At 68.0% G+C, this 56,715-nt stretch carries 50 protein-coding genes (2 of these 50 running past the window's edge); 31 read left to right on the forward strand and 19 right to left on the reverse strand.

What is annotated here, in order from left to right; all coding sequences use genetic code 11:
* Positions 1–321: the final stretch of a NupC/NupG family nucleoside CNT transporter gene (locus AC07U0_RS15870; protein WP_494720939.1), read on the forward strand. Its footprint begins 969 nt before the window's first position; the window shows 321 of its 1,290 coding nt (coding positions 970–1,290); its start codon lies off the left edge, out of view; its stop codon occupies positions 319–321.
* Positions 322–355: 34 nt separating this feature from the next.
* A complete protein-coding gene (locus AC07U0_RS15875; RefSeq protein ID WP_494720940.1) occupies positions 356–976 on the forward strand; it encodes a glutathione S-transferase family protein in 621 nt (206 codons plus the stop codon).
* 3 nt (positions 977–979) lie between these two features.
* Here the strand turns inward: AC07U0_RS15875 and AC07U0_RS15880 are convergent, their stop codons facing one another.
* Positions 980–1,414, reverse strand: coding sequence for a PaaI family thioesterase (locus AC07U0_RS15880; RefSeq protein ID WP_494720941.1), 435 nt, complete (start codon positions 1,412–1,414; stop codon positions 980–982).
* 48 nt (positions 1,415–1,462) lie between these two features.
* Between AC07U0_RS15880 and AC07U0_RS15885 the strand changes: the two genes are divergently transcribed.
* The 10 genes from AC07U0_RS15885 to flhA all read left to right on the forward strand — a co-directional run bounded on the left by AC07U0_RS15885 (position 1,463) and on the right by flhA (position 11,658).
* Positions 1,463–1,786: a DUF3253 domain-containing protein gene (locus tag AC07U0_RS15885; protein WP_494720942.1), complete on the forward strand. Its 324-nt coding sequence runs from the start codon at positions 1,463–1,465 to the stop codon at positions 1,784–1,786.
* Positions 1,770–2,384, forward strand: a complete 615-nt coding sequence (locus AC07U0_RS15890) for a uracil-DNA glycosylase family protein (RefSeq protein WP_494720943.1) — start codon at positions 1,770–1,772, stop codon at positions 2,382–2,384. The genes AC07U0_RS15885 and AC07U0_RS15890 overlap by 17 nt, the downstream gene beginning before the upstream one ends.
* Complete coding sequence (locus tag AC07U0_RS15895) at positions 2,381–3,418, forward strand: alpha/beta fold hydrolase (RefSeq protein ID WP_494720944.1); 1,038 nt, start codon at positions 2,381–2,383, stop codon at positions 3,416–3,418. Before AC07U0_RS15890 ends, AC07U0_RS15895 begins: the two co-directional genes overlap by 4 nt.
* Positions 3,419–3,524: 106 nt before the next feature.
* Entirely contained in the window at positions 3,525–5,153 is a 1,629-nt protein-coding gene (gene fliF, locus AC07U0_RS15900; protein ID WP_494720945.1) for a flagellar basal-body MS-ring/collar protein FliF, read from the forward strand.
* Positions 5,154–5,164: 11 nt separating this feature from the next.
* Positions 5,165–6,196 (forward strand): flagellar motor switch protein FliG, encoded by a 1,032-nt coding sequence (gene fliG / locus AC07U0_RS15905; protein ID WP_494720946.1) that lies wholly within the window; start codon positions 5,165–5,167, stop codon positions 6,194–6,196.
* A gap of 1 nt (position 6,197) precedes the next feature.
* Positions 6,198–6,854 carry a FliH/SctL family protein gene (locus tag AC07U0_RS15910; protein WP_494720947.1) on the forward strand — a complete coding sequence of 219 codons (657 nt, stop codon included), beginning with the start codon at positions 6,198–6,200 and terminating at the stop codon, positions 6,852–6,854.
* A complete protein-coding gene (fliN, locus tag AC07U0_RS15915) occupies positions 6,854–7,183 on the forward strand; it encodes a flagellar motor switch protein FliN (protein ID WP_494720948.1) in 330 nt (109 codons plus the stop codon). The genes AC07U0_RS15910 and fliN overlap by 1 nt, the downstream gene beginning before the upstream one ends.
* 38 nt (positions 7,184–7,221) lie before the next feature.
* Positions 7,222–8,613, forward strand: a complete 1,392-nt coding sequence (gene flbD / locus AC07U0_RS15920) for a sigma-54-dependent transcriptional regulator FlbD (RefSeq protein ID WP_494720949.1) — start codon at positions 7,222–7,224, stop codon at positions 8,611–8,613.
* 4 nt (positions 8,614–8,617) lie between these two features.
* Positions 8,618–9,541: a class A beta-lactamase gene (gene bla / locus AC07U0_RS15925; protein ID WP_494720950.1), complete on the forward strand. Its 924-nt coding sequence runs from the start codon at positions 8,618–8,620 to the stop codon at positions 9,539–9,541.
* A 14-nt stretch (positions 9,542–9,555) separates the two neighbouring features.
* Positions 9,556–11,658, forward strand: coding sequence for a flagellar biosynthesis protein FlhA (gene flhA / locus AC07U0_RS15930; protein WP_494720997.1), 2,103 nt, complete (start codon positions 9,556–9,558; stop codon positions 11,656–11,658).
* A 13-nt stretch (positions 11,659–11,671) separates the two neighbouring features.
* Here flhA and AC07U0_RS15935 read toward each other — a convergent pair whose 3' ends face one another.
* Positions 11,672–12,436: a hypothetical protein gene (locus AC07U0_RS15935; protein ID WP_494720951.1), complete on the reverse strand. Its 765-nt coding sequence runs from the start codon at positions 12,434–12,436 to the stop codon at positions 11,672–11,674.
* A gap of 65 nt (positions 12,437–12,501) precedes the next feature.
* Between AC07U0_RS15935 and AC07U0_RS15940 the strand changes: the two genes are divergently transcribed.
* From AC07U0_RS15940 to AC07U0_RS15960, 5 genes are all read left to right on the forward strand, one after another.
* Positions 12,502–14,046: a sensor histidine kinase gene (locus AC07U0_RS15940; protein ID WP_494720952.1), complete on the forward strand. Its 1,545-nt coding sequence runs from the start codon at positions 12,502–12,504 to the stop codon at positions 14,044–14,046.
* A 20-nt stretch (positions 14,047–14,066) separates the two neighbouring features.
* The gene (locus tag AC07U0_RS15945) at positions 14,067–14,468 is read left to right on the forward strand and encodes a response regulator (protein WP_494720998.1); all 402 of its coding nucleotides are present in this window, start codon (positions 14,067–14,069) and stop codon (positions 14,466–14,468) included.
* Positions 14,465–15,505: a sensor histidine kinase gene (locus AC07U0_RS15950; RefSeq protein ID WP_494720953.1), complete on the forward strand. Its 1,041-nt coding sequence runs from the start codon at positions 14,465–14,467 to the stop codon at positions 15,503–15,505. Before AC07U0_RS15945 ends, AC07U0_RS15950 begins: the two co-directional genes overlap by 4 nt.
* A gap of 2 nt (positions 15,506–15,507) precedes the next feature.
* The gene (locus tag AC07U0_RS15955) at positions 15,508–15,951 is read left to right on the forward strand and encodes an NUDIX domain-containing protein (RefSeq protein ID WP_494720954.1); all 444 of its coding nucleotides are present in this window, start codon (positions 15,508–15,510) and stop codon (positions 15,949–15,951) included.
* Between the two features lie 108 nt (positions 15,952–16,059).
* A complete protein-coding gene (locus AC07U0_RS15960) occupies positions 16,060–16,248 on the forward strand; it encodes a CsbD family protein (protein WP_494720955.1) in 189 nt (62 codons plus the stop codon).
* Positions 16,249–16,301: 53 nt separating this feature from the next.
* Here AC07U0_RS15960 and AC07U0_RS15965 read toward each other — a convergent pair whose 3' ends face one another.
* From AC07U0_RS15965 to AC07U0_RS15975, 3 genes are all read right to left on the reverse strand, one after another.
* Entirely contained in the window at positions 16,302–16,838 is a 537-nt protein-coding gene (locus AC07U0_RS15965; protein ID WP_494720956.1) for a hypothetical protein, read from the reverse strand.
* A gap of 64 nt (positions 16,839–16,902) precedes the next feature.
* A complete protein-coding gene (locus AC07U0_RS15970; RefSeq protein WP_494720957.1) occupies positions 16,903–18,081 on the reverse strand; it encodes a vWA domain-containing protein in 1,179 nt (392 codons plus the stop codon).
* Between the two features lie 20 nt (positions 18,082–18,101).
* Positions 18,102–18,629 carry a GNAT family N-acetyltransferase gene (locus AC07U0_RS15975; protein ID WP_494720958.1) on the reverse strand — a complete coding sequence of 176 codons (528 nt, stop codon included), beginning with the start codon at positions 18,627–18,629 and terminating at the stop codon, positions 18,102–18,104.
* Positions 18,630–18,704: 75 nt separating this feature from the next.
* On the opposite strand from AC07U0_RS15975, the gene AC07U0_RS15980 reads away from it, so the two are divergent.
* The 8 genes from AC07U0_RS15980 to AC07U0_RS16015 all read left to right on the forward strand — a co-directional run bounded on the left by AC07U0_RS15980 (position 18,705) and on the right by AC07U0_RS16015 (position 26,175).
* Positions 18,705–19,622: a histone deacetylase family protein gene (locus tag AC07U0_RS15980; protein WP_494720959.1), complete on the forward strand. Its 918-nt coding sequence runs from the start codon at positions 18,705–18,707 to the stop codon at positions 19,620–19,622.
* A gap of 42 nt (positions 19,623–19,664) precedes the next feature.
* A complete protein-coding gene (locus AC07U0_RS15985; RefSeq protein ID WP_494720960.1) occupies positions 19,665–20,312 on the forward strand; it encodes a histidine phosphatase family protein in 648 nt (215 codons plus the stop codon).
* Positions 20,313–20,352: 40 nt separating this feature from the next.
* Positions 20,353–20,601: an exodeoxyribonuclease VII small subunit gene (locus tag AC07U0_RS15990; RefSeq protein ID WP_494720961.1), complete on the forward strand. Its 249-nt coding sequence runs from the start codon at positions 20,353–20,355 to the stop codon at positions 20,599–20,601.
* On the forward strand, positions 20,601–20,966 hold the full coding sequence (locus tag AC07U0_RS15995) for a tRNA-binding protein (RefSeq protein WP_494720962.1): 366 nt from the start codon (positions 20,601–20,603) through the stop codon (positions 20,964–20,966). The genes AC07U0_RS15990 and AC07U0_RS15995 overlap by 1 nt, the downstream gene beginning before the upstream one ends.
* 41 nt (positions 20,967–21,007) lie before the next feature.
* A complete protein-coding gene (locus AC07U0_RS16000; protein WP_494720999.1) occupies positions 21,008–21,883 on the forward strand; it encodes a polyprenyl synthetase family protein in 876 nt (291 codons plus the stop codon).
* Positions 21,884–22,001: 118 nt separating this feature from the next.
* Complete coding sequence (gene dxs / locus AC07U0_RS16005; RefSeq protein ID WP_494720963.1) at positions 22,002–23,912, forward strand: 1-deoxy-D-xylulose-5-phosphate synthase; 1,911 nt, start codon at positions 22,002–22,004, stop codon at positions 23,910–23,912.
* 35 nt (positions 23,913–23,947) lie between these two features.
* Positions 23,948–24,493, forward strand: a complete 546-nt coding sequence (locus AC07U0_RS16010; protein ID WP_494720964.1) for a DUF2239 family protein — start codon at positions 23,948–23,950, stop codon at positions 24,491–24,493.
* Positions 24,490–26,175 (forward strand): methyltransferase domain-containing protein, encoded by a 1,686-nt coding sequence (locus AC07U0_RS16015; RefSeq protein WP_494720965.1) that lies wholly within the window; start codon positions 24,490–24,492, stop codon positions 26,173–26,175. Before AC07U0_RS16010 ends, AC07U0_RS16015 begins: the two co-directional genes overlap by 4 nt.
* On the opposite strand, the gene AC07U0_RS16020 is transcribed toward AC07U0_RS16015, so the two are convergent.
* Genes AC07U0_RS16020 through kduI form a run of 3 tightly spaced genes read right to left on the reverse strand, consistent with a single transcriptional unit; the run spans position 26,172 to position 28,811 of the window.
* Positions 26,172–27,191 carry a PfkB family carbohydrate kinase gene (locus tag AC07U0_RS16020; protein WP_494720966.1) on the reverse strand — a complete coding sequence of 340 codons (1,020 nt, stop codon included), beginning with the start codon at positions 27,189–27,191 and terminating at the stop codon, positions 26,172–26,174. The genes AC07U0_RS16015 and AC07U0_RS16020 overlap by 4 nt on opposite strands.
* Positions 27,192–27,211: 20 nt before the next feature.
* A complete protein-coding gene (gene kduD / locus AC07U0_RS16025; protein WP_494720967.1) occupies positions 27,212–27,970 on the reverse strand; it encodes a 2-dehydro-3-deoxy-D-gluconate 5-dehydrogenase KduD in 759 nt (252 codons plus the stop codon).
* Positions 27,971–27,977: 7 nt separating this feature from the next.
* Positions 27,978–28,811 (reverse strand): 5-dehydro-4-deoxy-D-glucuronate isomerase, encoded by an 834-nt coding sequence (gene kduI, locus AC07U0_RS16030; protein ID WP_494720968.1) that lies wholly within the window; start codon positions 28,809–28,811, stop codon positions 27,978–27,980.
* A gap of 168 nt (positions 28,812–28,979) precedes the next feature.
* Here kduI and AC07U0_RS16035 point away from each other — a divergent pair, with 168 nt between their 5' ends.
* On the forward strand, positions 28,980–29,642 hold the full coding sequence (locus AC07U0_RS16035) for an RpiB/LacA/LacB family sugar-phosphate isomerase (RefSeq protein ID WP_494720969.1): 663 nt from the start codon (positions 28,980–28,982) through the stop codon (positions 29,640–29,642).
* A 177-nt stretch (positions 29,643–29,819) separates the two neighbouring features.
* Positions 29,820–30,275 (forward strand): hypothetical protein, encoded by a 456-nt coding sequence (locus AC07U0_RS16040; protein ID WP_494720970.1) that lies wholly within the window; start codon positions 29,820–29,822, stop codon positions 30,273–30,275.
* 696 nt (positions 30,276–30,971) lie between these two features.
* On the opposite strand, the gene AC07U0_RS16045 is transcribed toward AC07U0_RS16040, so the two are convergent.
* Positions 30,972–32,024, reverse strand: a complete 1,053-nt coding sequence (locus tag AC07U0_RS16045) for a LacI family DNA-binding transcriptional regulator (RefSeq protein ID WP_494720971.1) — start codon at positions 32,022–32,024, stop codon at positions 30,972–30,974.
* 167 nt (positions 32,025–32,191) lie between these two features.
* Here AC07U0_RS16045 and AC07U0_RS16050 point away from each other — a divergent pair, with 167 nt between their 5' ends.
* The 3 genes from AC07U0_RS16050 to AC07U0_RS16060 all read left to right on the forward strand — a co-directional run bounded on the left by AC07U0_RS16050 (position 32,192) and on the right by AC07U0_RS16060 (position 36,032).
* Positions 32,192–33,010 (forward strand): 2-keto-4-pentenoate hydratase, encoded by an 819-nt coding sequence (locus AC07U0_RS16050; protein WP_494720972.1) that lies wholly within the window; start codon positions 32,192–32,194, stop codon positions 33,008–33,010.
* Positions 33,011–33,102: 92 nt separating this feature from the next.
* On the forward strand, positions 33,103–34,392 hold the full coding sequence (locus AC07U0_RS16055; protein WP_494720973.1) for an MFS transporter: 1,290 nt from the start codon (positions 33,103–33,105) through the stop codon (positions 34,390–34,392).
* An 83-nt stretch (positions 34,393–34,475) separates the two neighbouring features.
* Complete coding sequence (locus tag AC07U0_RS16060; RefSeq protein ID WP_494720974.1) at positions 34,476–36,032, forward strand: carboxylesterase/lipase family protein; 1,557 nt, start codon at positions 34,476–34,478, stop codon at positions 36,030–36,032.
* Here the strand turns inward: AC07U0_RS16060 and AC07U0_RS16065 are convergent.
* From AC07U0_RS16065 to AC07U0_RS16105, 9 genes are all read right to left on the reverse strand, one after another.
* Positions 36,017–37,288 (reverse strand): MFS transporter, encoded by a 1,272-nt coding sequence (locus AC07U0_RS16065; protein ID WP_494720975.1) that lies wholly within the window; start codon positions 37,286–37,288, stop codon positions 36,017–36,019. The two genes, AC07U0_RS16060 and AC07U0_RS16065, sit on opposite strands and share 16 nt — an antisense overlap.
* 102 nt (positions 37,289–37,390) lie before the next feature.
* Positions 37,391–38,587 carry a carboxynorspermidine decarboxylase gene (locus AC07U0_RS16070; RefSeq protein ID WP_494720976.1) on the reverse strand — a complete coding sequence of 399 codons (1,197 nt, stop codon included), beginning with the start codon at positions 38,585–38,587 and terminating at the stop codon, positions 37,391–37,393.
* Positions 38,588–38,597: 10 nt separating this feature from the next.
* On the reverse strand, positions 38,598–39,803 hold the full coding sequence (locus AC07U0_RS16075) for a saccharopine dehydrogenase family protein (RefSeq protein WP_494720977.1): 1,206 nt from the start codon (positions 39,801–39,803) through the stop codon (positions 38,598–38,600).
* Between the two features lie 439 nt (positions 39,804–40,242).
* Positions 40,243–41,286 carry an alpha/beta hydrolase gene (locus tag AC07U0_RS16080; protein WP_494720978.1) on the reverse strand — a complete coding sequence of 348 codons (1,044 nt, stop codon included), beginning with the start codon at positions 41,284–41,286 and terminating at the stop codon, positions 40,243–40,245.
* A gap of 10 nt (positions 41,287–41,296) precedes the next feature.
* Positions 41,297–45,199 carry a LamG-like jellyroll fold domain-containing protein gene (locus AC07U0_RS16085; RefSeq protein WP_494720979.1) on the reverse strand — a complete coding sequence of 1,301 codons (3,903 nt, stop codon included), beginning with the start codon at positions 45,197–45,199 and terminating at the stop codon, positions 41,297–41,299.
* Between the two features lie 47 nt (positions 45,200–45,246).
* Positions 45,247–47,322: an alpha/beta hydrolase family protein gene (locus AC07U0_RS16090; protein WP_494720980.1), complete on the reverse strand. Its 2,076-nt coding sequence runs from the start codon at positions 47,320–47,322 to the stop codon at positions 45,247–45,249.
* Positions 47,323–47,333: 11 nt separating this feature from the next.
* Positions 47,334–48,812 (reverse strand): glycoside hydrolase family 28 protein, encoded by a 1,479-nt coding sequence (locus AC07U0_RS16095; RefSeq protein ID WP_494720981.1) that lies wholly within the window; start codon positions 48,810–48,812, stop codon positions 47,334–47,336.
* A gap of 81 nt (positions 48,813–48,893) precedes the next feature.
* Complete coding sequence (locus AC07U0_RS16100) at positions 48,894–51,713, reverse strand: TonB-dependent receptor (RefSeq protein WP_494720982.1); 2,820 nt, start codon at positions 51,711–51,713, stop codon at positions 48,894–48,896.
* Between the two features lie 405 nt (positions 51,714–52,118).
* Positions 52,119–52,640, reverse strand: a complete 522-nt coding sequence (locus AC07U0_RS16105) for a PAS domain-containing protein (protein ID WP_492949669.1) — start codon at positions 52,638–52,640, stop codon at positions 52,119–52,121.
* A 154-nt stretch (positions 52,641–52,794) separates the two neighbouring features.
* On the opposite strand from AC07U0_RS16105, the gene AC07U0_RS16110 reads away from it, so the two are divergent.
* Complete coding sequence (locus AC07U0_RS16110; protein ID WP_494720983.1) at positions 52,795–53,745, forward strand: hypothetical protein; 951 nt, start codon at positions 52,795–52,797, stop codon at positions 53,743–53,745.
* A gap of 135 nt (positions 53,746–53,880) precedes the next feature.
* Here the strand turns inward: AC07U0_RS16110 and AC07U0_RS16115 are convergent, their stop codons facing one another.
* On the reverse strand, positions 53,881–56,715 hold the 3' portion of the coding sequence (locus AC07U0_RS16115; protein WP_494720984.1) for a M16 family metallopeptidase. Its footprint extends 66 nt past the window's final position; only the last 2,835 of its 2,901 coding nucleotides appear in the window; its start codon lies beyond the right edge, outside the window; it ends in the stop codon at positions 53,881–53,883.

A 56,715-nucleotide genomic window follows, 5' to 3' on the forward strand; every position in this document is an offset into this window, starting at 1 on the left:
ATCGAATGGTCCGAGACCGGCCGCGCGGGCTGGCTGCTGGGCGTAAAACTGACCCTGACCGAGTTCGTGGCCTTCATCGATCTGGGCAAGGTGCCCGCCGCCGAGATGAGCGAGCGCACCCGGATGATCATGACCTACGCGCTGTGCGGCTTCGCCAACATCGGCTCGGTCGGCATCACCGTTTCTGGCCTGTCCGTCCTGATGCCCGAGCGCCGCGAAGAGGTTCTGGGCCTGATCTGGAAGGCCCTGTTCGCCGGCTTCCTGTCGACCCTGATGACGGCGGCCATTGTCGGAGCCATGCCGGCCTCTATCTTCGGCTGACACAACACCGGGCAATCCGGGTCAGGAAACGTCGATGAAGCTCTACACCTCCCACCGCGCGCCCAACCCGCGCCGGGTCCGCTGGGTCATGGCCGAGAAGGGCATCGCCGACGTCGATCTGGTCGAGGTCGATATCATGGCCGGCGACCACAAGACGGCGGAGTATCGCGGTCGCGTCGGCGTGCCCCACGTCCCGGCGCTGGAGCTGGACGACGGCACGACCATCTCGGAATCGGTGGCCATCTGCCGCTATCTGGAAGCGCTCTGGCCCGAGCCCAACCTGTTCGGCGTCGACGCTCGCGAACAGGCGATCGTCGAGATGTGGACCCGCCGCAACGAGTTCTATCTCGCCAACCCGATCATGCTGAACGTGCGCCACACCCATCCGCTGATGGCGGCGCTGGAGGGCGCGCAGGTCGCAGAGGTCGCCGCCTACAACCGCCTGTGGGCCGAGCGATTCATGCTGACCCTGGACGAGCGTCTGGCCGACCATGAGTTCATCGCGCTCGACCGCTTCACCATCGCCGACATCGTCGCCGTGATCGGGCTGGATTTCGCCCGGTTGGTCAAATACCGCCCGCCGGCCGAGCTGACCCATCTGGCCCGCTGGCTGGAGACCTGCCGTGCGCGTCCGGCCGCGGGAGCGGGGATCTAGGGATCACCCCCGCGGCGTGAACTTCTTGATCACGCCCGAGAAGGTCATCAGCACCCGGCCGCCGGTGGTGATCTGGCCGCGCACGAAGATCAGCGAGCCGCCGGCGCGGACCACCTCGCCGGTCGCCTCGATCAGTTCGCCGACCCGGGCGCCGTCGACGAAGGTCGAGTCCAGCTGCACAGTCACGCCGTTCTTACCCTCCATCTCCTGATAGGCGGTCTGGAACAGGGCGATGTCGGCGAAGGTCATCAGGCAGCCGCCGTGCATCCGGTGGCCGGAGTTCATGTGCTTCTGCTCGGCCCGGAAGGCGCAGCGCATCCGGCCGTCGGGGTCGGGCTTGAAGTAGAAGGGGCCCACGGTCTGGTCGAAGGTCCCGTGCAGGTCGTAGGTCTGCCAGCCGGCGAACTCGCCTTCCTCTACGGTAATTTTCGCGACCATTTTGAACTCCGCCTTCTTTCTGGTCCCGCAATGCATCATAGAAGCGCGATGAGCGACCCCATCGAAACCGCAATCTTCGAAAAACTTTCCCGCATCGACCCCAAGGGCGACAACAGCAAGAGCATCGAACCCTCCGACGTGGCCAAGGATCTGCAGCCCGAACAGTGGCAGCGGATGCTGCCCAAGGTGCGCGCCGTGGCTTTGGGCCTGATGCGCCAGGGCAAGCTGACCATCACCAAGAAGGGCAAGGCGATCGATCCGAACGCCATGAAGGGTGTCGTCCGCCTCCGCCTGCCGACCGCGGACGAAACCGCCGCTGCGGTCGCCGCCCTGCCGCCCGTCGTCAACGAGGACGATGACGACTTCGCCTGATCGCGATCCGACGTCTGATCTGGACGACGTCCTCTCCGACATCCGCGCCTGCCGCGCCTGTCTGGGCGAACTGCCGCATACGCCGCGCCCCGTCGTGCGGGTCTTTCCCGAGACCCGGTTGCTGATCTGCGGCCAGGCGCCGGGCCGGCGGGTGCATGAGAGCGGTCTGCCGTTTACCGATCCGTCCGGCGATCGCCTGCGCCAGTGGCTGGGCGTCGACTATGAGACCTTCTACGCCGATCACCGCATCGGGGTCGCGGCCCAGGCCTTCTGCTATCCGGGCACCGCGCCCAAGGGCGGCGACTATCCGCCCCCACGCCGCTGCGCCGAGCTGTGGCGGCCCCGGTTGCTCGACGCCCTGCCGCAAATGGAGCTGACCTTGCTGGTTGGGGGCTATGCGCAAAAATGGGCCTTGGGCGATCGCTTCAGCCGCGACATGACCGAAACCGTGCGCAACTGGCGGAGCTTCGCGCCCGACATCCTGCCCCTGCCGCACCCCTCGTGGCGAAACACAGCATGGCTCAGAAAAAATCCGTGGTTCGAGGATGAGATCGTGCCTTATTTGCGCCGACGCGTGGCGGACATCCTGAACTCATGACCTTTCGCATTCCCGGCCTGATCGCGGCCGCCTTCGCTGCGTTCGCCCTGGCCTCCTGCGCCACGCCTCTGGTCCAGTCGCCGCTGACGCCGCCGCCGGGCTTCACCGGTCCGCGCATTGAGGACGCCCCGGCCCCCGGCATGACCGGCGCCTTCATCGTTCAGGACGGGGCGCGGCTGCCTTTCCTGCACTGGGCGCCCGCCGACGGCAAACCCTGGGCGACCATCGTGGCCCTGCACGGGATGAACGACCACGACGCTTCCTTCCGCCTCGCCGGCCCCTGGTGGGCGACGCACGGGATCGAGGTCTGGAGCTTTGACCAGCGCGGCTTCGGCCAGGCGCCGCAGAAGGGCGTCTGGGGCGGCGAGGCCCTGATGACCGAGGACCTGCGCACCATTACGGCGCTCGTCCGCGCCCGGCGTCCCGAGGCGACGCTCGCGGTGGTGGGCGAGAGCATGGGCGGGTCGGTGACCGCCGCCGCCTTCGGCTCGGACCGTCCGCCGGATGCCGACCGTGTCGTGCTGCTGTCCCCCGGCGTCTGGGGCTGGTCCAGCCAGAACATCCTCAACCGCACCAGCCTGTGGATCACCTCGCGGGTCGTCGGCGACCTGTCGGTCGAGCCGCCGGACTTCATCGCCCGCCACATCCTGGCCTCGGACAATGTGCTGGAGCTGATCCGCAACGGTCGCGATCCCGACAGCCTCCTGTCGACCCGCTTCGACGCCATCTCGGGCCTGGTCGATCTGATGGAGAGCGCGTCGAACCGGATCGGCCTGATCAAGGCGCCGGTGATCCTGATGTATGGCGCCCATGACCAGGTGGTGGAGCAGGGACCCATGCGCCGGGCGCTGGAGATCGCCGGAACGCCGCCCAATCTGCGCACCGCCTTCTATGACGACGGCTGGCACCTGCTGAACCGCAACCTCGGCGCCGAGCGTGTCTATCGCGACGTCGAGGCCTATATCCGCGACGCCTCCGCGCCCCTGCCGTCGGGTGTGCCGCCGGTGCTTCCGGAGCTGAAAAAGGGCCACTAACCAAAGGAAGGTAACCTCTCTTAACGCGCCGTTTACCACGCAGGCGGCAGTTTCTGCCTAGCGGGCGTGGTTGGGCTTCCCGCCGATTTTCAGTAGGCGGGAACGCGTGGGCGGCTTCACGGCGGCGTTGCAGAGATTTGGTGTCGGCCGACTGGCTGCAGTGTTGGGCGTCGCCGCCGGCGTCGCGGCCGTGCTTGTCGCCGTCATGCTGCGCATGGGGCAGGCGCCGGACGCGCTGCTCTATTCCAACCTCGACCTGAAAGAGGCGGGCGACATCACCGCCTCGCTGGAACAGGCCGGCATCAAGTACAAGACCCAGGGCGACGGCTCGACCATCATGGTCAACCGCGACGACGTCGGCACCGCCCGGATGATGGTGGCGTCCAAGGGGCTCGTGACCACGGGCTCGGTCGGCTACGAAATCTTCGACAACCAGTCGGTGCTCGGCCAGACCGAGTTCCAGCAGAACCTCAATGAAAAGCGCGCCCTGGAAGGCGAGCTGGGCCGCACCATCCTGTCCTACCGGGGCATTTCCTCGGCCAAGGTGCTGATCGCCCTGCCGCGTCGCGAGATGTTCGCCTCCGCCACCGGCGATCCCACCGCCGCGGTCGTGGTCGGGGTTGGTGGCCGCGCCCTGACCGGCGACCAGATCCAGGCGATCCGCAATGTGGTCGCCTCCGCCGTGCCGGGCCTGAAGCCCGAGAAGGTCACCGTCACCGACACCGCCAACCGGACGCTGGCGGCCGGCTCGGGCGAGGAAGGCTTCTCCGCCGCCTCGGCCCAGGACTCCAAGAACGCCACCGAGGCCCAGCTCCAGGCTCGCATCCTCGACATTGTCGAGGGCGTCGTCGGCCCCGGCGCCGCCAAGGTTCAGGTCACCGCCGACATCGACCACAGCCGTTCGACCACCCAGGAGCAGAAATTCGATCCCGACGGCCAGGTCGTCCGCTCGACCTCGACCAACGGTTCGGAAAAAACCGACACCACCGGCGACCCCTCGGGCGGTACGACGGCGACCAACAACATCCCCGGCGGCGCGGCCCCGACCACGACCCCGGCGGGTTCGAGCGACAAGGCCAATACCGAGACCACCAACTACGAGATCTCCAACACCACCACGACCACCATCAAGGAGGCCGGTCAGGTCCAGAAGCTGGCCGTCGCGGTCGCCATCGACGGCGTCTGGACCCCGGCCAAGGACGGCAAGGGCGAGCCGACCTACGCCCCGCGCTCGGCCGAGGACATCGCCAAGATCGACGCCCTGGTGAAGGCCGCCATCGGCTACGACCAGCAGCGCGGCGACCAGGTGAAGGTCGAGAACGCCAAGTTCAGCCATGACACCTCGGCCGCCGGCGGCACCGAGACCGGTTCGGCCCTTCTGGACTTCGACAAGAACGACATCATGCGCGGCGTCGAGCTGCTGGTCCTGCTGGTGACCGGCCTGCTGCTGATCTTCTTCGTGCTGCGTCCGCTGCTCAAGACCGCCAACACCACCGGCGTCCCGGCCCTGGCCGGCGCCGCCGCGGGCGGGCCCGGCGTGACCCAGCTGCAGACCGTGATGGTCGACGGCGTGCCGCAACTGGTCGCGCCGCAGTCCGACATGGACCAGCGGCTCGACATCGCCCGCATCGAGGGTCAGGTGAAGGCCTCCTCGGTCAAGAAGGTCGCCGAGTTCGTCGAGAACCATCCGGATGAGTCGACCGCGATCCTGCGCGGCTGGCTGCACGACACCTGATGGCTCCGCGCATGGCCACCACGAAGAAGCCTTCCGTCGACGACGCCAAAAAGCTCACCGGCCCCGAAAAGGCGGCCGTCATCCTGCTGTCGCTCGGCGAGGAGCACACCCAGCTCTGGAAGAACCTCGACGACGAGGAGATCAAGGAGATTTCCCAGGCCATGGCCGGCCTCGGCACCGTCAGCGCGACGGTGGTCGAGGAGCTGCTGCTGGAGTTCGTGTCCGGCATGACCGGTTCGGGCGCGGTCATGGGCTCGTTCGAACAGACCCAGCGCCTGCTGGCCGCCTTCATGCCCGCCGACCGCGTCGACGGCCTGATGGAGGAAATCCGCGGTCCGGCCGGCCGGACCATGTGGGACAAGCTGGGTAATGTGAACGAGGCCGTCCTCGCCAACTATCTGAAGAACGAATACCCCCAGACCGTCGCCGTGGTCCTGTCCAAGGTGAAGCCCGACCACGCCGCCCGCGTCCTGACCTCCCTGCCCGAGGACTTCGCCCTCGAGTGTGTGCAGCGGATGCTGCGCATGGAGCCGGTGCAGCGCGAGATCCTGGACAAGATCGAACAGACCCTGCGCGTCGAGTTCATGTCCAACCTGGCCCGCACCTCCAAGCGCGACAGCCACGAGATGATGGCCGACATCTTCAACTCGTTCGACCGTCAGACCGAGGCCCGCTTCATCGGCGCCCTGGAAGAGCGCAACCGCGAGTCGGCCGAGCGCATCCGCGCCCTGATGTTCGTCTTCGAGGACCTGAACAAGCTCGACCCGGGCGGCGTCCAGACCCTGCTGCGCGCCGTCGAGAAGGACCAGCTGGGCCTGGCGCTCAAGGGCGCCTCCGAAGGCCTGCGCGAGATGTTCTTCACCAACATGTCCGAACGCGCGTCCAAGATCATGCGCGAGGACATGGAATCCATGGGTCCGGTCCGTCTGAAGGACGTCGACAGCGCCCAGATGGCCATGGTCCAGGCCGCCAAGGATCTGGCCGCCAAGGGCGAGATCATGCTGGCCGGGGCCGGCGGCGCCGACGACGAGTTGATTTACTGACATGATCACGTCCGCCGCCAACACCCGCCCCTTCAGCTTCGACACCGAGTTCGACGACGCCGGAGGCGTGACCCCCGGTCAGGCCTTCACGCCGACCAAGCGCGCCTATCTGCCGGCCGAGGTCGAGGCCCTGGTCGCCCAGGCCCGGCTGGAAGGCCGCGAGACCGCCCTGGCCGAGGTCGAGAGCCTGCACGCCATGGCCCTGGTCACCCTGGGGCAGGCCGTCGCCGCCGCCGCCCCCTCGCTGGGCGCTGTGGCCCAGGCCCACCGCGAACAATCGGCCGAACTGGCCCTGGCTGCTGCCCGCGTTCTGGCCGCCGGCGCCCTGGAACGCTTCCCTGAGGGTCCGATCCAGGCCGCGCTCGAGGCCCTGGGCGCCGAGATCGACGCCACCCCGCGTCTGGTCATCCGCGCGCGGGGCCTGGACGAAAGCGTGCAGGCGAAGCTTCAGGCCATCTGCGTCGACGCCGGCTTCTCGGGTCTGGTGTCGTTCCGCGACGAGCCCGGCATGGCGGCCGCCGCCTTCCAGCTGGAATGGGCCGACGGCCGCGCCGACTTCAATCCGGCCGAGGCCGCCGCTCGCATGAGCGAGGCCCTGACCGCCGCCCTGGCCGCCGAGGCCGGGCACGCTGAATCACTTAACGGGAGCAACTTCTGATGGCCGAGGATTTCGCCCTGGAGGAGTTCGGGACCTCCACTGCACTGGCGACGACGGAAGAGGCCGGCGACAAGAGCGCCGTCGATCTGGCCCCCGTCTTCGACGTGCCGGTCAACATCTCGGCCGTGCTCGGCAAGGCCCATATGACCGTGGCCCAGTTGCTCAAGCTGAATCGCGGCAGCGTGCTTGAGCTGGACCGCAAGGTCGGCGAGGCCATCGATATTTTCGTGAACAACCGTCTGGTCGCCCGCGGGGAGGTCGTCGTCGTCGAGGATCGCCTGGGCGTGACCATGACGGAAATCATCAAGACCGAGGACTCGGCGGCCTAGGCCGTCGGTTCTGCGTAAGAGTTTAGAGGAGAAGACCGATGCGGCTTCTGGTGGTTGGCAGGCTGAGCGGACAGCTCGCGGCGGCGGTGAAGATGGCCATGGCGCACGGCGCCAAGGTCCAGCACGTCGAGCGCACCGATCAGGCGACGGAACAGCTCCGGCGCGGGCAGGGGGCCGACCTGCTGATGGTCGACTACAACCTCGACATCTCGGGTCTGATCGCCGCCAATGACGCCGAGCGGATCTTCGTCCCGGTCGTGGCCTGCGGCGTCGACAACGACGCGGACAAGGCCGCCGCCGCCATCCGCGCCGGGGCCAAGGAGTTCATTCCGCTTCCGCCCGAGGCCGATCTGATCGCCGCGGTCCTGTCGGCTGTCGCCGACGACGAGCGCCCGATGATCTCGGCCGATCCGTCGATGCAGGCGGTGGTCAAACTGGCCGACCAGGTCGCCCGCTCGGAAGCCTCGATCCTGATCACCGGGGAAAGCGGCGTCGGTAAGGAAGTCATGGCGCGCTATCTGCACGTCAACTCCAAGCGCTCGGACCGTCCCTTCATCAGCGTCAACTGCGCCGCCATCCCGGACAATCTGCTGGAGAGCGAGCTGTTCGGCCACGAGAAGGGGGCCTTCACCGGCGCCGTGGCCCGCCGCATCGGCAAGTTCGAGGAGGCCGACGGCGGCACCCTGCTGCTGGACGAAATCAGCGAAATGGATGCTCGCCTGCAGGCCAAGCTGCTGCGCGCCATCCAGGAGCGGGTCATCGACCGCGTCGGGGGCACCAGGCCCGTGCCGGTCAACATCCGCATCATCGCCACCTCCAACCGCGATCTGGCCAAGGCTGTGGCGGAAGGCGTGTTCCGCGAAGACCTTCTGTACCGCCTGAACGTGGTCAACCTGCGCCTGCCGTCCCTGCGCGAACGTCCGGGCGACGTCGCCGTCCTGGCTGACCACTTCGTCAAGAAATACGCCGCCGCCAACGGCGTGCCGACCCGTCCGCTGTCGGCCGACGCACGCCGCGCGCTGGCCGCTCACCGCTGGCCCGGCAACGTCCGCGAGCTGGAAAACGCCATGCACCGCGCGGTTCTGCTGGCCGTCGGCCCGGAGATCGACGCCGAAGCCATCCGTCTTCCTGACGGTCAGCCACTGTCGGGCGTTGTGGCGCAGGCCGACTCGGGCCCTGCTGCGCGCGCCGCCCAGACCGCCGACGCCGTGTCGCGCGCCTATGTCGGCCAGACCGTGGCGCAGATGGAAAAGACCCTGATCCTGGACACCCTGACCCACTGCCTGGGCAATCGCACCCACGCGGCCAACATCCTGGGCATCTCGATCCGGACCCTGCGCAACAAGCTGAACGAATACGCCGACGAAGGCACTGCCATCATGGCGCCCCAGAACGGCGTCGCGGCCAACTACGGCGCAAGCGCGGCCTGATTTCATGGCTTTGGTCACGGATCGTCGAAGCGTCCTCGCGGGCCTGACCCTCATCGGTCTGGGCGGGTGCGAGCGCACGCGCGACGAGCCGGGGACCCAGGTCCCGCTGCCGCCGCGCGACGTCGCCTTCGACCTGTCCGATCTGGAACGCGAAAACGGCGGCCGCATCGGTCTCAGCGTCCTCGACGGCCATCGCGCCTCCTGGCGGGCCAATGAGCGGTTCAACTACTGCTCGACCTTCAAGCTGTTCCTCGCCGCCGCCATGCTGGAGCGTATCCAGCAGGGTAAGGAGAAGGCCGATCGCGCCGTCCCCGTGACCGCCGCCGACATGCTGGACCACGCCCCGGTCACCGAAACCGCCGTCGGCCAGACCATGACCCTGATCGACCTGATGAAGGCGACGGTCGAGGTCAGCGACAATCCCGCCGCCAACATCCTGATCCGCGAACTGGGCGGTCTGGACGAACTGCGCGCTTGGTATCGCCGCGCCGGCGACGACGTGACCCGCGTCGACCGTCTGGAGCCGCAGCTCAACGTCAAGGACGGCGACAAGGACACCACCCTGCCGTTCCAGGCCGCGACCAATCTGAACTGGATCCTTGAGGCCTATCAGCCCCTGGTCTTCCAGTCGCGCTATCGCCCGCTGTGGGACTGGCTGATCGACAGCCCGACCGGCGAGAAGCGCATCAAGGCCGGAGTGCCCGCCGGCTGGACCGTGGCCCACAAGACCGGCACCGGCGGCATGGGCCAGACCAACGACATCGGCGTGGTCTATCCGGCCATGGGCGACCCGATCCCGGTCGCCGTCTTCTATGAGGCGCCCGAGAGCCTGGCGCCTGAAAAGCGCGACGCCGTCATCGCCGAGGCCACGCGCCGCGGTCTGGCCGCCCTCGGCCACGGAACCCCCGCTGAAGGGGCCGCCGCATGACCGATGCGACCCTGATGAAGGACGGCTACGCCCGTCCGACTGGCAATGACGTCCGCGGCTGGCTGATGCGTGGCGAGGTCGCCATGGCGGTCGGCGTCATCGGCGTGATCATGCTGCTGATCCTGCCCGTCCCGAAGTTTCTTCTGGATGTGCTGCTGGCCCTGTCGCTGACCTCGTCAGTGCTGATCCTGATGACGGCGCTGATGATGAAGCGCCCGCTCGACTTCGCCATCTTCCCGACGGTGCTGCTGGTCTCGACCCTGTTCCGCCTGGGTCTGAACCTGGCCTCGACCCGTCTGATCCTGACCCACGGGCACGAAGGTCACGACGCCGGCGGTCAGGTGATCCAGGCGTTCGGCGCCTTGATGATGGGCGGCAGCTTCATCATCGGGATCATCATCTTCGCCATCATCCTGGTGGTGAACTTCGTGGTCATCACCAAGGGCTCGACCCGGATCGCCGAGGTCTCGGCCCGCTTCACCCTGGACTCCATGCCGGGCAAGCAGATGGCCATCGACGCCGACCTGTCGTCGGGCCTGATCAACGAGGACCAGGCCAAGCTGCGCCGCAAGGAGCTGGAGCAGGAATCGACCTTCTTCGGGGCCATGGACGGTGCGTCGAAATTTGTTCGCGGTGACGCCGTCGCCGGCCTGATCATTACCTTCATCAACGCCATCGGCGGCATGCTGATCGGCGTCATCCAGCACCAGCTGCCTTTCCAGGAAGCGGCCTCCACCTATGTCCAGCTGACCATCGGCGACGGTCTGGTCACCCAGGTCCCGGCCATCATCATCTCGATCGCCGCCGGCTTCCTGGTGTCCAAGGCGGGCGTCGAGGGCACGGCCGACAAGGCCCTGGTCCAGCAACTGGCCACCAACCCGGTCAGCCTGGGCATGGTCTCGGGCGCCGCCGGCCTGATCGGCCTGATCCCGGGGATGCCGATCATCCCCTTCGCCGCCCTGGCTCTGGGCACCGGCTTCATGGCCTGGCGTCTGGGCCGGGCCCGGCTCAAGCCCGAGCCGACCGAAGCCGAGAAGGCCGCCGCCGCCGCTGTCGCCGGCGGCAAGCCCAAGGAAGACGCCGAGGAGCCCATCGGCACCGCCCTGACCATCGACGAGGTCAAGATCGAGCTGGGCTATTCGCTGCTGTCGCTGATCAACGACCTCGAAGGCCGCCGCCTGACCGACCAGATCCGCGCCCTGCGCCGCGCCCTGGCCCAGGAATACGGCTTCGTCATTCCCTCGGTCCGCATCCTCGACAACATGCGCCTGCCGACCCAGGGCTACGCCATCCGCATCAAGGAGATGGAGGCCGGCGCCGGCGAGGTCCGTCTGGGCTCCCTGATGGCCATGGACCCGACGGGCCGTCAGGTCGAACTGCCCGGCGAGCACACCAAGGAGCCCGCCTTCGGCCTGCCCGCCACCTGGATCGATGAAAGCCTGCGCGAGGAAGCCACCTTCCGGGGCTACACCATCGTCGATCCCTCGACGGTGCTGACCACCCACCTGACCGAGATCCTCAAGGAGAACATGGCCGACCTGCTGTCCTATGCAGAGGTCCAGAAGCTCATGAAGGAGCTCGGCGAGGAGGAGAAGAAGCTGGTCGACGAACTGGTGCCCTCGGTCGTCACCGTCACCACGCTTCAGCGGGTCCTTCAGGCCCTGCTCAAGGAAAAGGTCTCGATCCGCGACCTGGGCGCCATCCTGGAAGGTCTGGCCGAAGCCGCGCCGCATTCCTCGTCGGTCACGACCCTGGTCGAGCACGTTCGCAGCCGTCTGGCGCGTCAGCTGTGCTGGCAGCACAAGGGCGACGACGGCGCCTTGCCGATCGTGACCCTGTCACCGGAATGGGAAGCCGCCTTCGCCGAAGCCCTGGTCGGAACGGGCGAGGACAAGCAGCTGGCCATGGCCCCGTCGCGCCTGCAGGACTTCATCCGCAATGTCCGCGACGTGTTCGAGCGCGCCGCCATGGCGGGCGAGACCGCGGTCCTGCTGACCGGTCCGCAGATCCGCCCCTACGTCCGCTCCATCATCGAACGCTTCCGCGGCCAGACCGTGGTGATGAGCCAGAACGAGGTCCATCCCAAGGCCCGCCTGAAGACCATCGGTCAGGTCTAGCGGGCGGCGGTCCTCAGTTCACGCTGGTCCACCCGCCCGCCGAGGCGTTGCGGGCCGCGTCATTGACGGGGCGGGCGATCAGGCCGGACTGGGTGATCCAGACCTCATAGCGGGCCCCGTCGGCCATCGGCATATAGGCCGCGCCGCCGTACAGGGTGTCGACCGCATCGACATAGCGGCGATAGCGGCGCGCGGCGTCCCAGGCGCTGATCTTCCACGGCACGGTCGTACCCAGAACCTTCACCCGCTCGTCGCCGCCCGACAGGGCGTGGACGCTTCGGGCGCCGGTGCGCTCCTGCTCGATATTCTCATAGCGGCCAGACAGCCGGTCCAGCCGGTACTGGGTATCCAGCCCCAGGACATTGGCCCATGGCTTCCACTTCAGCACCTGGGCCTCGATGCGCCAATCGTCGCCATTGACGGGATAGACCGCGACCCGTTCCGGCTCGTCCTTCGAAACCGGCGGCTGGATGACGGTGACCTCGAAATACTGGGGCGCCAACTTCCTGAGCTGGATGGTCGCCACCGGCCGCTCATAGGTCAGCCGGGCATAGGTCTGGACGTTCAGCGCCAGCAGGGTCAGGGCCAGCGCGGCCCAGAGAACCGCACCACCGCCGACCATCTTCAGGATGCCGCTGAACGGTCGGCCCCGGAACAGCGAAACCAGCCCGTTCAACACGAACAGGGCGCTCACAAAGGCCACCAGGGCCGGAACTACCCACCACCACGAAACCATATCGACGGCGCTCCCCAACAGCTCGGCCGTTCTGACAACCATCTCGCGACCCCTCCGGTTGCGTGACGGCGCTGGACAGTGGCCAAACCCCGGCTAAAGCTTGTCTCATGTCAGTGGATACCGCCAGCCGCTTCCCCTCAGTGGGGCGTTTCTCGAAGTGGCGTGAGTTCCTGCGAACCTCGTCTCTCGCCCGTTCCGTCGTGCTTCTGCTGACCGCGGCCCTGGTTCTGCTGCTGCTGGTCAATGTCTCGACCTTCATCATGATCAGCAGCACGGCCGCCTTCAACGCCCAGGTCGACCAGACCTGGCAGTCGCGCCGCGTCGCCCGCAGCATCGTCCTGAACATCCAGGGGGCGGAGACCGCCCAGCGGGGCTTCCTCCTGACCGGACAGCCCGGCTTCCTCGTCACTTTCGAGAAGAACAAGGGAGCGCTCGCGGCCATCTTCGCCGACTTCGAGACGCGCGCCGCCGGCGACGAGGTCTCCCTGGCTTCGGCCGAGGCCCTGACCCGGATCAGCCGCGACAAATATATCGAGATGTCCGGCACCCTGGACCTCGCGCGTCAGGGGCGCATCGGCCAGGCGGTCAGCCGGGTGCGGACGGGGCAGGGGCAGGCCCTGACCGAACAGCTTAATGCCGAGATGACCCGGCTGGACGCCCACATCGGCCAGACGCTGGAGGATCGCCGCGCCCGGTCCGAGCGCGGAGCCTTCCTGACCGTGACGATCAACGCCATCGCCGGCCTGCTGATCCTCGTCCTCGCGGTGATCATCCTGATGCTGGTCCGGCGCTATCTGGCCGAGATCAACGCCGCCCGGTCCGAGCTGGACCGCGTCAACGCCGGTCTGGAAGAGACGATCAAGGCCCGCACCGGCGCGCTGGTCCGCGCCAACGAGGAAGTCCAGCGTTTCGCCTATATCGTCAGCCACGACCTGCGCTCGCCCCTGGTCAACGTCATGGGCTACACCTCCGAGCTGGAGCAGGCGGGGAAGACGATCGACCGCGCCATCATCAAGGCCGAGGCCGAACGCGAGGTCGATCCCGAGGTCGTCACGGCCGTGCGCGAAGACATGCCCGAGGCCATCAACTTCATCCGCGCCTCCACCGAGAAGATGGACCGGCTGATCAACGCCATCCTCAAGCTGTCACGCGAGGGCCGCCGCAACCTGGTCCCCGAGAGCCTGGACATGACCGCCATGGTCGGCCGCATCGCCGACAGCATGCGTCACCAGACCGAGGAGAAGGGGGCCGAGATCGTCGTCGAAACCCTGCCCGCGTTCGAGAACGACCGGCTGTCGATCGAACAGGTGTTCGGCAATCTGATCGACAACGCCGTCAAATATCTCAGCGCGGATCGGCCCGGCCACATCGTCGTCTCGGGACGCGACGTCCCCGGAGGCTGGGTCGAATATTCCGTTGCCGACAACGGCCGCGGCATCGCTCCGCGAGACCACGAACGGGTTTTCGAGCTGTTCCGCCGCGCCGGTCGTCAGGACACGCAAGGGGAGGGGCTGGGCCTCGCCTTCGTGCGCAACAGTGTTCGCCGACTGGGTGGCGAGATCACGCTTGAGTCCGTCCTCGGCGAGGGCTCGACATTCCGCCTGAAATTCCCCAAACGCCTGATCCTCGACGAGGCTGGAGACGCACTGTGAGCACCCCTGTAAAGATCGTCATGGTCGAAGACGATCATGGCCACGCCAAGCTGATCGAGAAGAACATCCGCCGGGCCAACATCTCCAACGAGATCGTGCATTTCGATTCCGGCCAGCCGGCGCTGGACTATCTGTTCTCTGACGAAATCCGCTCCAACGGCCCGATGCTGATCCTGCTGGATCTCAACCTGCCGGATATGCAGGGCACGGACATTCTGGCCGAGGTCAAGAAGGACGAGCGCCTGCGCCGCGCGCCCGTCGTCGTCCTGACCACCACCGACGACAAGACCGAGATCCAGCGCTGCTATGACCTGGGCTGCAACGTCTACATCACCAAGCCCGTCGACTATGAAAGCTTCGCGGGCGCCATCCGCCAGCTCGGCCTGTTCCTGTCCGTGATGCAGGCGCCCGAGATCGAATGACCGATTCCAGGCCGGCGATCCGGCTCCTCTACATCGATGATGACGCCGGTCTGGCCCGGCTGGTCCAGAAGGAACTGGGCCGGCACGGCTATGAGGTGACCTGCGCCGGCGACGGTGATGCTGGGCTGGAGGCTCTGGCCGCAGCGACTTTCGATGTCTGCGCCCTGGATCACTACATGCCGGGCCGCGAAGGCCTGGACGTCCTGCCCGACATCATGGCCATGCCCGCCCCCCCGCCGGTCGTCTATGTGACGGGCGCGCAGGAGGGCCGCATCGCCGTCGCCGCCCTGCGCGCGGGCGCCGCCGACTATGTGATCAAGGACGTGTCGGAGGACTTCACCTCCCTGTTGCGCTCGGCGCTGGAAGACGCCCTGCTGCGCCGCCGCCTGCAGCGCGAGAACGAGGAGGCCGTCGAGCAGGTCCGTCTGGCCCGCGACCGCGCCGAGGCCATGCTGCGCGAGGTCAATCACCGGGTCGGCAACTCCCTGCAACTGGTCTCGACCTTCATGTCGCTGCAGTTGCGCCATCTGGCCGATGACGGCGCCCGTGCAGCCCTGCGCGAGGCCCAGGCGCGGATCGAGGCCGTGGCCCACGTGCACCGCCGCCTCTATACCTCGGGCGACATGTCCTCGGTGGCCATGGATGAGTATCTGGCCGGTCTGATCGACGAGCTGGGCAAGTCGCTGGGCCCCGACGAAGGCTCTCCGACCCTGATCCTCGAAGCCACCCCCATGCGGGTCTCGACCGATCAGGCGGTGTCGCTGGGCGTGGTGGTCACCGAACTGGTCACCAATGCCGTCAAATACGCCTATGCGCCGGGGCAGGGGGGCGAGATCCGCGTCATCCTCAAGCCCGACGCCGAGGGCCGCGCTTTGCTGACCGTCGAGGACGACGGCCCCGGCATGGGCGACGGCGCGCCCAAGGGCACGGGTCTGGGCGGCAAGATCATCTCCGCCATGGCCTCGGGCCTGCGGTCGGCGATCGAGTTCGACCACGGTCACAAGGGCGTCCGCGCCCGTCTGGCCTTCGACCTCTGACCATGGCGGTCGCGCTCCAGTTCGGTCGTCGTGATCCGGGCGTTGACTATCCCGAACGGCCTACGGCCTTCGGCCTGGTGTTCCACGACCAGAAGCTGGCCTGCGTCCGCGTCGAGCGCGCCCGGTCCTACTACGACCTGCCCGGCGGGGCGGTGGAGGCCGGTGAGACCGAGGAGGAGGCGCTGATCCGCGAATTCCTCGAGGAGACCGGCATGACCGTGCGCCCGGTCGAGCGGATCGCCGAGGCCGGCCAGTATTTCCGCAAGTCCGACACGCGGCCAATGAACAATATCGGCGGCCTGTGGATCGCCGAGATGATCGCCCTGAACCCGGCGGTCAAGGTCGAGGCCGACCACGAACTGGTCTGGCTGCACCCGCGCACGGCCCTGGCCGAACTGCGCCACGACGCCCATGCCTGGGCGGTCGCGAAATGGCTCAGGACTTGAGCGTACGGCACCGTACACCCTTGGCCGTAGCGGGAACTCCCGGCGGTCCGAAGGGTTGATTATCCGAAGCGTCGCTTCCCTCGCGACGCAGTGCAAACGGAGATTCCGATGCCCGATCAAGATCGTATCGACGGCGCCGCCAAGAACATCGGCGGCAAGATCAAGGAAGCCGCCGGCAACGTCACCGGTGACGAAAAACTGAAAGCCGAAGGCAAGGCCGACCAGCTTTCCGGCAAGGTGCAGAACGCCGTCGGCGGCGTGAAGGACTCGCTCCGCGACGCCGATCGCCGCAACTAGTCTCTGCCCATTTCATCGAAAACGCCGTCCGTTCGCGGGCGGCGTTTTTGCGTTCAGTCGCCGCCGAGCTTGAAGGTCAGGCCGTCGCGGGCGGGTGCGGGACCCGACGCCGGCGTGCAGCGACGTTCGAAATTGACGCCGCCGCTCCCGGTGGCGGTGGGGCGCTCCTCGCAGACCTCGGCGGCCGGGGCGCCCGCGCTGGACGCCATCACGCGCTGCGGCGGGGCGCAGGTCAGCTCGTAGCCGCCTTGGCCATTCGAGACCTGACGGCACCCCTCGACACCGCTGGGCTGAAGACCGGGCGGCAGTCGGTCCCCGAGCACCGCGGCCAGCTGGGTCCGCACCCGGGCCTGACACAGCTCCATCGACGCCTCCTTGCGGATCATCGGGCTGCACTGCGACCGCTCCCAGGCATAGGGGTCCGCCAGCGCCCAGCCGGGAATCTCGGGGGCGGGCGGGACGGCGGGCGGCGCTTCGGCGGGCGGCTGCGCCTCGGCCGGCATCTCGGCGTCCGCGGCGGGCGGCGGGTTCCAGGAGATCATCCCGGCGGCCTGTTGCAGCATCAGGGCGGCGACGACGGCGGTCAGCATCACGGATACTCCTGAAAGACAGACCCAGATTGCACCCGCCAGAAGCGAAAAGCTACCGCGCCGCTTAGCGGGTCAGGGCCCGCATCGCCCGGTCCAGCCCGTCCAGCGTCAGGGGGAACATGCGCTGGTCCATGACCTCGTCGATCAGCTTCACCGAGGCGGTGTAGCCCCAGTATTTCTCGGCGACCGGGTTCAGCCAGACCGACTTGTCCCACTGTTGGCGGGCGCGTTTCAGCCAGACCGCGCCGGCCTCCTCGTTCCAGTGCTCGACCGAGCCGCCGGGCATGGTCACCTCATAGGGGCTCATGGTCGCGTCGCCGACGAAGATGGCCCGCCAGTCGCCCGGATATTTGTTGAGCACCTCCCAGGTCGGGGTCTGCTCGGAATGGCGGCGGCGGTTGTCCTTCCACACCCCCTCGTAGAGGCAGTTGTGGAAGTAGAAGAACTCCAGGTTCTTGAACTCGGTCTTGGCGGCCGAGAACAGTTCCTCGACCATCTTGATATGGCCGTCCATCGAGCCGCCGATGTCGAGGAACAGCAGGACCTTGATCGTATTGCGCCGCTCGGGCCGCATCTGGATGTCCAGCCAGCCCTGACGCGCCGTGCCGTCGATGGTGCCGTCGATGTCCAGCTCGTCCGCCGCCCCCTGCCGCGCGAACCGGCGCAGGCGGCGCAGGGCGACCTTGATGTTGCGCGTGCCCAGCTCGACCGTGTCGTCCAGGTTCCGGTACTCGCGCTTCTCCCAGACCTTGACCGCCCGACCCTGTTTGCCGGGCCCGCCGATGCGCACGCCCTCGGGGTTGTAGCCGCCGTGGCCGAAGGGGCTGGTGCCGCCCGTGCCGATCCATTTGGACCCGCCCTCGTGCCGTTCCTTCTGCTCCTCCAGACGCTGCTTCAGCGTCTCCATCAGCTTGTCGAACCCGCCGAGCGCCTCGATCTCGGCCTTCTCCTCGTCGGTCAGGTATTTGTCTGTCAGCAGCTTCAGCCAGTCCTCGGGGATATCCGTGGTCAGGTCGTCGCCGATCCCGACGCTCTCCACGCCCTTGAACACCTTGCCGAACACCTGGTCGAAGCGGTCGTAGTGCTTCTCGTCCTTGACCAGAACCGCCCGTGACAGGTGGTAGAAGTCCTCGACCCGGCCGCCCGCCACGTCCTTGTCCATGGCCTCCATCAAGTGGAGCCATTCCTTGGTCGAGACCGGAACCTTGGCCTCGCGCAGGGCGGTGAAGAAGGGCAGCAGCATCGGGCGAAACTGAACCCTGATCAGTCTCGCCGCAAGATGAACTCGTGGTCGCGCCAGTCGCCGACCGGATAGAGGTATTCTCCGGCCTTGGCGAAGCCGTAGGCCTCGTACAGCCTCTGGGCCTTCACATTGCCGCTCCAGACCCCGATCCACAGCGGGCCGTCGGTATTGGCCTCCATCCACGCCAGTGACAGCTTCAACAGCGTCGTGCCCAGACCCAGCCCCTGGGCCCCCGTGCCGACGTAGAGGCGGCGCAGCTCCATATTGGCGGGCGTCGCGTCGGGGTGGGGCAGGCCGTTCGGCCCGGCGTTGGCGAAGGCCAGCAGCTCGCCGTCCCGCTCGGCTACCCACCACGCGGCGTTTGGCTCGGCCAGCTTCTTCGCGGTCGCCGCCACGCCGAAGCTCGATTCCAGATAGTCCTCCAGATCGACGGGCGGGTAGGGGATGCCGAAGCCGTCGACGAAGGTCGCCACGAAGGTCTGGCGGCCCAGCGCCGACAGGGCTTCGGCGTCTTCGGCGCGGGCAGGGCGGATCGTGATGTCGTTCATGGCGGGGGATTACCGCGCCCGAAGGCCCTCGTCATCCGCGACAATCCTGATCGGAGGTCCTAACGTATTTATCGCATGGTTCCCCTGTTCACCCATTCGCACATGGTCGCCCACAACGCCGGCGAGGGTCACCCCGAGCGGCCGGCGCGGCTGACGGCCGTGCTCGACGCGCTGTCGGACGCGGGTCTCGCCCGCGATAGACGCGAAGCCACCGAGGCTGCCGTCTCCGATCTGGAGCGGGTTCACCCGTCCGCCCACGTCGCCCGGCTGCTGGCCGCCGAGCCTGCGACGGGCTTCAACCAGCTCGACGCCGACACCGTCCTCGCCCCGGGCAGTCTGCGCGCCGCCCGTCTGGCCGCCGGCGCGCCGGTCGACGCGGTGCGGGCCATCGCCGCCGGCGAGCTGACACGCGCCTTCGCCGCCGTCCGTCCGCCGGGCCACCATGCCGAACCGGACAGGGCCATGGGCTTCTGTCTGTTCTCCAATGTCGCCGTCGCCGCTCGCGTGGCTCAATCGATCGGCATGGCCCGCGTCGCCGTGGTCGATTTCGACGTCCACCACGGCAACGGCACCCAGGCAGCCTTCGAGGACGACGACAGCCTGTTCCTGGCCTCCATCCATCAGTCGCCCCTCTATCCGGGCAGCGGAGCCGCGTCCGAGACCGGGGTCGGCAATATCGTCAACGCCCCCATCGCGCCCCATGCGGCCCGCGAGCACTGGCGCGCGGCCTTCGCCGGGACCCTGATGCCGGCGCTCGACGCCTTTGCTCCCGACCTGATCCTGATCTCCGCCGGTTTCGACGCCCACCGCCGCGATCCGCTCGCCCACCAGTCGCTGGAGGCCGAGGATTTCGCCTGGGCGACCCGCGCCGTGGTCGAGGTCGCGCGTCGTCGATGCGGAGGCAAGGTTGTGTCCTCGCTCGAGGGCGGTTACGACCTAGAAGGGCTCGGCCGTTCGGCGGTGGCTCATGTTCAGGCACTGGGGGAGGACTAAGGGACGCAGAACGCAGGGTAATTCCGCTCGCATCCTTTCATCATGACCCTCCCGGCCCGTACCCTCGACACCCCCGAATCCCTGCCTGCTGCTGGTGAGGCGCGCCTTCCGGCGACCAAACCCGGCGCCATCGTCCTGACCCGGCACGGCGAACCGGCCCTGTCGCGCAAATGTATGCTGACCTCGGATCAGTACCGCGACTGGTGGGCTCGCTATGAAGTCGGCGGCCTGCGCCCCGGCCAGACCCCGCCGCCCGAGCTGCTGGCTACGGCCGCCGGCGCCGGGGTGATCTTCGCCTCGACCCGTCAGCGCGCCCAGGAAACCGCCGCCGCCATCTCGGCCGGACGTGAGGTGACCTCGGACGTCCTGTTCATCGAGGCCCCCCTGCCGCCGCCGCACTTCCCGGCCTGGTTCAAGCTGCCGCCCAAATACTGGGGCGCCGTGGCCCGCTTCTGGTGGCACGCCTTTGATCATCACGAGGGCCAGGAAACCCGGGCTGAGGCGGAAAGTCGCGCCGCCCGCGTCGCCGCCCTGCTGATCGAGCGCGCCGGGACCGGCGAGGACGTGCTGGTCCTGGCTCACGGCTATTTCAACCACATGGTCGGCGCCTGTCTGAAGGCGCGCGGCTGGGCCCTCGTCCACAACCAGGGCTTCAAATACTGGTCACAGCGTCGCTACGAGCGGCGTTGAGGCTTGGCGAGGCCGCCGCGCCCCGCCATAACGGTCCGTAATGACCGACGCCGCTTCCCCCACTTCCGATCTCTCCTTCGAGGATGCCCTCGCGCGCCTGGAAAACATCGTCTCCCGCCTCGAGTCGGGTCAGGCGCCGCTGGAGGAATCGATCACCCTCTATGAGGAGGGCGCGCGTCTGAAGGCCCATTGCGAGGCCCGGCTCAAGGCCGCCCAGCTCCGCGTCGAGAAGATCGTCGTCGGCGCCGACGGCCAGGCGAAGGGCGTCGAGCCCGCCGAGTTCAACTGATGGCCGGGGTCGCGACGGCCTCTGTTGCGGACCGCATCGTCTTCGACGACTTCATGAAGGTCGATATCCGTATCGGCCGGGTGCTCAAGGCCGAGGCCTTCCCGGAAGCCCGCAAGCCGGCCTTCAAACTGACCATCGACTTCGGACCGGACATCGGCGTCAAACGCTCTTCGGCCCAGATCACCAAACTCTACACGATCGACCAGCTGAAAGACCGCAAGGTCGCCGCCGTCGTCAACTTCCCGCCGCGCCAGATCGGACCCTTCATGTCCGAGGTCCTGACCCTGGGCTTCCCGGACGCCGACGGCGAAGTCGTCCTCGTCGGGGTCGACCGCGACGCCGTGATCGGGGGGCGGCTGTTTTGAAATCGCCCAAGCCCCACGCCGCCAACTCCCCGGAACAGTCGGTGATCGACCGCGTCGCCGAGGTCGCCGACCTCGTCACCGTCGCCCTGGATCAGCTGCTGCCCCGCGCCGATGGCCCCGAATCCCGCCTGACCGAGGCCATGCGCTATGCGGCGCTCGGCCCCGGCAAGCGTCTGCGGCCCTATTTCGCCATGGAGGCGGCGCGGCTGTTCGACATCGAGGAGCGGCCGGTGCTGCGCGCCGCCTGCGCCCTGGAATGCGTCCACGCCTATTCGCTGGTCCATGACGACCTGCCGGCCATGGACAATGACGACATGCGTCGCGGCCGTCCGACCCTGCACATCGCCTATGATGAGGCGACCGCCATCCTCGCCGGCGACGCGCTGCAGACCGCCGCCTTCGACATCATCCTGCACGAGGACACGCACGAGGACGCCAATGTCCGCTGCGAACTGGCCCGGCGCCTGTCCTATGCCTCCGGCGCCCGCGGCATGGCCGGCGGCCAGATGATCGATCTGCTGGGCGTGCGCGACGACCTCGGCGGCGTCGCCCGGATGCAGCGGCTCAAGACCGGCGCCCTGTTCACCTACGCCTTCGAGATCCCGCTGATCATCGCCGATGCCCGCGAAATCCATCAGCAGGCCCTGATCAATTTTGCCCACGACATCGGCCTGGCCTATCAGATCGTCGACGACCTGCTCGACGTCGACGGCGACGAGGACATCCTCGGCAAGGCCGCCGGCGGCAAGGACGCGGCCATGGGCAAGACCAATTTCGTCACCCTTCTGGGCGTCGAACAGGCCCGCCACCGCGTCGCCCATCTGGCCGATCAGGCCCGCAGCCATCTGGACGTCTTCGGCCACGACGCCCTGAACCTTCAGGCCAGCGTCGACTACGTCCTGAACCGGCGCTCCTGAACCGTTTCTGGACCGATTGTCCACGGGGGGAACATCTTGTGCGCCTGAGGCTTGCCTAAAGTCCCCGGCGACGACATGGACACTCGCGCCTTTTCCGATCTCGGACTACATAGTTGAAATGCCTGAGACCCCTCTGCTCGACACCGTCAACGTCCCCGCCGACTTTCGCGGGTTCGACATCGCCCAGCTCAAGCAGCTGGCGGACGAGGTTCGGGCCGAAACGATCGACGCTGTCTCGGTCACCGGCGGCCATCTGGGCGCGGGTCTGGGCGTGGTCGAGCTGACCACGGCGCTGCACGCCGTCTTCGATACGCCGAAGGACATCCTGATCTGGGACGTCGGCCATCAGTGCTATCCGCACAAGATCCTGACCGGCCGTCGCGACCGCATCCGCACCCTTCGCCAGCCGGGTGGCCTGTCCGGCTTCACCAAGCGCAGCGAGAGCGAATACGACCCGTTCGGCGCCGCCCACGCCTCAACCTCCATCAGCGCCGCCCTCGGCTTCTGCGCCGCCCGCGACCAGAAGGGCGAGACCAACAAGGTCGTGGCGGTCATCGGCGACGGCTCGATGTCGGCCGGCATGGCCTATGAGGCGATGAACAACGCCGCCGAGACGACCGGCCAGCTGACGGTCATCCTCAACGACAACGACATGTCGATCGCCCCCCCGGTCGGCGGCATGAGCGCCTACCTGGCCAAACAGGTCTCGGGCGGCGCCTACCAGAATTTCCGCAAATTCGGCCGCGACGTCGTCCAGCACATGCCTCGCCCGTTCCGCGAGGCGGCGCGCAAGGCCGAGGAATACGCCCGCGGCATGATCGTCGGCGGCACCTTCTTCGAGGAGCTCGGCTTCTACTACATCGGCCCGGTGGACGGGCACGACATGGACAATCTGGTCCCCATCCTGAAGAACGCCGCCGCCATCACCGACCGTCCGGTGGTGGTCCACGTCGTGACCCAGAAGGGCAAGGGTTACGCCCCCGCCGAATCCAGCGCCGACAAGCTGCATGCGGTGGTCAAGTTCGACGTCGTCTCGGGCAAGCAGTCCAAGTCCGTCTCCAACGCCCCCAGCTACACCAAGGTCTTCGGAACCGAGCTGATCAAGCGGGCCGAGCGCGATCCGTCGATCGTCGCCATCACCGCCGCCATGCCCTCGGGCACGGGCCTCGACCTGTTCGGACAGGTCTTCCCCAAGCGGACCTATGACGTCGGCATCGCCGAGCAGCATGCGGTGACCTTCGCCGCCGGCCTGGCCGCCGACGGGATGAAGCCCTTCTGCGCCATCTATTCGACCTTCCTGCAGCGCGGCTATGACCAGGTCGTCCACGACGTGGCGATCCAGAAGCTGCCGGTGCGGTTCGCCATGGACCGGGCCGGGCTGGTCGGGGCCGACGGCTCGACCCACGCCGGGTCGTTCGACATCGGCTTCATGGGCGCGCTTCCGGGCATGGTCCTGATGGCTGCCGCCGACGAGGCCGATCTGGCCGCCATGATCGCCACCGCCTGCGAGATTGACGACCGCCCCTCGGCCTTCCGCTATCCGCGCGGTGACGGCGTCGGCGTCGAAATCCCCGAACTGGCCGCCCCGCTCGAGATCGGTAAGGGCCGGATCGTGCGCGAGGGCACGGCCGTCGCCATCCTGTCGCTGGGCACCCGCCTGCAGGAATCGCTCAAGGCCGCCGACCTGCTGGCCGCGCGCGGCGTCTCGGCCACCGTCGCCGACGCCCGTTTCGCCAAGCCGCTGGACGCCGACCTGATCCTGCGTCTGGCGCGCGAGCATGAGTGCCTGATCACGGTGGAGGAGGGCGCTATGGGCGGCTTCGGCGCCTTCGTGCTCCAGCTCCTGGCCGAGAAGGGCGCCCTCGACGGCGGCCTCAAGGTCCGCACCCTGCATCTGCCCGACGTCTTCCAGGACCAGGACAACCCGGCCGCCATGTACGCCACAGCCGGCCTCAACGCCGAGCAGATCGCCGCCTCCGCCCTCGTGGCTCTGGGGGTCGCGGACGGGCGCGGAGCGGTTCGGGCCTGATTGCTCCTTTGGTAATATCCGGGTAAATCCTCTGGATGACCCTCAACTGCACCGCCTTCGCCGGAGACCGTCGTATCGCCTCGGGCGCGCCGCGCGAGGTCGTCCCGGCTGTGAAAGCCGCGACCGAGGCCGGTGAGGGCGTCCTGATCTTCGACGACGCCGACGCCAAGCCCGTCGAGTTTGACCTGCGCGGCGATCTCGACGCCGTCCTCGCCCGCCTGCCGGTTCCGGTTGAGGAGAAACGCGGTCCGGGCCGCCCCAAACTCGGCGTCACCGCCCGCGAGGTCACCCTGCTGCCGCGCCACTGGGACTGGCTGGCGGCCCAGCCCGGCGGCGCCTCCGTCGCGTTGCGCAAACTCGTCGAAGGCGCGCTGCGCGAGGCCGAGGGGCCCGACCGTGCCCGTAAGGCGAAGGAGGCCGCCTATCGCTTCATGACCGCCATGGCCGGCGACCGCCCCGCCTATGAGGCCGCCGTCCGCGCCCTGTTCGCCGACGACTGGCCCGGCTTCGACGCCGCGACCGAGGGCTGGCCCGCCGATGTGCGCGAGATGGCGGCGCGCCTGACCGGGCCGGCCCGTTGAGCGACTCTGACGCCCTTCTGAAGACGGCGAGGGCTCTCGAAGCCTCGGGCGACGACGCGGGGGCCTTCCAGACTTTCAAATCCTGCGCCCAGCAGCATCCGAAGACAGCCGCCGCCTGGCTCGGCGCCGCCCGCATCCTGATTCGTCAGGGCGACCGGGGTCTGGCGACACAGGTGTTGAGCACCGGCCTGCGCGCCGTCGCAGACGCCGACCGGGGCCGCCTCGCCGCCGCCTTCGCCGCCCAGCTCGGCGCCTTCTCGGGCCGGACGTATCATCCGAAACTGGAGCAGGACCTGCTGGCCTGTTTCGCCGAACCCGCCGTCGAGCATCAGGCCTTGGCCCGCGTCACCGCCGAGTTGCTTCTGGCGCGTGAGGCCGCCGGCGCCGCATCCGCCGACCTCGACGCCGTCGCCCGCGACCCGCTCTGGCTGGCCTTCCTGTCCCTGTGCCTGAACGTCGAGGCGGCCATGGAGGCGAACATCGCCGCCCTCCGCACCGCCCTGATCGCTCAAGTGGGGGAGGAGAGTGTCCCGGCCCCGCTGGAGCCCCTGACCTGCGCCCTCGCCCTGCAAGCCTTCGCCGGCGAATATCTGGCCCCGGCTTCGGAGGCCAGTGATCCGCTGCTTCAGGCTCTCTCGGCGCCCCTCACCGCCTTGGCCGCCGGGCCCGACCTGCTGGAACGGCTTTCGGCGGTCCGGGGCGGGCTCGGCGGTTTGCTCCTCAAGCGCACCCTCGACGACCTCGTGGTCGAGCGACGGCTCGCGAAGAGCCTGCCCGCCCTGACCTCCGCGCCGGTCCCCGACCATGCGGAGGACGCCGTCTCCCTCGCCGTGCGTCATCAGTACGAACTCAACCCCTATCCCCGCTGGTCCGAGCCGCCGACGCCGGAGCACCGACCTCTGGCCGCGGTTATCGCCGCGCTCCCCGGCGTCACCGACCCCGGCCCGGTCCGCCGCCTGCTGATCGCCGGCTGCGGCACGGGTTATGAGGCCATCGACCTCGCCCGCACCGATCCGAACCTGCGGATCACGGCGCTCGACCTCAGCCGCCCCAGCCTCGCCTATGGCGCGCGGATGGCGACCGAGCTGGGCGTCCGCAGCATCGACTTCCGTCAGGGCGACATCCTGAACCTTCAGCCGCTGGACGGCGCTTTCGACGTCGCCGTCTCGACCGGCGTCCTGCACCATATGGACGATCCGGCGGCGGGGCTGGCCTCGGTCGTCCGGACCCTGCGGCCCGGCGGCGTCCTCCGTCTCGGCCTCTATTCGGAGCGCGCCCGCGCCGCCGTCCGCGCCGCCCAGTCTGAAATCCGTGCATGCGGTCTGACCGCGACCCCCGACGACATCCGCGCCTTCCGCCAGACCGTACTCGACGCCCCCGCGGCCTCGCCGCTCGCCCCCTTACGGACCAGCGACGACTTCTACAGCCTCAGCGGCTGCCGGGACCTCGTCTTCCATGTGCAGGAACGGGCCTATGACCCTTCGGGCCTCGCGACGCTGCTGGCCGACGCCGGCCTGACCCTCGTCGGCTTCGATGCGCCGGAGGAGGCCATGGCCCGCTTCCGCGACCGCCACGGCGCGAACGCCGACGCCCTCGACCTGACCCTCTGGGATGCGGTCGAGGCCGAACATCCCGGCCTGTTCGCCGGGATGTATCACCTGTGGGCCCGGAAGCCGGATTAGCGTTTGATGTCGAACCCGTCGGCGTCCATCGCGGCGCGGACCTCGGCGGCGGTGAACAGGTTGAAGTCCCCGTGCACCGAATGCTTCAGCCCGGCGGCGGCCAGGCCGAAGGCCAGGGCCTCTTCGTCCGACCAGCCGCTCCAGACGCCGAACAGCACGCCCGAGGCAAAGGCGTCGCCGCCTCCGACCCGGTCGATGACCCCGGTCAGGTGGATCGGATCGGCGTGGACCTCACCATCCCGCGTCAGCATCACCGCCGACAGGGCCTGATCCGCCACGCTCTCCTGAATCCGCAGGGTGCAGCAGATGCGCTCCAGCTTGGGGAAGGCCTCGAAGGCCGCCAGCGCCGCCATCCGGCGCCGCTCATGCGGATCGTCGGAAACGAAGGTCTTGCCCAGCACCAGGGCGAAGTCGCGTTCGTCGGCGAAGGCGATCGAGGCGGTCGACAGCATGTGCCCGAGCGTCTTCGGCGGATCGCCCGCCCATTCGCCCCACAGCTTGCCGCGGAAATTACCGTCGAAGGAGACCTTCACCCCCGCCGCCTTCGCCGCATCCACGGCCTGAATGGCCGCGCGGGTGCCGGTGGGACCCACGGCAGGCGTCACGCCCGAGACATGCAGCCACTCCACCCCGTCCAGCAGCGCCGGCCAGTCGAAGGCCGTGTCCACATGCTGGACGAAGGCCGAGCCGGCGCGGTCGTAGAGCACGTCGGCCGGACGGCGCACCGCCCCCGGCGTCATGAAATACAGGCCCATGCGGCCGGGCCGGAACTCGACGCCCGAGGTGTCGACGCCGTGCTTGCGCAGCTCGTCGCGCACGCCATAGCCCAGCGCATTGTCCGGCAGGACGGTGGCGGCGGCCACCGGCGCGCCGAAGCGGGCCAGGGACACGGCCACATTGGCCTCGGCGCCGCCGGGGCGGACCGTCAGGGTGTTGCCCTGCATCAGGAGCTCGCCCTCGGGCGGGTTCAGACGCAGCAGCATTTCGCCGAAGCAGAGGATCTTTTTCGCGGTCATGTCAGGACGCTAGCGCGGTATCAGCGCGCCAGCCAGCCGCCGTCGACCGGCAGGGTGATGCCCTGCACATAGTCCGACGCGCTCGACGACAGGAAGACCGCCGCGCCGCCGATGTCCGACGGATCGCCCCAGCGCCCGGCCGGGATGCGGCCCAGGATCTCTTTGGAGCGCACCGGGTCGTCCTGCAGGGCCTGGGTGTTGTCGGTGGCGAAATAGCCGGGGGCGATCGCGTTGGCGTTGATGCCGTGCTTGGCCCACTCATTGGCCATCAGCTTGGTCAGGCCCGCCACGCCGGACTTGGACGCCGTATAGGACGGCACCCGGATCCCGCCCTGATAGGACAGCATGGAGGCGGTGTTGACGATCTTCCCGCCGCGATTGCCCGCGATCATGGTCTTCACCACGGCCTGAGACAGGAAGAAGACGGTCTTCAGGTTGACGTTCATCACGTCGTCCCAGTCCTGCTCGGTGAAGTCGACGGCGTCGTTGCGGCGGATGATGCCGGCGTTGTTGATCAGGATGTCGATAGGGCCCAGGCCCTTCTCGGCTTCCTCGATGATGCGGCCGATCGGCTCCATCGACATCAGGTCGGCCTGGATCGAGATCGCGCGGCGTCCCTTGGCCAGCACCTTGCCGACGGTGTCGTCCGAGGCGCGGCGGGCGACCGAGGCGATGTCGGCGCCGGCGTCGGCCAGGGCCAGGGCGATCCCCTGACCGATGCCCACATTGCCGCCGGTGACGAGGGCGACCTTGCCTTCAAGGCTGAACGGATTGGTCATGACAGGCCTACTTGAGTTGACAGATATCGAGCACGTTCATGTCGGTATAGTCGACGTTCTCGCCGCCCATGGCCCAGATGAAGGTGTAGTTGGAAGTTCCCGCGCCCATATGGATCGACCAGGGCGGGCTGATCACGGCCTCACTGTCGGCCATGACGATATGCCGCTGGGCCTCGGGCCGGCCCATGAAGTGATAGAGGCGATTTTCCTCGCCCAGATCGAAGTAGAAATAGGCCTCCGAGCGGCGCTCGTGCATGTGCGGCGGCATGGTGTTCCACACGCTGCCCGGCTTCAGCATCGTCAGCCCCATGACCAGCTGGCAGGATTTGCACACGCCCGGGATGATGTACTGGTAGATGGTCCGGTCGTTGGAGGTTTCCAGTGACCCGCGCTCCATCGAAATGGCCTGGTCGATGGAGATCTGCTGCACCTCATAGGCCGCGTGGGCCGGGGTGGAGACCAGATAGAAGCGGGTCTCGCCTGCGAAGCTGATCTCGGCCGAGCCCATCGGAATATAGAGGCCGTCCTTGGGCTTCAGGGTGAAGGTCTTACCGTCGACAGTGACTGTCCCCTCGGTCTGGCCGACGTTGATCGCGCCTAGCTCGCGGCGCTCCAGATAGGGCTTGCCCGCTGCTGAGGCCGGCTCGGTCTGGACGGGCAGGCTGACGGTCCCGCCCGCCGGTTCGGCCCCGCCGATCACCATCCGGTCCATATGGGTGTAGTTCAGCCGCACCTCGCCCGGCGCGAACAGGTCCTGGATCAGGTAGCGGTCGCGCAGCTCGTCGGTCGTGGCGCCCGCCATCGACGTCGGGTGCGTGGCATGGTAAGTTTTGCGGTACATCCGGTGATCCTCCCACCTGTCGTTGCGACGGTTGGTAACCGGTGTCATATTCAAATGCAAATACAGGAGCGGCGGTGTAAGCCGTCTCCCCGACTCCAGACCCCCCAGCGCAGGTTGACCTGAGTTCAAGTCGAACAGGGCGCCCCGCACCCGACCAAGAGGAAACCGATGAAAATCGCCCTGATCGTTGAAAACAGCCAGGCCGCCAAGAGCAGCACCATCCATGACGCCCTGACGTCGGTCGCCGTGCCGCTGGGCCATGAGGTCCACCACTACGGCATGTACGCGCCCGAGGACAAAGCCTCGCTGACCTACGTCATGAACGGCCTGCTGGCGGGCATCCTGCTCAACTCGGGCGCCGCCGACTTCGTGGTCACGGGCTGCGGCACCGGCATGGGCTCCATGCTGGCCGCCAACTCGATGCCGGGCGTCTTCTGCGGCCTGGTCATCGACCCGACCGACGCCTTCCTGTTCGGCCAGATCAACGACGGCAACGCCATCTCCATGCCCTACGCCAAGGGCTTCGGCTGGGCCGCCGAGCTGAACCTGCAGGACGTCTACAAGAAGCTGTTCGAAGGCGAACGCGGCCTGGGCTATCCCAAGGAGCGCGCCGAGATCATGGCCAAGAACCGCGGCATCCTGAAGTCGCTGAAGGCCGTCACCTGCCACGACATGCTGACCGTGCTGAAGACCGTCGACCAGGACCTGCTCAAGGCCGCCATCGCGGGCGAGAAGTTCCAGGAATACTTCTTCGCCAACGCCACGGACGCCGGCATCCGCGACTACATCCAGTCGGTCCTCGCCACCGCCCCGGTCCTCGAACCGGCCTGAAGTTCACAGGCCCAGGCCTGAACGAAAGACGCCGGAGACCTCGCGGGCCTCCGGCGTTTTTTTGTGCCTCGAGTAGAACGCCACGCCACGGACCTTTTCCGGTCTCATGCCTGAAAGCGGACCTCTAGAATGTCAGAGACGGGTGGAAAGCGGAACTTGGGCGATCTAGCGTGAGATATGGGCAACTTGCGCTTGATCGGTCTCACAGCTGTCGGAGTATTCGTTAGCTCTGGCATCGCTTACATCGCCTTTGCGTGGTCGAATCTCAACGGCAGGGCAGCGGACTGGTTTTGGGCGCCGGTCGTCTACGCCGCCCCCGAGACCATCCTGGCTTGGGTGGTCTTCGCGCTATGCGGCATAGCAGCCTATGCCTGCCGACTGTGGTTTGAGAGCCGCCTTGCGATCGTGATTGCCATTCTTGTCGGGCTTCCCGTTCTTTGGATCGCTGGCGTGATGCTACTCTACGCCTTGCAGAGCGACGGCTTGTGGCCGGTGAGCTTCTGGGACGAGGATTGGAGATGGTTAGCCGCCATCACCTATGCCCAGTTTGCTTTTGCGATGATGATGGGCTCGGGTGCTCTGGCCGGAGTTGCACTCAACCGACGCGGGAGCAGACATTCCGAAAGTCAGTGACGGGTCGGTAGCGGACGCTGCGTGCAAGCCGGATAGTGGACCTTGGCAATCCTGACCATGACCGGACGCCACCATGGTCAGCTAAGGGTGGAAAGCGGACCTTAATATTCTCCGCGAAAGGTGCGCCAGAGAAGGAGCATCAGATGATCAGATTGAACTTACTGGTCGCAGGACTTTTCGCCGGGCTCGCTCTCCCGACCCTCACATTTGCATGCTCACCTCCCCCACCGGGCTATGTCGCGCCCGTTCCTTCGCAATCCCGGGTCGACGCTGCGGCACGAGAAGCATTTGGCCAAGCCGATTACATAGCGCAGGTTGTCGTAGAGCGGTCTCCGCGCTTCCAGCTTCGCAATGAGCGGACACCACCACCACCCGGAAGGCTTCGCGTTATCGCGACAATCAAGGGGAATCCGCCCTCTATCCTTGAATTGCCCGTCGCCGATCCTTGTCTCTTGCATTTTCAAATCGTCGGCGAACGCCTGATCGTCCTTGGGCGGTATCCGAACCAGCCCCAAGTCGTGTGGGAACTGCAAGTTTCGTCCTTCCAGAGGCAGCGCCTTGGAGATTGGTCACGCGTCCGGAGATAGAATGAGGAATGTCCGCAATGGGTCGTGAGCCGACAATCGCTCATGCGCCGATAGCAGACATCGAACAGGTTTTGCGGACCGCGCAATACCGGTCGAATCGCGACCGGCCCTAGTTCGGCGTCGCGGGAATGTCCGACTTGCGCACCACCAGCGAGGGCCGGACCTCGGGCTGGTCCAGTTTCGCCGGGTCCTGACCCCGCATCGGGGCCAGCAGCTTCTCGGCCGCCATCCGGCCCATGTCGCGGATCGGCAGGCGCACCGAGGTCAGGTTCGGCCAGACGCGCGAGGCCATCGGCAGGTCATCGAAGCCCACCACCGACAGGTCGCGCGGCAGCTCCAGCCCGCGCTCGCGCGCCGCCTGCATGACCCCGATGGCCATGTCGTCGTTCAGGGTGAAGATGGCTGTCGGCGGCGTCGGCATCGACAGCAGGGCGTGCCCGGCCTCGACCCCCGATTCGAAGGTATAGGCGCCCTCGATCTCATAGTCGGGATTCATCGGGATGCCGCGCTCGGCCAGGGCGTCGCGGAAGCCGCCGCCGCGCACCGTCGAGGAGCGGAAGAGGGCAGGGCCGCGCACCAGACCGATTCGGGTATGCCCCAGGTCGGCCAGACGCCGGGCGGCCTCGGCGGCGCCCAGATGGTCGTTGGTCACCACCATCGATTCCGGCGCGTCCAGCGACACCGAGGCGATGCGAACATAGGGGCAGTCCAGTTCGCGCAGCAGGTCGATGACCCGTTCATCCTCCGACATCGACGGCGGCATGATCACGCCGAACAGCCGCTGGCGCTCGATGAAGCCCCGGATGTCGTCGATCAGGGTCTCGGAATTACGGTTGCAGGGGTGGACGACCAGCTCCAGCCCGGAGCCCTTCAGGGCGTCCAGCACGCCCTGCTGCATGTTCACGACATAGGTGGGCGAGGGGTTGTCGTAGATCAGCCCGACCAGGAAGGACCGGCGGAAGGCCAGGCCCCGCGCCTGCGGATCAGGCGTGAAGCCCAGCTCCGCGATCGCCTTCTCGACGCGCTCGCGGGTGTCGCCCTTGACGAAGGGCGACTGGTTGATGACGCGCGACACCGTCTTCTTGGACACCCGGGCGACCCGGGCGACATCGTTGATGGTGGCGCGCTTGCCGGACTTCGCGCCGCGCGGATCGTCTGTCACCCAAGCTTCCTCATTATTGTGTTTGTCCAAGGCATAGCCGTGTCCGGACGAAAGCGCCACGGGTGTCGCAAGAACCGCATTGACACCGGTTTCCTACCCCGCCCATATTCCGCGCCTTATCGAGGGTCTTTCGTGTTCGAGACGACGTTTTCCAAGGATGGAGCCCAATGACGGCTTCCAGCGCAGCCGCCGCTAACGGCGTCTCCAACCCGGCGGCCACCGCCGAGGCTTTTGTTTCCGCGCGCCTCGCCGCGCGGGCGACGCCTGATTATCCCGGCGTGCTGCCGACCAGCCTGGACGAAGGCTATGCGGTCCAGGAGATCGCCATCGGACTGTATCCGGACCAGATCATCGGCTGGAAGGTCGGCGGCATCGCGCCCGCCCGTCAGGCCGAGCTGGGCTCCCACCGTCTGGCCGGCCCGATCTTCGCCCGCAACAACTGGCCGATCGACGGCGACGTCGTGGTCAAGGCCATCGAGGGCGGCTTCACCGCCATCGAGGCTGAATTCCTGATCCGCATCGGCCCGAACGTCGATCCGGCCAAGACCGAATGGACCATCGAGGAGGCTGCGGCCGCCGTCGACGCCGTCTTCATCGGCCTGGAAATCGCCGGCAGCCCGCTGTCCGCCATCAATGACCTGGGCCCGCCCATCGTGGCCTCGGACTTCGGCAACAACGCCGGCATCTTCGTCGGCCCCGCCCTGACCGACTGGCAGGCGCAACTGCCCGCAGTCCAGGTCGAGAGCACTATCGACGGAGTGTCGGTTGGGACCGGCGGCTCGCCGTCGCTTGAGGGCGGCGCCCTCGAATCGGTGCGCTTCCTGCTGGGCCACTGCGCCAAGCGCGGCCGCCCCCTGACGGAGGGGATGCTGGTTTCGTCCGGCGCCGTCACCGGCGTGCACCGGATTTATGCCGGCAGCGACTTCACCTGCGACTTCAAGGGCGTGGGCATCATCAAGGGCACGGTCGTCAAGGCCGAAGCTTAAGACTAACATCGAGGCGCCAACCCGCCGGCCCGCATGACGCGGGGACAGGTCGGGACGCGCGAGGAAGACAGTACGGGAACGGGGTTTTCATCATGACCGACGCCACGACAACGCCGCCGCCGATTACGATCAAGGCGCCGGCGCCGGGCAAATACCGCTGGATCATCATGTGGCTGCTGTTCGCGGCCATGGTGATCAACTACGTCGACCGTCAGATGATCGGCTTCCTGAAGCCGACCCTGTCCAAGGAGATGGGCTGGTCCGAGACGGACTACGCTGACATCGTCTTCTACTTCCAGGCCACCTACGCCCTGTTCTACGCGATCTGGGGCCGGCTGATGGACAAGATCGGCGCCCGCTTCGGCCTGGGCATCGCCTTCCTCATCTGGCAGATCGGCCACATGTTCCATGGCGCGGCCAAGGACCTGTCGCACTTCATCTTCGCCCGCATGCTGCTGGGCGTCGGCGAGGCCGGCGGCTTCCCCGGCGGCATCAAGGCCGTCGCCGAATGGTTCCCCAAGAAGGAACGCGCCTTCGCCACCGGCCTGTTCAACGCCGGCACCAACATCGGCGCCATCGTCACCCCTCTGATCGTCCCGGTCCTGGTCCTGGCCTTCGGCTGGCAGATGTCCTTTGTCATCACCGGCGTCCTGGGCCTGATCTGGCTGCCCATCTGGCTGCTGGTCTACCGCAAGCCGCGCGACCAGAAGCGCCTGTCCGCCGCCGAACTGGCCTATATCGAGCAGGATCCGGCCGACACCGAAGCCAAGATCGGCTGGGGCAAGCTGCTGACCGTCAAGGAAACCTGGGCCTATGCCGCCGGCAAATTCCTGATCGACCCGATCTGGTGGATGTTCCTGTTCTGGCTGCCGGACTTCCTCGGCAAGCGCTACGGCCTGGACCTCAAGACCTTCGGTCCGCCGATCGTGGCCATCTATCTGCTGTCGGACGTCGGCTCGGTCGGCTTCGGCTGGCTGTCGTCGCGGATGATGCATATGGGCGTCAGCCTGAACGCGGCGCGCAAGATCACCATGCTGATCTGCGCCCTGCTGGCCGTGCCCGTCATGTTCGCCGCCATGGCCTCCAACCTGTGGATCGCCGTCCTGATCATCGGTATCGCCACCGCGGCCCACCAGGGCTTCTCGGCCAACCTCTACGCCCTGCCGGGCGACGTCTTCCCGCGTAAGGCCGTGGGCTCCGTCGTCGGCATCGGCGGCATGATCGGCGGCATCGGCGGGATGGTCTTCTCGAAGTACGTCGGCCAGATCCTCGAGACGATCGGCACCTACACCCCGATCTTCATCGTGGCGGGCTCGGTCTATCTGATCGCCCTTCTGGTCATCCACCTGATCATGCCGAAGTACGCGCCCGCCAAGGTCTGACGGGCTTCTGATACCCAAAGGTCGTCGCGCAGGGCGGCGCGCGACGACCGGTCCAACGCCGCCAACCTGGGTGGAGACGGACTATGATTTCACGACGCGAACTGGCGTTGGGCGGACTTGCGCTCGGCGCGGCGGCGGTCCTTCCGGGGGGCGCCGCAGCCGCATCCTCTCCTGTGGTGCGCACCACCTACGGTCCGGTGATCGGCGGCCGCGACGACGGCGTCCTGGTCTTCAAGGGCGTCCGCTACGGCGCCGACACCTCGACCGCACGCTTCCAGGCCCCCAAGTCGCCCACGCCCTGGACCGAGCCTGTCGAGGCCCTGGCCTACGGCGCCTCCAGCCCCCAGCGCGGCAATGAGGCGAACGAGAGCGAGGACTGCCTCTTCCTGAACGTCTGGACCCCCGGCGCCGACGCCGGGAAGCGGGCGGTCATGGTCTATATCCACGGCGGCGCCTATTCGAACGGCTCGGGTTCCAGCCCCTCGACCGACGGGACCAGGCTCGCCCGCCGCTCCGACGTGGTGGTGGTCAGCCTGAATCACCGCCTCAACGTCTTCGGCTATGCCTACCTCAAGCGTCTGGCCCCCGGTTTCGAGGTCTCGGGCAATGCCGGCCAGCTCGACCTGATCCTCGCCCTGCAGTGGGTGCGCGACAATATCGCGGCCTTCGGCGGCGATCCCGATCGCGTCATGGTCTTCGGCCAGTCCGGCGGCGGCGCCAAGATCGCCACCCTGATGGCCACCCCGGCCGCGGAGGGCCTGTTCCATCGCGCCGCGACCATGAGCGGCCAGCAGGTCACCGCCTCCGGCCCGATCAACGCCACCGTCCGCACGACGGCCTGGCTCAGGGCCATGGGCCTGACGCCCGAGCGCGCCGCCGAGGCCGCGACCCTGCCGGTCGAGAAACTGCTGGAAGGCCTGGCGGCCGAGGATCCCGTCCTCGGCTACGGCGGCCTCTATTTCGGGCCGGTGATGGATGACAGCGTCCTTCACCGCCATCCCTTCTATCCCGATGCCGCGCCGCAGGGGCTGAAGATCCCTATGATCATCGGCAACTGCCACGACGAGACCTTCGCCTTCATGGGCGGCGACCCGGCCAATTCGGGCCTGACCTGGGACACCCTGCCGGGCCGGATGGGCCCCTCGGCCATGCGCATCGACATCGCGCCCGAGGCGGTCATCGCCGAATACCGCCGTCTCTATCCGCAGATGTCGCCCGATCAGGTCCTGATCGCCGCCACCACCGCCGGCCGCTCCTGGCGCGGCGCGGTGATCGAGGCCGAGGAGCGGGCGAAGGCCGGCCACCCGGCCTGGGTCTATCAACAGACCTACGGCTTCGCGAATGCCTCGGGCCGTCGAGGCGCGGGCCACGGCTCCGACATCGCCCTGGTCTTCGACACCGTCCGCCCGAACAGCGCCGGCCCCGACGTCAACGGCGTAGTGGATCAGGTCTCGGCCGCCTTCGCCGCCTTTGCGAAGACCGGCGACCCCAACCACCCGGGCCTGCCGCAGTGGGACCGCTATGACATGGCCCGGCGTCAGACCATGGTCTTCGACGTCAACAGCCATATGGAAGACGACCCGCGCGGGGCCGAACGGGCCTTCTATGCCCGAGTCCCCTATGTTCAGCCGGGGACGTAGTCGGCGGGAACGCGCTTCGGCCTGAACCCGCCAATGAAGACCAGCGACGCGGCCACCGCGAACAGCCCCGCCAGCAGGAAGGCGGGGTTGTAGCTGCCCATGGTCTCGCGGATGACACCGGCGCCGAAGGCCGCGACCGCCGCCCCCATCTGGTGCGCCACCAGCACCCAGCCGAACACGATCGGGGCGTCGCGCTCGCCGAACGACTGGTTGGCCAGTTTCACCGTCGGCGGCACGGTCGCGATCCAGTCGAGGCCATAGAAGACTGCGAACACCGTCAGACTGGCCGGGCCGAAGTCGATGAAGGGCAGGGCCAGCAACGACAGCCCCCTGAGGCCGTAATAGACGGCCAGCAGCCGGCGCGGGTCATACCGGTCGGTCAGCCAGCCCGAGGCCGTCGTCCCGATCAGGTCGAAGAAGCCCATCATCGACAGCAGGCCCGCCGCCGCCACCGGCGCAATGCCGTGATCGCCGCAGAAGGCGATCATATGGGTCCCGACCAGTCCGTTGGTCGTCAGGCCGCAGACGAAGAAGGTCCCGGCCAGCAGCCAGAAGACCGGCGTCCTGCCCGCGCGGACCAGCGCCTCGATCGCCAGCCACGGCGTCGCCGCCTGTTTCATCGGCGGGGCGGGTGGGGTGTCGGCGGCCTCTCCAAAGCGCCGCGTCGCCCGGTCCTCGGGCCGCTCGGGCACAAGGAAGGCCACCAGCGGGATCAGCACTGCGCAGCTCGCGCTCACGGCCAGCACGACCGGCTTCCACGCCCCCGTCTCCGACAGCCAGGCCAGCACCGGCACGAACACCAGAGCCCCGGTCGCCGTTGACGCGCTCAGCAGGCCCATGACCAGTCCCTGCCGGGTGGCGAACCAGCGATTGACCACCGCCGCCCCCAGCACCGAGGCCACGGCGCCGGAGCCGATCCCCGACAGCACGCCCCAGGTCAGGATGTAGTGCCAGGGCTGGCTCATCCACTGGCTGGCGAAGGTGGCGACGGCCATCAGGGCCAGACCCGCCAGCATGGTCCGCTTGATGCCGAAACTGATCATCAGGGCGGCAGCGAACGGCCCGACCGCCCCGTACAGCAGGATGCCGATCGCCGCCGCCAGCGAGATCGTCGCCCGGTCCCAGCCGAAGGCCAGCTCCAGCGGCACCATCAGCACGCCGGGCGCGGACCTCAGCCCCGCCGAGAACAGCAGGGCCAGAAAGGTCACCGCGACCACCAGCAGGGCAGGGTGGAAGCGTCTGGGCAGGGTCGACATCAGCGGCGTCTCTCGGGGAAGGCCACGACCCTAATCGCAACCGCCGCTATGGCCGAACGAGGAAACCTCGCCAGGCCTGTGAGTCCGCTTATGGCTTGACGGTTACGACAGCCGGTCCCGGAACTCGGTCCAGTCGAACGCCTTGACCACCCTCAGGGCATCCGTCGCCGAGTTCCACAGCACGATGGCGGGCAGGGGAACACCGTTGAAGGTGTTGGTCTTGACCATCGAATAGTGGGCCTGGTCGAGGAAGGCGATGCGCGTCCCCGCGACCGGCGGCGTCCTGAAGACATAATCGCCGAGGATGTCGCCGGCCAGGCAGGACGGGCCGCCCAGACGGTAGCGCACGCCCTCGGCCGGTTCGCCCAGCATCGCCGGTCGATAGGGGGCCTCGATCACATCGGGCATGTGGCAGGTCGCCGAGATGTCGGTGATGGCGATCGGCAGGCTGTTCTGGAAGGTGTCCAGCACCTCGCCCACCAGAATGCCTGTATCCAGCGCGATGGCCTCGCCCGGCTCGATATAGACCTCGACCCCGTGCGTTTCGCCCAGGGTCTTCAGGAAGGCGGACAGACCGTCGCGGTCATAGTCGGCGCGGGTGACGTGGTGGCCGCCGCCCAGATTGACCCATTTCACATGCGGCAGCAGCGGGGTCAGCTTCGGCTCGATGGCGCCCCAGACGCGCGACAGCGGCTCGAACCCCTGTTCGCACAGGGCGTGCAGATGCAGACCATCGACGCCTTCCAGATGCTCGGGCTTCAGCTGCGAGATGGGGAAGCCCAGCCGCGAGCCGAATTGGCAGGGGTCGTATTTCGCGACCTCGGCCTCGGAGTGTTCGGGGTTCAGGCGCAGGCCGATGTCGAACACCGCGCCCGCCGCGCGCGCCTCGGCGATGAGGTCGGCGAAGCGCGCCACCTGCGTCGGAGTGTTGAAGATCACGCTGTCCGAAATCCGCAGGATCTCGGGCAGGTCCTCGGGCTTGTAGGCCGGGGAGTAGGTGGTCAGGTGGCCCTTGTAGAACTCACGCGCCAGCCGCGCCTCCCACAGGCCCGAGGCACAGACCCCGTCCAGATATTCGCCGACCACATCGGCCAGCGACCACATGGAGAAGGCCTTGAGCGCCAGCAGCACGCGCGCGCCGCCGCGCACCCCGACATCCTTCAGGACGCCGAGGTTGCGCCGCACGGCCGCCTCGTCGACCACGAAGGCCGGCGAGGGGACGCGGTTCAGATCGAAATGCGCGAAGGCGCCGGGATCGCCGGCCTTCGTTTCCATGGCGGCGGTCGGGGTGTGCGACATGTCGGTCCGATCAGAAAGCGAGCGGGGCGTCCAGTTCCTGAACCTTCCAGGGCAGGCCGTGCTTGTTCAGCATGTCCATGAAGGGATCGGGGTCCAGCTGCTCCATGTTGAACACGCCTTCGCCCTTCCAGGCGCCGGTGACCATCAGGGCCGCGCCGATCATGGCCGGGACGCCGGTGGTGTAGCTGACGGCCTGGTTGCCGGTCTCGGCATAGGCCTCTTCGTGGTCGCAGATGTTGTTGATGTAGACAGTCTTCTGCACGCCGTCCTTCAGGCCGGTGGCGATGGTGCCGATGTTGGTCTTGCCCTTGGTCAGCGGACCCAGCGACGAGGGCTCGGGCAGCAGGGCCTTGAGCAGCTCCATCGGGATGATCTCGCGGCCCTGGAACATCATCGGCTCGATCGACAGCATGCCGACATTGCCCAGCACATCGAGGTGCTTGAGGTAGCTGTCGCCGAAGGTCATCCAGAAGCGGATGCGCTTGATCTCCGGATAGAACTTGGCCAGCGACTCCAGCTCCTCATGGTACATGAGGTACATGTTCTTCGGACCGACGCCCTCGAAGTCATAGACCTGCTTGTTGGTCAGGGCCGGGCCCTCGATCCACTGGCCGTTGTCCCAGTGGCGCGACGGCGCGGTCACTTCGCGCAGGTTGATCTCGGGGTTGAAGTTGGTCGCGAACGGCAGGCCGGTGTCGCCTCCGTTGCAGTCGAGGATGTCGAGCGTCTCGATCGAATCCAGCAGGTGCTTCTTCGTGTAGGTGGTGAAGACCGAGGTCACGCCGGGGTCGAAGCCCGAGCCGAGCAGCGCCATCAGGCCGGCTTCCTTGAAGCGCTCCTGATAGGCCCACTGCCAGCTGTATTCGAACTTGGCTTCGTCGCGCGGCTCGTAGTTGGCGGTGTCGAGATAGTGGACCCCGGCGGCCAGGCAGGCGTCCATCAGGGTCAGGTCCTGGTAGGGCAGGGCCAGGTTGACCAGCAGGACCGGGTTGACCTGTTTGATCAGGGCCGTGGTCGCCGCCACGTCGTCGGCGTCGATGGCGAAGGTGTCGATGGTCACGCCAAAGCGTTCCTTCACCGAGGCGGCGATGGCGTCGCACTTGGACTTGGTGCGGCTCGCCACGGTGATGTGCGAGAAGATGTCGGCGTTCATCGCCATCTTGTGAACCGCGACCGAACTCACGCCGCCGGCGCCGATCACCAGAACCCTGCTCATCTTACGCACTCCTTGGAAGTCTGAAAAAACTGGCGGTCGCCGCCGCCTTCATGAAGCGGGGGGCCTTAGCACGGTCCGCCCCGGTTCGCTAACCGCTAGGGGGCCGATTTGGTCGGAGGGAATACCGCCGACCCATGACGGGGATATGTCCGTGGCCCGAAGAGATTCCCGCGGACTTTTGACTGCGCATCGCGGGCGCCGCTCTCACGGGGTTTGAGGTCACTCCGCCGCCTTCGGTTCGGCGCCCTTCGGGCCCGTGCGATACTGCCGGATCGCGTATCTCGCATCGTCTGGACTGAAAGCGGGCGTGCACGCAGAGTGCAAAGCGAGTGCAACGCGTCGTCGAAATTATTTGTATTTGAAATCAATCGAAAGGAGCGAAATCCTCACACCTGACTTCCGGCTTTGCACCTTTTGCACTCGGTATTTTTGAGTGCACTCAGCCCGCCCCGAGGAAGCCCGTTCGCCGCGCCCAGGCCTCGAAGGCGTCGGGCCAATGCGAGGCCGGCTTGTCGCCGGGCAGGGCGAAACCGAAGCCGTGCCCGCCCTCCTGATAGATGTGCATTTCGCAGGGAACGTCGGCGGCCTTGAGCGCCTGGAACATGTTCAGGCTGTTGGCCACGGGCACGGTGCGATCGTCCGCCGCATGCACCAGGAAGGTCGGGGCGATCCCGGGCTTCACGCGCTCAGTCAATGATTGACGCGCCTCGGCGTCGGGGCCGGGAAACTGGCCCGCGCCCGAGCCCACGCTCATCAGCGCATAGCCCAGGCAGACGAGGTCCGGCCGCGCCGAGGTCTGGTCCACCGCGTCCACCGGTTCATAGACGGCGTCGTCGTATCGGGTCAGCGAGGCGGCCGCGAGATGCCCTCCAGCGGAGAAGCCCATGACCCCGATCCGCTTCGTATCGAGCGCCCAGTCGGCCGCCCGCGACCGGACCAGCCGCACCGCCCTCTGGACGTCCTGCAGCGGGGCGTCATAGCCCGCCGCCCAGCCGTCGCCGGGCAGGCGATAGTTGAGGACGAAGACGGTCACCCCGCACTGGTTCAGCCGCCGCGCCGCGCCCGCGCCCTCCTTGTCGATGGCCAGCCGGACATAGCCGCCGCCGGGCGCCACCACCATGGCCGAGCCGTTGGGGTTGGCCGGGCGGAAGACCTCGAGGATGGGCTGGGAGACGTGCATCACGGCCCGGTCGTGGGCGGCGGGCGAGCCCCGCTCCAGCACCAGTCGACGCGCCGTCACGCCCCGCGACCCCGGGACCTTGCCCTCGGGCCAGATCGGGAAGGAGGCGTCCGACAGCAGCCCCCGGGGCTCGTTCGGGGCAGGGATGACCACCGGCGCCGACGGCGTCCCCGTCAGGTCCGGCCCGGCCGCCGGCCAGGTCTGCGGGGGCCGTGCAGGCGCGGTCTGGGCGCGGGCGCTCAGGGCGACGCTGGCGCTGGTCGCGGCGGCGGCGCCGAGGAGGGTGCGGCGGTTCCACATCATGGCTCTGGTCCTACGGCAGGATGACGGTGTTGTTGGCGGGACTGATCTCGACCGGTTCGCCGTTCAGCGCCAGCCGGACCCTCAGCCCCGTGGTCGTACCACGCGGCAAGGCTACCCGAACCGTCGCCGTCTTGGGCAGCAGGTCCTCGGGCGCGGCAAGCGCCGGGAAGGGCGCGCGGCCCACCACCTGCCCGGCGGCGTCCTCGACCAACACCTCACCGGCTGGAGAGGCGACGCCGCCCAGACCGTGCACGGTCACCCGCGCCGTCCGCCCGGACACCACCACATCCTCCGGATCCAGCCCCACGTCGGGCCGCTGCGCCATCGGCGTCCCGGCCTCGCTTAGGGCCAGCTCCAGCACCACCGCCTGCTTCGGCGGCAGGGTCACGGCGACCTCCGCTCCCGGCTCGAAGCTGATGGTCGAGGCCGCCGGCGCGTCCGCCTTGTCGTCGCCGTCGGCGTCCACCCCCTGAGACAGGCTCCACCGTCCCGGCGTCACCCCGGCCCCGATCAGGGTCGCCTGAACCGGCTTGTCGGTGACGTTGAAGGCAATGACCTTGAACCGGTCCGGCGTCGCCTCGGGCAACAGGATGGCCACGCTGTCGGCCCCCGCCGTGCTGCTGTCAGAGCCCGCGAACCGCCAGGAGACGACGTTGCCGGGGAAGATCTGCCCCCGACGCGCACCCACCCCGCCGAGGCGCGAGCGCTGCAGCATCTCGGACGGCATCTGGACCCGGTCGGTCCACAGCTCGCCCGTGGTCATCATCCCCATCCTCTGGGTCCCGGACTGGATCTCGGCGCCGTACAGGGCCTCCAGATAGCGCTTGTCGCCCGTGGTCTGCCAGGCGCCGAAGCGGGACATGTTCAGGGGGCTGCCCTGACCGCCGGTGTTGGACAGGCGGTAGCTGTCGGCCTGGGTCGCCGCCGTCACGAACATCGGCCCCCAGGTCTCGCGCCGGCCCAGCACCGACATCACGTCCGGCCCCAGACCGTTCAGCCCGCCAGTCCCCGCGCCCAGCAGCGGCGCCAGGTACTTGTCGTCATGGGTCCAGCTCCACGCGGCCCAGAAGGCCGTCGTCGACCCGCCCAGCCCGCCGCCGGTGGTGTTTCCCAGCGGCCCGTTGACAGTGAAGCTCTGGTCCGTATGCCAGTCGATCGGGCTGTCCAGCACCGTTCCGGTCCCGCCCGGCGCCGGCCGCCCGTGCGCCAGGAAGCCGTCCAGCGTCTCGAGGATCACCTGCTTGGTCCGCGGCGAGCCGTTCCACTGGACCAGCAGGACCCCCGGGTGGAACATCAGGAAGTTGTTACCCCTCTGCCGTCCCCACGGCCCCTCCGACGAGAAGTCGTGGGCGGAGAAGGAGTTGGACAGGAAGTGGCGGTGCCCGGTCGGGTTGACCGCCGTCATCTCCGGATAGCGCCGCGCCGTCGCCATCAGCCGCTCGATGGCCTTCGGGCTGCCCCGGTTCATCTGGCCGTACTGGGCGATGGTGTTGATCCCCTCCTCATAGGAGTGGAGCTCGTCGGCCCGGATGGTGTTCAGCCCGTCGGTGATCATGCCCGAGCGGTAGATGGCCTCCAGCGCCGCCGCCTGACTGGCCCGGACCTTCTCCGGCTCCGAGCCCATCATCCACAGCGGGACCCACTGGTGCAGCAGGTCACTGTCGTCCGACAGGCCGCCGCCCAGCTCGCCTGATCCGTCCTGACCGGCGGGGATCTGACGGTTGTCGATCCACCAGTTCACGAACCGCTCAACCAGCTTCAGGTCCTCGATCTGGCGATGCGCCCACAGGGGCACGCCGGGCGCGGGCTGGCTCTGGACGAAGGCAGGATAGGGCTGGCCGCTGTTCTGCTCGTTCCAGTAGATGCGGGCCGTGACATTGTCCGGATCGACTCGCAGCAGGTCGGTCACGTCGCGGTCGAACCGCTCATAGACGGGCAGCAGGCGGTTGTTCGGCTGCTCCTCCACGAACCAGGCCAGGTTGGCCTTCACCTGCTCCTCGCGGTCGGCGACGTGCTCGGCCATGGCCTGTTCGCGTGGCTTGAACACCAGCCGGACCTTCATCCCGTTCAGGCTCTGGGCCCCGAAGTCCGGGCTGGCCGAGGCCACGGTCAGATACAGGCTCCGGTCGTTGGGCAGGAAGCGGTCGCGGGTGTCCAGCCACAGGGTCCGCGCCTCGCCCGGCTTGACCGAGACATTGACGTCCAGCAGGTCGCGGTCCGGCCAGATCGGGTCCTTGATGCGGATGTTGAGCGGGATCAGGCCATCGTGCGTGGGCGTCGCCGTCAGGGCCGGGATCTGCAGCACGAAACCGTCCAGCCCGTCCCTCATATTGGCCCAGCCATAGTCCAGCCGCGCGGGCTCCCCGCCGGGCCGGACGTTCCTGAAGTCCGCCGGGATCAGGACGTGGACCAGAGGCATCGACGCGCCGGACGCCGGTCGCGGGGCGCGGGCCGCCGGGGCGGTCCTGCCGAACCGGGGCGCCACGTCGGGCATGGCGACCACGGTCGCGCGCTCGTCGGGCACGAAGCGGCCGGCGATATAGGTGTTCAGCTCATCCAGCGTCGGCCAGGTCGTCGCGGCCTGGGCGTCCACGACATAGTCGAGAGCCGCCGAGCCGACCGGCGCCTCGCCGGGCCGGACGTCATAGACGCCGATCTCGCGGATCGGGGTCTCCTGCACCCGGTTGTCGAAGCGGACGGCCCCGCCGGTGCGCTCGGCGCCCAGCTGCAGCGTGGTCCGCTCCTGCCCCCGCGCCCGCTCGCCGATGCGGGTCTCGTTAGTCCCGTCGATGGCCGTCAGGGTTCCGTCCGCCGCCCCCTGGATCTCGATCCGGTTCCACGGCTGGTCGGGCAGGGACAGGGTCAGGGCCTTGCCGCCGGCCTCATAGACGTTCCAGTCGGGCAGGACGAAGTAGTCATGCCGCCCCGCCAACCGCGACCGGTTGTAGACCCCCGGCCAGGTGCTCTCGCGGATGCCGTCCGTCCCCTTGGAGAACAGGGCCCGGATGTCGCGCGCCTCGGTCGGGCGCACCACCCGGATGGCGGTCGAGGCGGCGTCCAGATAGGGCGGCGGGTCGTTCGGCCGGTTGAAGCCATAGCGCATCCGCCATTCGTCCCGCGTCGCCGGATCGGCCATGTCGCGAGCGGGGAAGGCCGTGCCCGTGGGCTGCTGATGCGCCGCCAGCGCCGCCACCTCGGCGTCGCCCAGCCGGTGGTCGAAGGTCGAGACCTCGTCGACGTCGCCGCCCCTCTGGTAGTCGTAGGCGCTCTGGACCTGATAGCCGGAGATGATCCGGCTGTGTGGACCGAAGCCGAACAGGCCATTGTCCAGCACCGCCGTCTGGCTGGTCTTCGCCGCCGGCTTGCCGTTGACATAGAGGGTCAGGCCCGAGGTTTCGTCCCAGGCCACGGCCAGATGGGTCCAGGCCTCCGGATCGGGCGCCGGGGCGTCGAACGACACCCGCACCCGGGCGAGGTTGGCGTCGGTCACGAAGGCGTCGAAGCCGTGCCCGTTCCAGTCCAGCCGCAGGAAGGTCATGTCCCAGCTGGTGTGGTCCGGATAGCCGACACGGAAGATGACGAACTGCCTCGGCCCGATCGGCTGGTGCGAGCGCCAGAAGAAGCTCAGCGTCCCGCGCTGGGCATAGAGGTTGCCGGGCGCCGCCCAGGCGAGGATCTGGGCGTCGGAGGCGCGCACGGCGCCGCCCTGGGCTCCGTCCGGCGTCAGCTCGACCTGGTCCACGAACAGGGGCGCGGCGATCCCGCCCGCCTGATCGGCCGCATAGCCGGTGTCCAGCGGGGCGTGGAACAGGCGACCGTCGGGGCCGGGCGCCGCAGTCTGGGCGAACGCAGGCAAGGCGGCCGAGGCCATCAGGGCGCTCAGCAGAAGGGCAGGCGAGTGACGACGCGACATGGGGGACGGCCTTCTCAGGAAGACGGGACGCTTGGAGGGGGTGACGCTTAGCGGGCGGACGGCGGAGCGACCGGATCGCGGGCGCCCCGGAAGACGACGGCGGCCCTGGGCGCGCGGGCGGCGACCTCGGCGGCGGTCAGGGTGTCGCCGATGGAGCTGACCGGATTGACCAGCGTCAGCCGGTCGCCCAGCACCGCCATCAGGTCGGGCAGGTCATAGCGGCGCAGCACGCCGGGCAGGTTGACCTCGGCCATGTTCAGGCTGATCGGCCGCGCCACGAACTCGCGGTAGCTGGTGATCGAGCCGTCGGCGGTGACCCTGCGGATGCGGTCGTCCAGCACGGCGGCGTGCAGGGCCACCGGACCCAGGGCGCCGACGCCCATGACGTCGATGCGGGCCGGATCGACCTCGGCCTGACCCGCCAGCCAGTTCATGGCCGCGACGGCGTCGTCGGTGCGCATTCCGACCGGGGTCTTGCCGACCAGAAGGGCGCGCAGCGACAGCAGGGTCCAGTCGCCGGTCAGCGGCGACTTGGCTTCTTCCGTCCCGCCCGCGCCGCGCGGCTCCAGCCACAGGATGTTCCAGCCCGCGGCCGTATAGGCCGAGACCAGCGTCGGGTTGGCGGCGGGTGCCAGCAGCAGCAGGGTCGGGCGGCGTCCGGTTCCGGAACCGGCGGTGAAGGTCGCGCGGACCTCCATGCCCGGCGCCATCTCGAAGGTCAGGGCCCCCGCCGCGCCCGGCGCTGCCGTCGGGGCCGCCCGGCCGGGCTTCACGCCGGTGCGGGCGATGTCGGCGATGGCGACGCGCAGCCGCGCCAGGGTCTGGGCCGGGGTCTCACCGGTGACCGGGGCCGGGGCCGTGGGCGCGTCGGCGGCGATGACCTGCTGCAGCGACAGGCCGACGTTGGAGGTCGACAGCTGACCCGTCGGGGTCACGATCAGCCGCGCCGCGTCGCCCAGCGGCACGGGCGTAAAGGGCCGTTCGGCCGGGCTGTCCATCAGGTTCTTCGTGAAGAAGGCCACGATCTGCGGTGCGATGGGACCGAGATTGCCGTGCCCGCCCGGTCCCTCGATCATCGTGATCTTATCCTCGGCGCCCATCAGGCCGTAGAAGCGCTTCGCCTCCGCATAGGACGCGCGGGCGCCGTCGATGGGGAACATGTCCGAGGTGGTCGAGACCACGGCATAGGGGCGCGGCGCGGCGGCCTCGACCCAGTCCGCCAGATCCAGACCGCGCTCGATGAAGAAGGGGATCGACTGTTCGGCGTCCTGCGGCCCGGTCACGCCGGGCGCCAGCAGATGGTCGAAGTCGGTGACATAGCAGGCCGTCGCCGTCGCCTTGATCCGCTGGTCGATGGCCGCCAGATAGGCCGTCATCGTGCCGCCGCCGGAGCAGCCGAAGGCCCCGATCTTCTGGTCGTCCACGTCGGGCCGGGCCATGAGGTAGTCCACGCCGCGCATGGCGTCCTGCAGGAAGTAGCGCGAGACGTGGCCGCCGATCGGCAGGGCCTGTTCGAAGGCCATCGAGTGTTCGCCGGTCGGCCGCCCGACCTTGGACGATCCGATCTCGGGGTCATAGTGCTGGATCCGCTCGCCCTCGCCGACGATGTCCATGTTCAGGACCACGAAGCCCGCGCGGGCGAAGTTGCCGGCGAAGCTGAAGTTGCCCAGCTTGCCGTCCACCCCGTGCCCGGGCTGGATGATGATGGCCGGGTGCGGGCCCTCGGTCTTCGGAGTGAAGACATTGGCCGTGACCCAGTAGCCGGGCAGGCTCTGATAGCGGACGCGCTCGACGTCGAAGCCGTCCTCATGGCTCACGCCCGCGCTCTCGGAGACGACGGGACCCGCCGCGCTCTCGAACTCGACCATCTCCGACAGCAGGGAGCGGACGCGGACCTGACGCTCACGCGCATCGGCCTCGGTGGTCAGGGCCGCGATGACGGCGCGACGCTCGGCGGTGTGCTGGCGCGCCAGATCGGTCAGCCAGGCGATCAGCCGGTCGCGGCCGGTGGCGGGCGCAGGAGCGGAGGCTGCTGCGGGCGCCGTCTGAGCCAATGCGGGCAGGGGAGAAAGGGCGGCCAGAAGCGCCGCCGTCATCATCAGGGGACGGGCGTGTTTCGACATGGTGGGTGTCCTCAACCGGATCGGTCTGCAGGGTTGCCGTGGCCGCCGGGAGAGGGGCCGTCGACGGCCCGGGCGTTGCGGCGCACGCCCGAATAGGTGAGCCCCTCGACGTGCTCGATGATGTCGAGCTCGGCGGCGCGGACGAAGTCGCTGTCGCGGATGGCGATGTTGCGGATCGGGGCGGTCTCGAACCCCTGCAGGTCCAGCACCCGCTCGCAGCGGCCGACGGTCAGCCGCTCGATGGTCAGGCCGTCGAACACCGGGGTGAAGCCGCCGTTGGCGCCTTCGGCGTAGTTGTAGTCGATGGTGATGGCGGCATGGGCCACCTGGCCCACGGTCACGTCGCGGACGTGGATGTTGGTCAGGGTCCCGCCGCGGGCGGCGTTGTTCTTGAACCGGATGGCGGTGTTCAGCCGGGGGCTGTCCATGCGGCAGTTCTCGACGAAGACGTTCCTGACCCCGCCGGTGATCTCGCTGCCCAGGGTCACGCCGCCATGGCCGTCCAGCATGGTGCAGCCCGAGACGATCAGGTTCTCGGTCGGCTTGTTCAGCCGCCGCCCGTCGCCGTTGCGGCCCGACTTGATGGCGATGCAGTCGTCGCCCGTGTCGAAGACGCAGTCCTCGATCAGGACATCGCGGCAGCTCTCCGGATCGCAGCCGTCGTTGTTCGGGCCGTGGCTGGAGATGGTCAGTCGGCGCACGGTGACGTTCTCGCACTCCACCGGATGCACCTCCCACATGGGTGAGCGCAGGATGGTCAGGTCCGAGATCAGGACGTTCTTGCAGCGGTAGGGCTGGATGAACTGCGGGCGGATGGTGGCCTCGGGGCCGAAGACGCGCTCGGCGACCGGCTTGCCCTCCTCGGCCCAGCGGCGCAGGCGGCCGTTGTCGCTCTCCGTGCCGTCGGCGACCCGCTTCTGCCGCCACCAGTTCTCGCGGCTGGCCTGGCCGTCGAGGATGCCGTGCCCGGTGATGGCGATGTTCTCGCAGCCGTAGGCGTAGATGAAGGGCGAGATCCCCATGAACTCCGTCCCCTCGTAGCGGGTCAGGACGGCGGGGAAGTAGGCCTCGGGCTCCGTGCGAAAGCGGATGGTGCTCTCGCGCGAGACGTGGATCTCGACGTTGGACTTCAGATGGATGGCGCCGGTGAGCCAGACGGTTCCGTCGGCCGTGCCTTCGACGACCACCCGGCCGCCGCCGGGAGCTTTCGAGGCCGCGTCGATGGCGCGGCGGAAGGCTTCGGTGTTGTCGGTGACGCCGTCGGCCTTGCCGCCGAACTGCTCGGGACCGAAGCGGTTGGCGCGCGGGAAGACCGGCGGGCGGATGCGGGCGCGGATGGCCCGCGCCTCGGCCCACGGATCATTGGGGTCTTCGGCGGCGCGGGCGAGCGCACTAACCGGCAGAACGACGGGCAGGGAGGCGGCCAGCAGGCCGCCGAGCCCGGCCTTCGCGAGATCGCGACGGCCGGGCTTCATCGGGGAAGGGGACATGGAGGGACAGCGCCTGAGGGGGGACGGGCTACAAAGAAGAACGGCGGCCCCGTCAGGGACCGCCGTTGGCAGAGGTTCGGATCAGAAGGCGTAGCGGACGCCGGCGGAGAACTGCCGCCCGCTCTGGAAGTAGTCGCTGAGCCGTTCCGCGTTGGAGTCGGAGTACGAGACGTTGACCTCGTTGGTCAGGTTGGTCCCTTCGACGGTGAAGGTCAGCTGGCCCACCTTGTACGACATGGTGGCGTCGATGTAGGTGGCTTCCTTCACCCCCGAGACGTCGATGTTGTAGGACGAGGGCACCGCCGTCAGATACGGGTCGCGCTTGGTGGCCGAGACCCGGGCGCTGAAGGGGCCGTCCTCGTAGTAGATGGTGCCGTTCCAGTTGTGCTTGGACAGGTTCAGCAGGGGCTGGGTCGTGGACAGGGTGCCCGCCGCGTTCAGGAAGTACTGAATATCGGCTTGGACATAGGTGTAGTTGGCCAGGATGCCGAAGTTCGACAGCTTGCCGGGCAGGAAGGTCAGCTGCTGCTGGTAGTTCAGTTCGAAGCCCTTCAGCGGACCGCCGGGGGTGTTGCGAACTGACGAGACCTGGAAGGTGGCGTCTGAGTTGACGCCCGTGCCCACCAGCAGCGAGTCCGGCAGGCCGGTCGCCGAGAAGGGCATCGAGTCAGTGACCGTCTGGATGTAGGTCGAGATGTCCTTGTAGAAGATGGCCGCCGAGATGATCGAGCCGCGCGCCGGATACCATTCCGCCGCCAGATCGTAGGTCGTCGCCCGGTAAGGCTCCAGTTGCGGGTTGCCCGACGAGACCGTGCGCGAACCGCCGGCGACCGAGACGTTGGTCGCCGCCGAGATGGAGCCGAGGCCGGCCCGCGCCATGACCTTGGCGGCGCCGAAGCGGATCAGCAGGTTCTCTACCGGCTCATAGACGATGTTCAGGGACGGCAGCATATCCTGGTATTCCTTGCCGGCCGTCGTCCAGGCGAAGCTGGTTCCCTGGGTGGCGTAGAAGCCCGACTCCTGGCTGGTCTTGACGTAGCGCAGGCCGATGTCGCCGCGGATCGGGGCGCCCCGATCGCGGAAGTCGAACGTGGCCTGGACATAGGCGCCGACGTCCTTCTCGGTGACGGTGCGGTTGTCGCCCCGGGCGCTCGCCACCGTGTCCGACAGCAGCCAGCGGCCGGTGTTGGAGAAGATGCCGTAGGTGGAGGCGATCTTGTCCAGGCTGGGCGTAAGCCAGCAGTTGGGCGTGCCGCTAGGGAGTTTCAGGCCGGCGAAGCCGCAATACTTCTCGGTCACATCAGCGACGGTCGTGCCCGCCGGAAGCGCCGGAATGTTGCTTTCGCTCGCCAGGCGCTGGCCGGTGCCGATGAACTCATATTCCTTGGCCTGGACGCCGAACAGGAAGCTGACCTCGGGCGTGAGGATGAAGGTGCCGTCCAGCTGGAGGGTCTTGTAGATGTTGTCGTTCCAGTTCGGACGCAGACGGATGTCCGGGCCGCTGGCGCCGGTGCCGCCCGGGGCGGTCGTGGTCGGGCCGATGTACCAGTTGGCCGGGTTCAGAACGTCGAAGCCATAGTTGATGGCCGGGAAGTTCATCCCGCTTTCGCGCATGTCGTAGGAATAGCCGTCCGAGTTCTGACGGTCCATCTGCGCGATGTAGTCGAGGGCGTTGTTGAAGTCGTTCTTGACGTAGCCGCCCAGCAGACTGATCGAGAACTGGCTGTTGAACTCATGGGTGACGTTCAGCGTGTACTGCTGGAACGTCGTGTCATAGACGTCGATGTAGTTCTCGGAACGGATGTCGACGTTGTCGAGCGCCATGTAGAGAGCGGTGCCGTTGCCGTCGACGAAGATGTCGCGCACGACGGTCTCGGGCTTGCCGCCCTGGGAGGCCGCGCGGCTCAGGCCGATCGATTCCAGCTGGCGTTCATTCCGCTCGCCTTCGAACTTCGAATAGAGGGCGTCGAAGGTGACCAGGGTCGATTCCTGCGGGCGCCATTGCAGGGTGGCGGTGATGCCGGTGCGCTTGGTTTCCAGGCGGTAGTCCTGATAGCGCAGGAAGCGGGGATAGCGGGTGCTGTCGAGGCTGGCGGTCGCGCGCGCCGCAGCGTTGGTGCCGGCGCACAGGGTCGGGTTGGTGGCCGGGTTACACCAGCCGCCGTCGGCCGAGCCGAAGTTCCACAGGCCGGTCGAGGCGCCGTTCTGAAGGGTGGTCTTTTCCGAATAGGCGACCGAGGCGGAGGCGCCGAACTCGCCCAGCGGGGTATCCCAGCGGTTGGAGATCAGGCCGGCGAAGCGGGGATTGGTCGCTTCGGAGAGATCGTTGTAGCCCGCCTGGGCCGACATCGCCGCCGCGAAGCCGCTCTGGGAGAAGGGGCGGGCGGTGTGCAGGTCGACGGTCGCGCCCAGCGACCCTTCCTCGACATTGGCCGAGGGCGTCTTGCGCACGTCCAGCTGGCTGAACAGCTCGGAGGCGAAGACGTTGAAGTCGAAGCCGCGACCGCGGTTCGAGCCGGTCGTCGCCTGGGCCTCAATGCCGTTGATGCGCACGCGGGTGAAGTCCGGACCCAGGCCGCGGACCGAGATCTGCGAACCCTCGCCGCCCGAGCGTGTGATGGACACGCCGGGAATGCGCTGCAGCGACTCGGCCAGGTTGTTGTCAGGGAACTTGGCGATGTCTTCCGCGACGATGGAGTCGACTGCGGCGGTGGAGTTGCGCTTGACGCTCAGCGCCCGTTCCAGGCTGCCCCGGAAGCCGGTGACGACCACTTCCTCGACCTGGGTCGCGCCGTCGTCGGTTTGGGGTGCGGTTTGCGCCAGGGCCGGGCCAGCCACGACGAGGCCGAAGGTGGTGATCAGCGCCGAAGTGGCGAGCAGGCGTGAGCGAACAGCAGTCATTCGAGAGTTCCTCCCCAGGATCAAAATGTACGCCGCCAATCCGGTCCGTTCCCCTTATTCGGGATAGGTGGACTTCAAGAATGACACCGGTGTCTATGGAGCGCAGTGTTCTCCGTTATTGACTGAGTGTCAAATGGCGGCCGGTGGAAAACGGGCATGTTTGTGTTGGGAAGGCGTCCCCGATGGAACAAATCGCTGTTTGGGACAGGGCGGCGGAAAGAACCGCGCGTTGTAGCCGTACGGATCGACGCCGCCGGTTAATTTTAGGAATTACAGCGATGTAAAAGGACGTCCGGCGATTTCCGGATCACGTTTCAGGAGCCTTGGGAGTGATCCTGCGTGCAACTTGAAGGGTGGATCACATTATATCGACGGGTCGTCGATATGGGCGGCATTTGGACGCGCTCAGGCGATCCGGCGCCCGTCGACGGCGGCCAGACTCAGGGGGGCGCGGGCGATCGGGCCGACCCCGATCGACAGGCGGGCGTGCAGGGCGCCGACGTCCTCGGCCTCGCGGTCCGCGCGGTTCACCGGCTGATAGAGACCGACGAGGCGGTCCGCCTCTCCGGCGCGGTTCCTCAGGGGCGCGACGACGATTTCGAGCACGCCCTCCATGCGGACGGCGTCGGCGGCCAGGACGACCGGGCGGGCCTCGCGGATGGCCTGGACCATGGCGGCAGCGACCATTGGCCGGCTCTCTTCACGCCAGACCGACAGCCAGTCGGCGCCGCCTAGGGCGCGGCCGTGCACCCGTTCGACCCAGGCGCCCGCCAGCCGCAACCGGGCGCCTTCCCGTTCGACCATGAACAACTGGGGCGTCAGCGGCCCGAAGGCCATCGGCTGGAAGTCGGCGCGCGCGGGAATGCGCCGCGCCTCGGGCAGGGCGGTCCAGTGGTCGATCAGGGTTTGCGTACCGGAATGGAACATGGCGCGGCCTTTCAGCCGACTTCACGCAAGGATGAGGCCTCTCGTCGCAGGACGTAGCTAACGGAAACGCAAGGGTTTGGTCGTCAAATGCCCGCTGGACCGGCGCGCCTCTCGCGGACCGGTCGCGTGAACGAAATCTCGGGGAGCCCAGCCGATGCGGGTGCGGATCAAGACCTGGCTGGCGACGATCGTCGGTCTGACGGCGTTCGGAGCCGTCGGCGGCTCCGCGATCGCCCAGTGCGGCAGCTGCACGCCCACGCCGCCGTCCTGCTGTCAGCCCCCGCCGGCGCCGACCCCGCCGTCGCCGCCCAGCAACTGCTGCCAGCCCGCGCCGCCGCCGTCCTATCCGGGCGGGAACGGCAACTTCAACGTCAATGTGAACGTCAACGTCAACGGCAACGCCAATGCGAACGCCAATGCCAACAGTTCGCTGATCAATGCCCACGGCCGGGGCGACACCTACGTCAACTCGAACGGCGGGGCGTACTTCAGCGTCGAACAGCCGTACCCGACCGTGATCGAGGGGCTGAACGTCGAGGGCGCAGCCGCCGCCTCGGTGGTCCGCACGCCCTTCACCGCCTCGCGCTGGGCCTTCAGCCGCGTGGTCATCCAGGCCGTCTGCATCGACGACCGCGAAATCCCGCACCCCGCGTCCCAGGTCCAGCCGGGCCGCGAGATCGCCGACGCCTATGACGGCGAGATCTACCGCTGCATCGCAGGCACCCGGCTACAGGTCACCTGGGCCGACTATGTCGACCAGATCAATTTCGACCATGGCCAGACCATGAGCTGCCGCAAGGGCGAGAGCCTGTGGTACGGCCGCAGCGCCGAGGCCGCCGCCGCCTATGCCGCCAGCTACGCCGGTCAGCCCGGCGGCGGCGCCCCGATCGGCGGTGGTGTGATGGAATGCCGTCCCCAAAAGCCGGAACGCGACTGCAACGAGCGTTCGCTGCTCCGCCGCTATGGCGCGGGCGTCAAGATCCTGACGATGTGGCGCCAGGAGACCTATACGGAATACCGCGAAGAGACGGTTCAGGCCTCCAGCATGTCCATCTCCGGCGCCTCGATGACGCTGGACGGCGGCGTCGGCGGCCGGGTCTTCTGATTGAGATAACGGTTCCCGAACAGGCCGTTCAGCCTGGGGACAGGTCGGGTTCGATAGATTGAGACCGTCGGTTCATCGCCGGCGATCCTGAGAGAGACCACTGGCCCCGGAGCGCAAGCTCCGGGGCCTTCTTTGTCATTGGGCCGTTGTCGCCGTCGCCGGTGCGGCCGCTGCGGTCACTTCGGCGCGCCAGGCGCGTTCGGGCTGCAAATAGGTCTGGGCGGCCTTCTGCAGGTCGGCGGGCGTGATGGCCTCGAGATCCGAGATGGCGGTGCGGACCGCCTCGATCTGGGTCGGGTCGGTCTGCACCCCCTTCAGGGCGCCCAGCCAATAGCCGTTGCCGGCCTGGCTGCGACGGATCGACTCGATCGACGAGAGGCGGGCGCGGTTCAGCTCGTCCTCGCTGATCGGGGCGTCGCGCAGGCCCGCGGCGATGGCGTCGGCGGTCTCGAAGAAGACGGGCAGGGCTTCGGGCGGGGTCTCCACCTGGATGAAGACATAGCCGTAGTCGGGGAAGACCAGCGACGAGGTGGCCGCGGCGCCGGGCGAATAGGCCGCGCCCTGCTTCTCGCGGATCTCGTCGGTGACGCGCAGCTGCAGCACCTTGGCCAGCAGGTTGACGATCCGCGCCGGCTTGCGGTCGCCGATGGAGTCCAGGGTCGGCCAGGCGACATAGCCCAGCGCCTGGGTCGGAAGGCCGCTGTGCTGGATCTGAACCGGCTCGGCCGTCGGCGCCGGGAAGACGACGCGCAGGGCCCGGGCCGGGGGCGTGACGGCGGGCGTGCGGGCGGGCAGGGCGGCGAAGGTCGAACCGACCGCCGCGATAGCGTCGGCGACGGTGACGTCGCCCACCACGATGATCTCGATCGGACCGCGCGAGAGCGACTGCGATACGATCTGGCGCATGTCGTCCAGGCTGGCGGCGGCGATCTGTTGCTCGCTGGGCAGGCCGAAGCGGGGATCGCCTCCGGCCAACAGGGCGGAGGCGGCAAGGCTGAACGCGCCGGCCGGCACGGCCCGGGCCTGGGCCAGGGCCTGCGGGAAGGCGGCCTTGGTCTTGGCGAAGGGCTCAGGCCGCCAGGCGGCGTCGGTGAAGTAGGCGGCCATCAGCTGCATCTGCAGGTTCAGGTCTTCGGGCCGGGTCGAGCCGCCGAACTGGAAGGCGTTCTGGTCGGTCCCGAAGTTGACGCCGACGACATTGCCGGCGGTCACCTGGTCCAGCTGGATGGCGGTGAGCTTGCCGAGGCCGCCTTCGGTCATCTCCGTTCCCGCCGCCCAGGTGACGGGGGTGGGCCGGTCGGTCGGCAGGTCGAGGATGCCGTTGCCGACGCGCACCGAGATAAGGATCTGCTTGTCGGCGAAAGTGGTCGGCTTGACCGTCAGACGCACCCCGTTGGGGAAGGTCACCAGCGTCGCGCCCAGATCGGCGATCTCGCTCTGTGCGGAGGGCTGGGCCGGAGTTCCAAAGCTGGCGTAAGGCCACTGGACGTCGGCGGCGATGGCCGGGGCGGCGACCGGAGTGGCGCGCGACGCCTCCAGCGCGGCCGTGACGGCCGCCTCACCGCCTTCGATGGGCACCGGGCTGGTGACGAAGACCAGCGGGCCGTTGCCGCTAAAGGTCTTGCGCGCGGCCTCGTTGACTTCCTCCACGGTGATGGTCGGGGCGATCTCGTTGAACCGCGTCAGGTCGTCGGCGGGGTTGGTGAAGATCTCGCTGTTGTTCACCGACTCGACCAGACCGGCGGCCAGGCTGGGCGTCTGGCGGGTCGCGACGCCGGCCGCGACAGCGGTCAGGGCCGTGCGGAACTCGGTCAGCTCGCGGTTCAGCTCGGACGGCGCGACGCCGTATTGAACCAGACGGCGTTCTTCTTGCTCGACCGCCGTGATGGCGGGCTGCCAGCCGCCAGGATTGAAGCTGACCGACAGGCTGCCCGCGTCCAGGGCGTTGAACAGGGACTGATAGCCGCCGCCCGCGGCCAGGAAGGGCGGATTGGGATTGCGGGCGATATCGCTGAGGCGGCGGTTCAGGACCGCCGAGGCGAGGCTGCGCACGACCGACTTGCGGCGCTCGGCGCTGTTATCCGGCGCATCGTCATGGGGCACGGTCCAGAAGATCTGGGCCGAGGACTGGGCGCCCGGCTCGACGTGGATCAGGGTCTCGGGCTGCCGCGGCTGGATATGGCCCAGATCCGGATCGGCGCCGTTCGCAGCGGGATTGGTCCAGTCGCCGAACTTCGCTTTGATCTTCGCCTCCATCGCATCGACGTCGAAGTCACCGACGGCGATCAGGGTGGCGCGCTCGGGGCGGTAATAGGCGCGGTAGAAGTCGACGAAGCGGTCGCGCGGCGCGGTCTTGATGATGTTCAGGTCGCCGATCGGCAGGCGGTCAGCCAGGCGTTGGCCGGGCGCCAGGAAGGGCAGCAGGGCCTTGAGGGAGCGCCGGCCCGGGCTGTCGCTGGTGCGCTCCTCGCCTTCGATGACACCGCGCTCGCGATCAACGGCGGCGCTGTCGAACAGCAACTCCGACGCCACTTCGCGCAGGGAGAAGAGGCTGGCGTCCACCACCTCGTCGGAGGTGTTGGGCAGGTTCAGCATATAGGTGGTCTGGTCGAAGCTGGTCTGGGCATTGGTGTCGCCGCCGAAGGACATGCCCAGCCGCTCCAGGTTCTTCGTCATGTCGCCCTCGGCGATATGGGTCGAACCGTTGAAGGCCATGTGTTCGAGGAAGTGGGCCAGGCCCTGCTGATCGTCGCGTTCCGACAGGGAGCCGGCGTCGATGCGCAGGCGTAGCGCCGCCTGATGCGGCGGGGTGGCGTTGTGCATCAGCGCATAGCGCATGCCGTTGGGCAGGACGCCGAAGCGGACACCGGCGTCGGGCGTCAGGTCGCTGGCGGCCTGGGCCCAGGGCTCGGACGGCGTCGCAGCCGGAGCGGAAGCGGTTGCGGGAGCGGTTTGCGCCCAGGCGGGCAG

The sequence above is a fragment of the Brevundimonas sp. GW821-FHT02A10 genome (genome assembly GCF_059422025.1).

Excerpts from the sequence above, each read along its gene's own strand:
- AC07U0_RS15875 (WP_494720940.1), top strand. The coding sequence starts at position 356 with ATGAAGCTCTACACCTCCCACCGCGCGCCCAACCCGCGCCGGGTCCGC.
- AC07U0_RS15880 (WP_494720941.1), bottom strand. The coding sequence starts at position 1,414 with ATGGTCGCGAAAATTACCGTAGAGGAAGGCGAGTTCGCCGGCTGGCAG.
- AC07U0_RS15885 (WP_494720942.1), top strand. The coding sequence starts at position 1,463 with ATGAGCGACCCCATCGAAACCGCAATCTTCGAAAAACTTTCCCGCATC.
- AC07U0_RS15890 (WP_494720943.1), top strand. The coding sequence starts at position 1,770 with ATGACGACTTCGCCTGATCGCGATCCGACGTCTGATCTGGACGACGTC.
- AC07U0_RS15895 (WP_494720944.1), top strand. The coding sequence starts at position 2,381 with ATGACCTTTCGCATTCCCGGCCTGATCGCGGCCGCCTTCGCTGCGTTC.
- fliG (WP_494720946.1), top strand. The coding sequence starts at position 5,165 with ATGGCCACCACGAAGAAGCCTTCCGTCGACGACGCCAAAAAGCTCACC.
- AC07U0_RS15910 (WP_494720947.1), top strand. The coding sequence starts at position 6,198 with ATGATCACGTCCGCCGCCAACACCCGCCCCTTCAGCTTCGACACCGAG.
- fliN (WP_494720948.1), top strand. The coding sequence starts at position 6,854 with ATGGCCGAGGATTTCGCCCTGGAGGAGTTCGGGACCTCCACTGCACTG.
- flbD (WP_494720949.1), top strand. The coding sequence starts at position 7,222 with ATGCGGCTTCTGGTGGTTGGCAGGCTGAGCGGACAGCTCGCGGCGGCG.
- bla (WP_494720950.1), top strand. The coding sequence starts at position 8,618 with ATGGCTTTGGTCACGGATCGTCGAAGCGTCCTCGCGGGCCTGACCCTC.
- flhA (WP_494720997.1), top strand. The coding sequence starts at position 9,556 with ATGAAGGACGGCTACGCCCGTCCGACTGGCAATGACGTCCGCGGCTGG.
- AC07U0_RS15935 (WP_494720951.1), bottom strand. The coding sequence starts at position 12,436 with ATGGTTGTCAGAACGGCCGAGCTGTTGGGGAGCGCCGTCGATATGGTT.
- AC07U0_RS15940 (WP_494720952.1), top strand. The coding sequence starts at position 12,502 with ATGTCAGTGGATACCGCCAGCCGCTTCCCCTCAGTGGGGCGTTTCTCG.
- AC07U0_RS15945 (WP_494720998.1), top strand. The coding sequence starts at position 14,067 with ATGGTCGAAGACGATCATGGCCACGCCAAGCTGATCGAGAAGAACATC.
- AC07U0_RS15950 (WP_494720953.1), top strand. The coding sequence starts at position 14,465 with ATGACCGATTCCAGGCCGGCGATCCGGCTCCTCTACATCGATGATGAC.
- AC07U0_RS15955 (WP_494720954.1), top strand. The coding sequence starts at position 15,508 with ATGGCGGTCGCGCTCCAGTTCGGTCGTCGTGATCCGGGCGTTGACTAT.
- AC07U0_RS15960 (WP_494720955.1), top strand. The coding sequence starts at position 16,060 with ATGCCCGATCAAGATCGTATCGACGGCGCCGCCAAGAACATCGGCGGC.
- AC07U0_RS15965 (WP_494720956.1), bottom strand. The coding sequence starts at position 16,838 with ATGCTGACCGCCGTCGTCGCCGCCCTGATGCTGCAACAGGCCGCCGGG.
- AC07U0_RS15970 (WP_494720957.1), bottom strand. The coding sequence starts at position 18,081 with ATGCTGCTGCCCTTCTTCACCGCCCTGCGCGAGGCCAAGGTTCCGGTC.
- AC07U0_RS15975 (WP_494720958.1), bottom strand. The coding sequence starts at position 18,629 with ATGAACGACATCACGATCCGCCCTGCCCGCGCCGAAGACGCCGAAGCC.
- AC07U0_RS15980 (WP_494720959.1), top strand. The coding sequence starts at position 18,705 with ATGGTTCCCCTGTTCACCCATTCGCACATGGTCGCCCACAACGCCGGC.
- AC07U0_RS15985 (WP_494720960.1), top strand. The coding sequence starts at position 19,665 with ATGACCCTCCCGGCCCGTACCCTCGACACCCCCGAATCCCTGCCTGCT.
- AC07U0_RS15990 (WP_494720961.1), top strand. The coding sequence starts at position 20,353 with ATGACCGACGCCGCTTCCCCCACTTCCGATCTCTCCTTCGAGGATGCC.
- AC07U0_RS15995 (WP_494720962.1), top strand. The coding sequence starts at position 20,601 with ATGGCCGGGGTCGCGACGGCCTCTGTTGCGGACCGCATCGTCTTCGAC.
- dxs (WP_494720963.1), top strand. The coding sequence starts at position 22,002 with ATGCCTGAGACCCCTCTGCTCGACACCGTCAACGTCCCCGCCGACTTT.
- AC07U0_RS16010 (WP_494720964.1), top strand. The coding sequence starts at position 23,948 with ATGACCCTCAACTGCACCGCCTTCGCCGGAGACCGTCGTATCGCCTCG.
- AC07U0_RS16020 (WP_494720966.1), bottom strand. The coding sequence starts at position 27,191 with ATGACCGCGAAAAAGATCCTCTGCTTCGGCGAAATGCTGCTGCGTCTG.
- kduD (WP_494720967.1), bottom strand. The coding sequence starts at position 27,970 with ATGACCAATCCGTTCAGCCTTGAAGGCAAGGTCGCCCTCGTCACCGGC.
- kduI (WP_494720968.1), bottom strand. The coding sequence starts at position 28,811 with ATGTACCGCAAAACTTACCATGCCACGCACCCGACGTCGATGGCGGGC.
- AC07U0_RS16035 (WP_494720969.1), top strand. The coding sequence starts at position 28,980 with ATGAAAATCGCCCTGATCGTTGAAAACAGCCAGGCCGCCAAGAGCAGC.
- AC07U0_RS16040 (WP_494720970.1), top strand. The coding sequence starts at position 29,820 with ATGGGCAACTTGCGCTTGATCGGTCTCACAGCTGTCGGAGTATTCGTT.
- AC07U0_RS16050 (WP_494720972.1), top strand. The coding sequence starts at position 32,192 with ATGACGGCTTCCAGCGCAGCCGCCGCTAACGGCGTCTCCAACCCGGCG.
- AC07U0_RS16055 (WP_494720973.1), top strand. The coding sequence starts at position 33,103 with ATGACCGACGCCACGACAACGCCGCCGCCGATTACGATCAAGGCGCCG.
- AC07U0_RS16060 (WP_494720974.1), top strand. The coding sequence starts at position 34,476 with ATGATTTCACGACGCGAACTGGCGTTGGGCGGACTTGCGCTCGGCGCG.
- AC07U0_RS16065 (WP_494720975.1), bottom strand. The coding sequence starts at position 37,288 with ATGTCGACCCTGCCCAGACGCTTCCACCCTGCCCTGCTGGTGGTCGCG.
- AC07U0_RS16070 (WP_494720976.1), bottom strand. The coding sequence starts at position 38,587 with ATGTCGCACACCCCGACCGCCGCCATGGAAACGAAGGCCGGCGATCCC.
- AC07U0_RS16075 (WP_494720977.1), bottom strand. The coding sequence starts at position 39,803 with ATGAGCAGGGTTCTGGTGATCGGCGCCGGCGGCGTGAGTTCGGTCGCG.
- AC07U0_RS16080 (WP_494720978.1), bottom strand. The coding sequence starts at position 41,286 with ATGATGTGGAACCGCCGCACCCTCCTCGGCGCCGCCGCCGCGACCAGC.
- AC07U0_RS16085 (WP_494720979.1), bottom strand. The coding sequence starts at position 45,199 with ATGTCGCGTCGTCACTCGCCTGCCCTTCTGCTGAGCGCCCTGATGGCC.
- AC07U0_RS16090 (WP_494720980.1), bottom strand. The coding sequence starts at position 47,322 with ATGTCGAAACACGCCCGTCCCCTGATGATGACGGCGGCGCTTCTGGCC.
- AC07U0_RS16095 (WP_494720981.1), bottom strand. The coding sequence starts at position 48,812 with ATGTCCCCTTCCCCGATGAAGCCCGGCCGTCGCGATCTCGCGAAGGCC.
- AC07U0_RS16100 (WP_494720982.1), bottom strand. The coding sequence starts at position 51,713 with ATGACTGCTGTTCGCTCACGCCTGCTCGCCACTTCGGCGCTGATCACC.
- AC07U0_RS16105 (WP_492949669.1), bottom strand. The coding sequence starts at position 52,640 with ATGTTCCATTCCGGTACGCAAACCCTGATCGACCACTGGACCGCCCTG.
- AC07U0_RS16110 (WP_494720983.1), top strand. The coding sequence starts at position 52,795 with ATGCGGGTGCGGATCAAGACCTGGCTGGCGACGATCGTCGGTCTGACG.